The sequence below is a fragment of the Massilia sp. ST3 genome (genome assembly GCF_018119405.1).
In the GTDB taxonomy this organism is placed as follows: Bacteria; Pseudomonadota; Gammaproteobacteria; order Burkholderiales; family Burkholderiaceae_D; genus Telluria.
In genome coordinates this window covers 113977-171647 of the sequence record NZ_JAGPWC010000001.1, presented here as the reverse complement: position 1 = coordinate 171647, position 57671 = coordinate 113977, and the positions used below count along the sequence as shown (strand labels likewise).

General features: G+C 67.0%; 42 protein-coding genes (1 of these 42 running past the window's edge). 21 read left to right on the top strand and 21 right to left on the bottom strand.

Translation table 11 applies throughout. The features are described from left to right. The first annotated feature begins 125 nt into the window (after window positions 1-125). From KBW98_RS00705 to KBW98_RS00695, 3 genes are read left to right on the top strand one after another with little or no spacing between them, the layout of a single operon-like run. Window positions 126-1052 carry an alpha/beta fold hydrolase gene (locus KBW98_RS00705; RefSeq protein WP_211518152.1) on the top strand — a complete coding sequence of 309 codons (927 nt, stop codon included), beginning with the start codon at window positions 126-128 and terminating at the stop codon, window positions 1050-1052. Beyond that, window positions 1049-1966 carry a muramoyltetrapeptide carboxypeptidase gene (gene ldcA / locus KBW98_RS00700; RefSeq protein ID WP_211518151.1) on the top strand — a complete coding sequence of 306 codons (918 nt, stop codon included), beginning with the start codon at window positions 1049-1051 and terminating at the stop codon, window positions 1964-1966. The genes KBW98_RS00705 and ldcA overlap by 4 nt, the downstream gene beginning before the upstream one ends. Continuing rightward, on the top strand, window positions 1959-3257 hold the full coding sequence (locus tag KBW98_RS00695) for an FAD-binding oxidoreductase (protein ID WP_211518150.1): 1299 nt from the start codon (window positions 1959-1961) through the stop codon (window positions 3255-3257). The genes ldcA and KBW98_RS00695 overlap by 8 nt, the downstream gene beginning before the upstream one ends. Window positions 3258-3426: 169 nt before the next feature. Here the strand turns inward: KBW98_RS00695 and KBW98_RS00690 are convergent, their stop codons facing one another. Further along, entirely contained in the window at window positions 3427-4308 is an 882-nt protein-coding gene (locus KBW98_RS00690) for a PEP-CTERM sorting domain-containing protein (RefSeq protein ID WP_211518149.1), read from the bottom strand. A 192-nt stretch (window positions 4309-4500) separates the two neighbouring features. Between KBW98_RS00690 and KBW98_RS00685 the strand changes: the two genes are divergently transcribed. The 5 genes from KBW98_RS00685 to KBW98_RS00665 all read left to right on the top strand — a co-directional run bounded on the left by KBW98_RS00685 (window position 4501) and on the right by KBW98_RS00665 (window position 9821). Continuing rightward, window positions 4501-6102: an ABC-F family ATPase gene (locus KBW98_RS00685; RefSeq protein WP_211518148.1), complete on the top strand. Its 1602-nt coding sequence runs from the start codon at window positions 4501-4503 to the stop codon at window positions 6100-6102. 62 nt (window positions 6103-6164) lie between these two features. Next, window positions 6165-7301: a quinolinate synthase NadA gene (gene nadA, locus KBW98_RS00680; RefSeq protein WP_211518147.1), complete on the top strand. Its 1137-nt coding sequence runs from the start codon at window positions 6165-6167 to the stop codon at window positions 7299-7301. Then, window positions 7298-8173 (top strand): carboxylating nicotinate-nucleotide diphosphorylase, encoded by an 876-nt coding sequence (nadC, locus tag KBW98_RS00675; protein ID WP_211518146.1) that lies wholly within the window; start codon window positions 7298-7300, stop codon window positions 8171-8173. Before nadA ends, nadC begins: the two co-directional genes overlap by 4 nt. Next, window positions 8173-8487 (top strand): hypothetical protein, encoded by a 315-nt coding sequence (locus KBW98_RS00670; RefSeq protein WP_211518145.1) that lies wholly within the window; start codon window positions 8173-8175, stop codon window positions 8485-8487. The genes nadC and KBW98_RS00670 overlap by 1 nt, the downstream gene beginning before the upstream one ends. A gap of 179 nt (window positions 8488-8666) precedes the next feature. Continuing rightward, the gene (locus tag KBW98_RS00665; protein WP_211518144.1) at window positions 8667-9821 is read left to right on the top strand and encodes an alpha/beta fold hydrolase; all 1155 of its coding nucleotides are present in this window, start codon (window positions 8667-8669) and stop codon (window positions 9819-9821) included. Between the two features lie 182 nt (window positions 9822-10003). On the opposite strand, the gene KBW98_RS00660 is transcribed toward KBW98_RS00665, so the two are convergent. From KBW98_RS00660 to nadB, 4 genes are all read right to left on the bottom strand, one after another. Next, window positions 10004-11032, bottom strand: a complete 1029-nt coding sequence (locus tag KBW98_RS00660) for an alpha/beta fold hydrolase (RefSeq protein WP_373888879.1) — start codon at window positions 11030-11032, stop codon at window positions 10004-10006. After that, the gene (locus KBW98_RS00655; protein WP_211518143.1) at window positions 11029-11934 is read right to left on the bottom strand and encodes an NAD-dependent protein deacetylase; all 906 of its coding nucleotides are present in this window, start codon (window positions 11932-11934) and stop codon (window positions 11029-11031) included. Before KBW98_RS00655 ends, KBW98_RS00660 begins: the two co-directional genes overlap by 4 nt. Window positions 11935-12008: 74 nt before the next feature. Continuing rightward, a complete protein-coding gene (locus tag KBW98_RS00650; protein ID WP_211518142.1) occupies window positions 12009-12908 on the bottom strand; it encodes a DMT family transporter in 900 nt (299 codons plus the stop codon). Window positions 12909-12953: 45 nt separating this feature from the next. Continuing rightward, a complete protein-coding gene (nadB, locus tag KBW98_RS00645) occupies window positions 12954-14582 on the bottom strand; it encodes an L-aspartate oxidase (protein ID WP_211518141.1) in 1629 nt (542 codons plus the stop codon). Window positions 14583-14775: 193 nt separating this feature from the next. Here nadB and KBW98_RS00640 point away from each other — a divergent pair, with 193 nt between their 5' ends. Continuing rightward, on the top strand, window positions 14776-15276 hold the full coding sequence (locus KBW98_RS00640; RefSeq protein WP_211518140.1) for a pyridoxamine 5'-phosphate oxidase family protein: 501 nt from the start codon (window positions 14776-14778) through the stop codon (window positions 15274-15276). Window positions 15277-15367: 91 nt separating this feature from the next. Then, window positions 15368-15955 carry a nicotinamide riboside transporter PnuC gene (gene pnuC / locus KBW98_RS00635; RefSeq protein ID WP_211518139.1) on the top strand — a complete coding sequence of 196 codons (588 nt, stop codon included), beginning with the start codon at window positions 15368-15370 and terminating at the stop codon, window positions 15953-15955. Here the strand turns inward: pnuC and KBW98_RS00630 are convergent. Together KBW98_RS00630 and KBW98_RS00625 are read right to left on the bottom strand one after the other, a co-directional pair. After that, window positions 15945-16319, bottom strand: a complete 375-nt coding sequence (locus KBW98_RS00630) for a hypothetical protein (protein ID WP_211518138.1) — start codon at window positions 16317-16319, stop codon at window positions 15945-15947. The two genes, pnuC and KBW98_RS00630, sit on opposite strands and share 11 nt — an antisense overlap. Before the next feature lie 100 nt (window positions 16320-16419). Then, window positions 16420-16863 carry a DUF411 domain-containing protein gene (locus tag KBW98_RS00625; RefSeq protein ID WP_211518137.1) on the bottom strand — a complete coding sequence of 148 codons (444 nt, stop codon included), beginning with the start codon at window positions 16861-16863 and terminating at the stop codon, window positions 16420-16422. A gap of 216 nt (window positions 16864-17079) precedes the next feature. Between KBW98_RS00625 and KBW98_RS00620 the strand changes: the two genes are divergently transcribed. Beyond that, the gene (locus tag KBW98_RS00620; RefSeq protein WP_211518136.1) at window positions 17080-18270 is read left to right on the top strand and encodes a tyrosine-type recombinase/integrase; all 1191 of its coding nucleotides are present in this window, start codon (window positions 17080-17082) and stop codon (window positions 18268-18270) included. Between the two features lie 7 nt (window positions 18271-18277). On the opposite strand, the gene KBW98_RS00615 is transcribed toward KBW98_RS00620, so the two are convergent. From KBW98_RS00615 to KBW98_RS00605, 3 genes are all read right to left on the bottom strand, one after another. Beyond that, window positions 18278-18556: a hypothetical protein gene (locus KBW98_RS00615; protein WP_211518135.1), complete on the bottom strand. Its 279-nt coding sequence runs from the start codon at window positions 18554-18556 to the stop codon at window positions 18278-18280. A 192-nt stretch (window positions 18557-18748) separates the two neighbouring features. Next, window positions 18749-19516, bottom strand: coding sequence for a slipin family protein (locus tag KBW98_RS00610; protein ID WP_211518134.1), 768 nt, complete (start codon window positions 19514-19516; stop codon window positions 18749-18751). Then, on the bottom strand, window positions 19513-20934 hold the full coding sequence (locus KBW98_RS00605) for a nodulation protein NfeD (RefSeq protein WP_211518133.1): 1422 nt from the start codon (window positions 20932-20934) through the stop codon (window positions 19513-19515). The genes KBW98_RS00610 and KBW98_RS00605 overlap by 4 nt, the downstream gene beginning before the upstream one ends. Before the next feature lie 281 nt (window positions 20935-21215). Here KBW98_RS00605 and KBW98_RS00600 point away from each other — a divergent pair, with 281 nt between their 5' ends. Next, window positions 21216-23222 (top strand): hypothetical protein, encoded by a 2007-nt coding sequence (locus KBW98_RS00600; RefSeq protein ID WP_211518132.1) that lies wholly within the window; start codon window positions 21216-21218, stop codon window positions 23220-23222. Window positions 23223-23582: 360 nt separating this feature from the next. Next, window positions 23583-24443 (top strand): hypothetical protein, encoded by an 861-nt coding sequence (locus KBW98_RS00595; RefSeq protein WP_211518131.1) that lies wholly within the window; start codon window positions 23583-23585, stop codon window positions 24441-24443. 398 nt (window positions 24444-24841) lie between these two features. Here KBW98_RS00595 and KBW98_RS00590 read toward each other — a convergent pair whose 3' ends face one another. The 4 genes from KBW98_RS00590 to KBW98_RS00575 all read right to left on the bottom strand — a co-directional run bounded on the left by KBW98_RS00590 (window position 24842) and on the right by KBW98_RS00575 (window position 29668). After that, complete coding sequence (locus KBW98_RS00590) at window positions 24842-26737, bottom strand: PKD domain-containing protein (protein ID WP_211518130.1); 1896 nt, start codon at window positions 26735-26737, stop codon at window positions 24842-24844. 25 nt (window positions 26738-26762) lie between these two features. Further along, the gene (locus tag KBW98_RS00585) at window positions 26763-26933 is read right to left on the bottom strand and encodes a hypothetical protein (RefSeq protein WP_211518129.1); all 171 of its coding nucleotides are present in this window, start codon (window positions 26931-26933) and stop codon (window positions 26763-26765) included. Between the two features lie 176 nt (window positions 26934-27109). Beyond that, window positions 27110-28969, bottom strand: a complete 1860-nt coding sequence (locus KBW98_RS00580) for a GGDEF domain-containing protein (protein WP_211518128.1) — start codon at window positions 28967-28969, stop codon at window positions 27110-27112. A 279-nt stretch (window positions 28970-29248) separates the two neighbouring features. Continuing rightward, window positions 29249-29668, bottom strand: a complete 420-nt coding sequence (locus tag KBW98_RS00575; protein ID WP_307727565.1) for an Rrf2 family transcriptional regulator — start codon at window positions 29666-29668, stop codon at window positions 29249-29251. Between the two features lie 521 nt (window positions 29669-30189). Here KBW98_RS00575 and KBW98_RS00570 point away from each other — a divergent pair. After that, window positions 30190-31965, top strand: coding sequence for a glycoside hydrolase family 16 protein (locus KBW98_RS00570; protein ID WP_211518127.1), 1776 nt, complete (start codon window positions 30190-30192; stop codon window positions 31963-31965). 62 nt (window positions 31966-32027) lie between these two features. Here the strand turns inward: KBW98_RS00570 and KBW98_RS00565 are convergent, their stop codons facing one another. Then, window positions 32028-32501 (bottom strand): SgcJ/EcaC family oxidoreductase, encoded by a 474-nt coding sequence (locus KBW98_RS00565; protein WP_211518126.1) that lies wholly within the window; start codon window positions 32499-32501, stop codon window positions 32028-32030. Between the two features lie 229 nt (window positions 32502-32730). On the opposite strand from KBW98_RS00565, the gene KBW98_RS00560 reads away from it, so the two are divergent. From KBW98_RS00560 to KBW98_RS00530, 7 genes are all read left to right on the top strand, one after another. Next, window positions 32731-34365, top strand: coding sequence for a family 43 glycosylhydrolase (locus KBW98_RS00560; protein WP_211518125.1), 1635 nt, complete (start codon window positions 32731-32733; stop codon window positions 34363-34365). A gap of 396 nt (window positions 34366-34761) precedes the next feature. Beyond that, complete coding sequence (locus KBW98_RS00555; protein WP_211518124.1) at window positions 34762-37758, top strand: TonB-dependent receptor; 2997 nt, start codon at window positions 34762-34764, stop codon at window positions 37756-37758. Window positions 37759-37869: 111 nt separating this feature from the next. After that, window positions 37870-40257: a TIM-barrel domain-containing protein gene (locus tag KBW98_RS00550; RefSeq protein ID WP_211518123.1), complete on the top strand. Its 2388-nt coding sequence runs from the start codon at window positions 37870-37872 to the stop codon at window positions 40255-40257. Window positions 40258-40311: 54 nt separating this feature from the next. Beyond that, window positions 40312-41994 carry a sodium/solute symporter gene (locus KBW98_RS00545; protein ID WP_211518122.1) on the top strand — a complete coding sequence of 561 codons (1683 nt, stop codon included), beginning with the start codon at window positions 40312-40314 and terminating at the stop codon, window positions 41992-41994. 49 nt (window positions 41995-42043) lie between these two features. Beyond that, window positions 42044-44260: a glycoside hydrolase family 3 protein gene (locus KBW98_RS00540; RefSeq protein WP_211518121.1), complete on the top strand. Its 2217-nt coding sequence runs from the start codon at window positions 42044-42046 to the stop codon at window positions 44258-44260. 14 nt (window positions 44261-44274) lie between these two features. Continuing rightward, window positions 44275-45432: an AraC family transcriptional regulator gene (locus KBW98_RS00535; RefSeq protein ID WP_211518120.1), complete on the top strand. Its 1158-nt coding sequence runs from the start codon at window positions 44275-44277 to the stop codon at window positions 45430-45432. A 116-nt stretch (window positions 45433-45548) separates the two neighbouring features. After that, the gene (locus KBW98_RS00530; RefSeq protein ID WP_211518119.1) at window positions 45549-47114 is read left to right on the top strand and encodes a glycoside hydrolase; all 1566 of its coding nucleotides are present in this window, start codon (window positions 45549-45551) and stop codon (window positions 47112-47114) included. A 99-nt stretch (window positions 47115-47213) separates the two neighbouring features. On the opposite strand, the gene KBW98_RS00525 is transcribed toward KBW98_RS00530, so the two are convergent. The 6 genes in view from KBW98_RS00525 to KBW98_RS00500 are tightly spaced (at most 51 nt apart) and all read right to left on the bottom strand, a layout consistent with a single transcriptional unit that may run on beyond the window. Further along, the gene (locus KBW98_RS00525) at window positions 47214-48299 is read right to left on the bottom strand and encodes a GDSL-type esterase/lipase family protein (protein ID WP_211518118.1); all 1086 of its coding nucleotides are present in this window, start codon (window positions 48297-48299) and stop codon (window positions 47214-47216) included. Window positions 48300-48350: 51 nt separating this feature from the next. Further along, window positions 48351-51233 (bottom strand): TIM-barrel domain-containing protein, encoded by a 2883-nt coding sequence (locus KBW98_RS00520; protein WP_211518117.1) that lies wholly within the window; start codon window positions 51231-51233, stop codon window positions 48351-48353. 34 nt (window positions 51234-51267) lie between these two features. Further along, window positions 51268-52938 carry a DUF5597 domain-containing protein gene (locus tag KBW98_RS00515; RefSeq protein ID WP_211518116.1) on the bottom strand — a complete coding sequence of 557 codons (1671 nt, stop codon included), beginning with the start codon at window positions 52936-52938 and terminating at the stop codon, window positions 51268-51270. 21 nt (window positions 52939-52959) lie between these two features. Further along, a complete protein-coding gene (locus KBW98_RS00510; protein ID WP_211518115.1) occupies window positions 52960-55254 on the bottom strand; it encodes a glycoside hydrolase N-terminal domain-containing protein in 2295 nt (764 codons plus the stop codon). A 13-nt stretch (window positions 55255-55267) separates the two neighbouring features. Next, window positions 55268-57427, bottom strand: coding sequence for an exo-alpha-sialidase (locus tag KBW98_RS00505; RefSeq protein WP_211518114.1), 2160 nt, complete (start codon window positions 57425-57427; stop codon window positions 55268-55270). 14 nt (window positions 57428-57441) lie between these two features. Further along, window positions 57442-57671, bottom strand: the final stretch of a protein-coding gene (locus KBW98_RS00500; RefSeq protein WP_211518113.1) for a hypothetical protein. 1735 nt of this gene lie beyond the right edge of the window; the window shows 230 of its 1965 coding nt (coding positions 1736-1965); the start codon falls outside the window, past its right edge — the gene reads right to left on this strand; the stop codon is at window positions 57442-57444.

Sequence of the window (57671 nt, the reverse complement as noted above, 5' to 3'; positions counted from 1 at the left end):
GCATGAGCGCCGCCCCCGCGGCGAAAGTGCTATGCTGGTTCCAAGCCGTCCCGCACGGCGACTGGAGAGAGCCCGATCACATCATCAGAACACGGCGCAGCACGCACGGCGCCGAGCTAGCCGTCATGCCGACCCTGAACGCCAATGGACTGCGCATCGCCTTCGATACATCGGGCGACCCCAAGGCCGTGCCCCTGCTGCTGGTGCACGGGCTGGGCATGCAGCTGACCGCCTGGCCCGACGAGTTCGTCGAGGGCCTGGTGGAACTGGGTTTCTACGTGATCCGCTTCGACAACCGCGACTGTGGCCTGTCGACCAAGTTCGAGCAGGCCGGCGTGCCCAACCTGATGCTGGCGCGCCTGAAGGCGAAGCTCGGCTGGCCGCTGCGGCCCGCCTACCGCCTGGAAGACATGGCCGAGGACGCCCTGGGCGTGCTGTCCGCGCTCGGCGTGGCGCGCGCCCACGTGGTGGGCGTGTCGATGGGCGGCATGGTGGCCCAGATCCTGGCCGCGCGCCATCCGCAGCGGGTACTGAGCCTGACATCGATCATGTCCAGCAGCGGCCGCCGTGGCCTGCCGGGGCCGCTTCCCCGGGTGCGCAAGGCGCTGGCGCGCAAGCCCGCCAATGGCGCCGACCTCGACAGCATCGTGGAGCACACCGTGACCCTGCTGCGCGACATCGGCAGCCCCGCCTACCCAACCCCTGAAAAAGCCCTGCGCAAGCGGGTTGCCCGTTCCTTACGGCGTAGCTATTGCCCTGGCGGCATTGCACGCCAGATGATGGCGGTCAGCGCCGGCGGCGACCGCAGCGCCGAGCTGCGCGGCATCAGCGCACCCACCCTCGTGATCCACGGCGCCGCCGATCCCCTGGTGCCGCTGGCCTGCGGCCAGGACACCGCGGCGCAGATTCCGGGCGCCCGGCTCGAGGTCATCGAGGGCATGGGGCACGATTTGCCGCCCCAGCTGGTCGAGCGGCTGCTCGCCTTGATCGACGCCCATGCCCGGGGTAAGATGTTGCCAGACTCAACACCGCGGCTCTTCGTCAAACAGTGATCACCCCACAAGTCGGCATCGCCATCGTGGCGCCGGGCGGCTACACGTCCGACCCCACAACTGTCGAGCGCGCCATTGCGCGCCTCGAAGCCCAGGGCTGCCTGGTCCATAACTACTACGACCATGGCGCGATCCACCAGCGTTTCGGCGGCACCGACCAAGGGCGCCTGGCCCAGCTGCATGCCGCCGTGGCCGATCCTGATGTCCAGCTCATCATCAGCCTGCGCGGCGCCTACGGCATGACCCGGCTGCTGCCCGCCATCGACTTCGAGGCGATCGCCGCCAGCGGCAAGATCGTGGTCGGCTTTTCCGACGTCACCGCGCTGCAGATGGGGCTGATGGCGAAAACCGGCGCCCTCAGCTATGCCGGCCCGATGATCGCGGGCGATTTCGGCGCCAGGGAAGTCGAGCGCTTCACCATCGACGACTTCTGGCGCTGCCTGGCCGGCCCCACCCACACCATCCGCGAAACAGCGTCCGGCAATCCGGCGCTCGAGCTGCGCGGGACGGTCTGGGGCGGCAACCTGGCGATGCTGGTCTCGCTGCTCGGCACGCCTTACTTCCCCGACATCGACGGCGGCATCCTGTATGTCGAGGACATCAACGAGCATCCTTACCGGGTCGAGCGCATGCTGCTGCAGCTGCAGCAGGCCGGCGTCCTGGACCGGCAGCGCGCGGTGATCATGGGCGACTTCTCCGGCTACCGCCTGAGCCCGCAGGACAATGGCTACGATTTCGACACCATGCTGGCCTACCTGCGCGCCACCCTCCCGGTGCCTGTGCTGACGGGCCTGAGCTTCGGCCACATCGACCGCCGGGTGACCATTCCTTTCGGCGCCCAGGGCCACCTGGTCTCCAGCGAGCAAGGCTTCACGCTCACCTTGTCGGACTATCCGACCGTGCGCCGTGGGTGAGCGCCGGGCCCAGCCAGGCTCGGACCACGCTAGCGGACTCACGTATTACCGGCTCAGCGCGCCGTCCGACAGCTATCCGCCCCTGCAGGGCGCGCGCGAATGCGCCGTCTGCGTGATCGGGGCCGGTTTCGCCGGCCTTGGCACGGCCATGTCGCTGGCCGAGCGGGGCGAGCGCGACGTGGTCGTGCTGGAGGCGGAGGAAGTCGGCCATGGCGCCTCCGGACGCAATGGCGGTTTCGTGTTCGGCGGCTTTTCGCTGGGCGAACGTGCCCTGCAGCGCAGCGCGGGCCCGGCGGCGCGCCAGCTCTACGGCGACACCCTGGCCGCCGTCGGCCTGATCCGCGAACGCATCCGCCGCCACGAGATCGCCTGCGAAGCGCGCGAGAGCGGCGTGATCCTGGCCAACTGGTTCGACGACGACCGCATCCTGCTCGACCAGCAGCGCTTCATGGCCGAGCACATGGGCGTGCACTGGCAGCACCTGGGACGCGAGGAACTGGCCGAGCGCCTGCATACCCGGCGCTACAAGGGCGGCCTGTTCGAGCCCGGCGCCTTCCATTTTCACCCGCTGAAGTATGCCCAGGGACTGGCGCGCACCCTGGCGCGTTCCGGCGTGGCCATCCATGAACACAGCCGGGTCACGACCCTGCGGCGCCAGGAGGGCGGCTGGCTGGTGACGACGGCGCGCGGCACGGTGTTCGCGCGCGAGCTGGTGGTGTGCTGCGGCGGCTACCTGGCCAGCCTGCACCGCCGCCTGCGCGCGGCCATCCTGCCGATCGCCACCTATGTGATGAGCACCGAGCCGCTCGGCGAGCGCCTGGCGTCCAGCATCCGCACCGGGGCGGCGGTCTACGACACCCGCTTCGCCTTCGACTACTACCGCGCGCTGCCGGACACCCGCCTGCTGTGGGGCGGGCGCATCTCGATCCTGCACCGCTCGCCGCGCGCGGTGGCCAAGCTGCTGTACGGCGACATGATCAAGGTCTATCCCCAGCTCAAGGGCGTCAAGGTCGAGCACGCCTGGAGCGGCCTGATGAGTTATGCGCGCCACAAGATGCCGCAAGTGGGACGTTTGCCGGACGGGCTCTGGTACGGCATGGGCTTTGGCGGCCATGGCGTGGCGCCGACCACGCTGGCGGGCGAACTGCTGTCCGAGGCGCTGCTGGGCGACGCCAGGCGCCTGCGCGGCTATGCACGCTGGGGCTTGCCCTGGACCGGCGGCCCGGCCGGGCTGGCGGCGGCGCAGGCCAGCTACTGGTATTACGGATTGCGGGACATGCTGCGGCGGTAGGCGCAGCAGTTCCGTAGGGTGGACGGCTCTGCCGTCCACGCGGTGATCGGTAGAGGCTCCGCTTTCGTGCGGGATGATCTCGCCGCAAACCATCACCGCGTGGACGTTTGTCATGCAGGCCACTGGCCTGAATCACCCCGTCCACCCTACGAGTTATCCAAGCTTGGACTCAGTCAGATAGATCCGGGCTGCACCGTCTGCGCGTCCGCCAGGCCAGCCCGGCCAGTCCGGCCGCCAGCATCGGCAGCACCCCGGGTTCCGGCACCGGCGGCGGAACATTGGCGCTCAGCAGATGGATGCTGGCATACGAATACAGCCCCACCCAGCCCTGGGCCTGGCTGTCTTCCCAGTTGTACCAGTCCACATCGAGCGCAAAGTCCCCCGCGTGCGTGAAACCGTCGCCACCCGCGACGCTGCGCATGTCCGCCCCCATGCGGCGGTGCTCGTCGCCCTCCAGCTGGCCGTCGGCGCCCATGGTATAGACCTGGAGCAGGTTCTCGGTCAGGAACTGCCCGGCGAAGTCGCCTGCGGCGATGTCCGCCGCATACGAACCGGCGCTGCTGAAGCTTACCCGGGTATTCGGCGACAGGACGAAGGGCAGGGCGTCGCCCTGGATCCAGCTGTAGCCAAAGCTGAGCGGGCCTTCCTCGGAGGGCCGGGCCCAGGCCTCGATGCCGATCCGCGCCGCGCCCGGATCGCCCCGTCCGCTTGCGCTGGCGGTGAATCCCGCTCGATTCTCGATGGCGAAGGTGTAGCTGTAGGGCGCTAGGTCGGCGCCGTAGCGCTTGTCCGCCTTGCCAAGCACCGGGGTGCGCAGATCGAAGGCAGCGGTCAGGTTGCCCTTGCGGTCCTCGGGCGCCGCCGCCAGGGGCAGGAAGCTCAGGGAAGGATCGATACCGTCGGTGGGATCGAGATCGTACAAGGTATAGCCGAGATTGCCGTGGCTGACGCGCCCGCTCAGTTCCCAGCCGGACTGGGCCTGGGCCGCGGCGCCCGCGCCCCAGGCCAGTCCCGCGAGCAGCAGGGTGATGCTTAAAGGAACACGCTTCATGCTTGCCTCCTTTCGGGATGCGCCAAGCATAGCAAGCCCGGCCGTGCGCACGCTTGGGACGGGGTAGGATCGGCGCGATACTTTCGTGCGCATACAACAAGGCCGCCTCCTCCCATGGAGGGGTCTGAAATGATAGAATAGCCGGTTATCCGATCGGCGAAATTCGCCGACCAACGCTTCCAAAGGTACACCGTGCTCTCTACTGCCAATATCACGATGCAATTCGGCGCCAAGCCGCTGTTCGAAAACATTTCCGTCAAGTTTGGCGAAGGCAACCGCTACGGCCTGATCGGCGCGAACGGCTGCGGCAAGTCGACCTTCATGAAGATCCTGGGCGGCGACCTGGAACCTTCGGCCGGCAACGTCAGCCTCGACCCGGGCGAGCGCCTGGGCAAGCTGCGCCAGGACCAGTTCGCCTATGAGGACGTGCGCGTGCTCGACGTGGTCATGATGGGCCACACCGAGCTGTGGAACGCCATCGCCGAGCGCGACGCCATCTACGCCAATCCGGAAGCGACGGACGACGACTACATGCGCGCGGCCGAACTCGAAGGCAAGGTCGCCGAATACGACGGCTACTCGGCCGAGGCGCGCGCCGGCGAGCTGCTGCTGGGCCTGGAAATCGGCACCGAGCTGCATCAGGGCCCGATGAGCGCCGTGGCGCCGGGCTGGAAGCTGCGCGTGCTGCTGGCCCAGGCCCTGTTCTCGAACCCGGACATCCTGCTGCTGGACGAGCCAACCAACAACCTGGACATCAACACCATCCGCTGGCTCGAGAACGTGCTCAACGAGCGCAACTCGACCATGATCATCATTTCCCACGACCGCCACTTCCTGAACCAGGTCTGCACCCACGTGGCCGACATGGACTACGGCACCCTGAAGGTCTATCCGGGCAACTACGACGACTACATGCTGGCCTCGACCCAGGCCCGCAACCAGCAGCTGGCGAACAACGCCAAGGCCAAGGAAAAAGTGGCCGAACTGCAGGACTTCGTGCGCCGCTTCTCGGCCAACAAATCCAAGGCGCGCCAGGCGACCTCGCGCGCCAAGCAGATCGACAAGATCAAGATCGAGGAATTCAAGCCTTCCTCGCGTGCCTATCCCTTCGTGCGTTTCGAAGGCGAGAAGAAGCTGCACCGCCTGGCGGTGGAGACCGAAGGCCTGTCGAAAGCCTATGACCGCCAGCTGTTCAAGAACTTCTCGATCATGGTCGAGGCCGGCGAGCGCATCGCGATCATCGGCGCCAACGGCGCCGGCAAGACCACCTTGCTGCGTTGCATCGGCGGCAAGGACATCACCGGCCTGGACGCCGACCACGGCCGCGTCAAGTGGGCCGAGAACGCCAACGTCGGCTACATGCCCCAGGATCCGACCGAGGAATTCGCCAGCGGCGAGAACCTGACCGACTGGATGGGCCAATGGACCCAGGAAGGCGACGACGACCAGGCCGTGCGCTCGATCCTGGGCCGCCTGCTGTTCGGCGGGGATGAGGTCAAGAAGTCGGTGAAGGTGCTGTCCGGCGGCGAGAAGGGCCGCATGATGTACGGCAAGCTAATGCTGGGCCGCCACAATGTGATGCTGCTGGACGAGCCGACCAACCACATGGACATGGAATCGATCGAGTCGCTCAACATCGCGCTCGACAAGTACGCCGGCACCCTGATCTTCGTCTCGCACGACCGCGAGTTCGTGTCCTCGCTGGCCACCCGCATCCTGGAGATCCGCGAGAACGAGATCGTCGACTTCCAGGGCAACTACGAGGAATACCTGAAGAGCCAGGGCATCGACTGATGAGGGGGGGGCGGCATGCCCGCCCTCAGCGCCGCAAGTAGCATTGTGAGATCATATTTCGCATGAATACCGTACTCCCGATCAAGACCTACGAATACGACCGCCCGGTGGCCGGCGCCGCCTGCACCGCCGAAGCCTGGGCCCGTACGCCCGCCGCCCCGAGCGCGGCCGAGAAACTCGAACTCAAGGAACGCATCCGGCGCCTGCTCAAGGAGCGCGACGCGGTCCTGGTGGCCCATTATTACGTGGACGCCGACCTGCAGGACCTGGCCGAGGAAACCGGGGGCTGCGTGTCCGACTCCCTGGAAATGGCGCGCTTCGGGCGCGACCACCCGGCCAAGACCCTGGTGGTGGCCGGCGTGCGCTTCATGGGCGAGACCTCGAAGATCCTGAACCCGGAAAAGACGGTCCTGATGCCCGACCTGGACGCCACCTGCTCGCTCGACCTCGGCTGCCCGGCCGACGAATTCGCGGCCTTCTGCGACCAGCATCCGGACCGCACCGTGGTCGTCTACGCCAACACTAGCGCCGCCGTGAAGGCGCGCGCCGACTGGATGGTGACTTCGTCGATCGGCCTCGACATCGTCCGGCACCTGCACGAGCAGGGCAAGAAGATCCTGTGGGCCCCGGACCGCCACCTGGGCGCCTACATCCAGAAGCAGACCGGCGCCGACATGCTGCTGTGGCAGGGTTCCTGCCTGGTGCACGACGAGTTCAAGGGCATCGAGCTCGACCTGCTCAAGACCGAACATCCGGAGGCCAAGGTGCTGGTGCACCCGGAGTCGCCCGCGGGCGTCGTGGCCCAGGCCGACGTGGTCGGCTCCACCACCCAGCTGATCAACGCCGCACGCGACATGGACGCCACCACCTTCATCGTGGCGACCGACAATGGCATCCTGCACAAGATGCGCATGGCCGCGCCGGGCAAGACCTTCATCGAAGCCCCGACCGCCGGCAACAGCGCCACCTGCAAGAGCTGCGCCCACTGCCCGTGGATGGCCATGAACGGCCTGCGCAACCTGGCGGATGTGCTGGAGAGCGGCGCCAACCAGGTGCACGTGGATCCGGAAACCGGCCGCCAGGCCAAGCGTGCGATCGACCGCATGCTGGACTTCGCCGCCGCCAAGAAAGCAAAAGCGCTGCCGCAAGGCGCGCTGGAGCAGAACGCCAAGCTGTTCTCGGGAGTGGGCCCGGCATGACGACCCTGCGCAACCCCTTCATTCCCGACGGCGAGCTGGACGACAAGCTGCAGGCGGCCTTCGAACAGAACATCCTGGCCGCGCTGCTGGAAGACGTCGGCACCGGCGACCTGACCGGCATGCTGGTGCCCAGCGACACCAGGGTGCAGGCTCGTGTCATCGTGCGCGAGGAGGCCGTGCTGTGCGGCGCGCCCTGGTTCGAGGGCGTCATGCTGGCGGTCGACCAGGACCTCGAGATCGACTGGAAGTATGCCGAAGGCGACCTGATGGCGGCGGACAGCGTGGTCTGCACCATCGCCGGCTCGCCCCGCTCGCTGCTGACGGCCGAGCGCGCGGCGCTCAACTTCATGCAGCTGCTGTCCGGCGTGGCGAGCGCCACGCGCAAGTACGTGGACGTGGTGGCCGGCACGAATGCCGCCATCCTCGACACCCGCAAGACCCTGCCGGGCCTGCGCCTGGCGCAGAAGTACGCGGTGCGCGTGGGCGGCGGCAAGAACCAGCGCATGGCCTTGTACGACGGCATCCTGATCAAGGAAAACCACATCGCCGCGGCCGGCGGCGTCACCGCGGCCCTGCGGGCGGCCGACGCCCTCGGTTCCGGCGCCCCCGTGCAGATCGAGGTCGAGACCATCGTCCAGCTCGAGGAAGCGCTGGCGGCGGGCGTCAAGTCGGTGCTGCTGGATAACTTCGACCTCGCCATGATGCGCGAAGCGGTCAAGGTGAATGGCGGCCGCGCATTGCTGGAAGCCTCGGGCGGCGTCAACCTGGGCACCGTGCGCGCCATCGCCGAGACCGGCGTCGACCGCATCTCGATCGGGAGCCTGACCAAGGACGTGCGCGCGACCGACTACTCGCTGCGCATCGTCGCCTGATGTCGACGGCCAAACTCAAGCGCGCGCTCGGTTCGCGGCTGTTCTGGCTCGGCTTCGGCCTGCTGCTGGGACTGCCGCAGCTCGCGGATGGCCTGCGCTACGGCCTGAATGGCGAGCTGTTCTTCGGTGTCGGCATGCTGCTGCTGGGCGTGCGCGGCTTCCTGCGGCCCGTGGTGCCGGGCCGCGCGCTGCGCATGAAAGCCGACAGCCAGGCCGATACCATCGGCTCGCCCATGCTCATCGGCGCGCTGTCGCTAGCGATGGCGGCCTTCCTCGTGACCGGCCTGATCCTCAAGTTCCTGTCGCAGAACTGAAGCGGTTCGAGCGGCGGCAGCGATTGTGACTCTGCTTTTGAAATCGCCTCCTGCTCTTATGCAGTAAGAGTAAATTCCATAGGATGGCATCATAAGTTCCTTCTGAGCGCAATAATGTTGCCTGCCTGATGACTTCCAATGCTACAGTTGAGGAATCAACACTACATTTTGGAGGTCTCATGCTAAGGCTTGCCGCGTTATGTCTGCTCCTGCTCGCTAGTTTGCCAGCCCTTGCCGCGCAGGCTTTTCCTTTCTTGAATGCTCCCGGGGCCTTCGCCGTCGGTTTCCGCGTCGTGCAACAACACGATGCAAGCCGCTCCTATCCCTCGACCGCGCAAGGCAAGCCGCGCCCCATTCAGACCGCGATCTGGTATCCGGCACAAAAAGGTGGGCAAGCAATGCGCTACGACGACTATCTTCAGCTGCTGGGTTGGGATGACGACTTTGACCGCACGCCGGCAGAGCGGAACAAGGTGCTCGCGGAGTGGCTGAAGATGGTCACCGGCACCAAGTCCGCGGCCGAGATCGCGGCTGAAAGAAGCGATATCCGCTGGGCCGTGCGCGATGCGAAGCCATTGCCGGGCAAGTACCCGGTGGTGATCTACTCGCCCAGTTTGAGCAGCAATGTGTTCGAGAATGCCGAGATGATGGAATTTATCGCCAGCCATGGCTATCTCGTGCTCGCCAGTCCGGCGCTGGGCGTCGACCAGCGTTCGCAACGCACCGACCTGGCACACGCCGAAGCCCAGGCGGCCGACATCCGTTTCCTGGTCGGCTATGCGCAATCGCTGCCACAGGCCGATATCACTCGCCTGGCCGTCGCCGGCTTTTCCTGGGGAGGCATGGCCAATGTTTTGGCTGCGGCCCAAGACGAACGCATCAAGGCCCTCGTCTGCCTGGACGGCTCGGTCCGTTACGCCCACGCCATGCTCGAGCAAGTCGCCTATCTGAAGCCGGAACGGTTACGTACGCCGCTGCTCTACCTGGCCCAGCGGCCGCAGCCTTTCGAACGTGGGGTGAGACGCAAACCTGACTACTCCGGCAGCATCCTGCAGAAGATGACTGGCGCCGACGTCTACTTGGTGACGATGTACGCGATGGAGCACGTGTATTTCGGCAGCAGCTACCTGCGTCTCGATCCGCTCGATCTCGGCGATTACACCCGCGACGAAATCGCCCAGTCCTACGCCCAGAGCGCGCGCTATGTCCTGCACTTCCTGAATGGCGCCCTGAAGGGCGACCGTGATGGATTCGACTACCTGAGGAAAAAACCCGAACAGCTCGGCTTGCCGCGCCACAGCGTCGGCACCCAGTTTTTCGCGGCGCGTCCATGAGCGCTACATGGATTGCCTGCAGGTGCCAAGTACTCGACAAGAAATAAAGCTGAGTTTGGCACACAGAATCGGATGCGATGCACGGCGGCGAGTGTGCGGCAGTGCAAGCACTGCAAGCAGGAGCCGACGCAGCAGCGCGCCGGTGATGGCAGCCAACAACGCATTGCTTGATGGGGGAATACTTAGACCCCGCTCTCGCTGGCGCGCGCCAGCGCCTCGGCGCCGGGACTGCGCAACGTGACCGGTTCGCCCACCTGGGTGGCGATGGCGTCGATGGCTGCCAGCACCTTGTCCGGATGGGCGTAGTGGAACATGTGGCCGGTACCCGGCTCCAGCTCCAGCTGGCTGTGCGCCAGTCCCTCGTGCAGGCGCTCGGCATTGTGGCCCGAGCTGGCGACCCGGTCCTGGGTGCCGGCCAGGATGACCGCCGGTACTTTCAGTTCACCATAGCGCCGGGCCAGCGACATCGCGGCCGGGATCATCATCGCGCTTTCCGCCGCGCTCGCGCGCAGCTGCGAAGGGCGCAGGGCCATCCAGACCGGCATGCCGCTGAAGCGTTCCGCCACCGGCCGCGGCGAGAAGGCGCGCTTGATGACCGGCCGCCAGATCATGCGCGAGACCAGGGGCGACACCGTGTAGCGCATCAGGTCGCCGATCAGCGGCACCGCCGGCGGCGAGGACAGCGGAGCGTCGAGGCGCACACTGGGATAGTAATAGCCGGACATGAGCACCAGTCCGCGCACGAAGTCGGGCTCCTGCAAGCCCATCGCGAGCGCCACCAGCGTGCCCCAGGAATGGCCGAGCACGATGGCGGACTCGACGCCGATCTCGCGCAGCGCGCCGTGCAGCAGCCGCGCCTGTCTGTCGGGCGTCCAGACGGTACTGCGCGGCCGTTCGCTGTAACCGAAGCCGGGGCGGTCGAAGGCGATCACGCGGTAATGGCGGGCGGCCATGTCGAGCAGGCCGCTGAGTTCGAAGTCCTTGGCATACACGCCATTGCCGTGCAGGAGCACGAGGGCAGGGCCTTCGCCCCGTTCCAAATAGTGCAGGCGCACCCCGTCGACGGTGACGAACTTGCCTTCGGGCGGATGCTCGCGCTCCACCTGGCGGGTGCGGGCCTGCACGAACAGCCAGGAGGCGGCCAGGCCGGCGGCGGCCCAAAGCAGTCCCGGGCGGACGGCCGGCGAGTTGCTGCGGTAGCGTTGGTTCACAATATTCCCCTATGGTCGATGAACGCCGGCGGCGGCGCGGGCGGCCGCGCACCCAGCAGCTGGGCCACCAGCGGCAGCACGTGCTCGGCGGATTCGTCGAGCTTCAGGTGCAGCAGCTCGTCGGCGCGGGTGCGCCCCAGGTTGAGGGCGGCGATCGGCTTGCCGCTCTCGGTGGCCAGGCGGCAGAAACGGAAGCCCGAGTACACCATCAGCGAAGACCCCACCACCAGCAGCGCGTCGGCCATCTCCATCTGCGCCAGGGCGCAGGCGGTGCGCGCCGCGGGCACGTTATCGCCGAAGAAGACCACGTCCGGGGCCAGGGCGCCGCCGCAGTGGACGCACCAGGGCAGCTGGAAATCGGTGAGCGCATCGGTATCGAGGGCGGCGTCGCCGTCGGGCAATGGCATGGCCATGGACTGCGCGACGGCCGGATTGGCGTCCTCGAGCTGGGTCTGCACGAAGGCGCGCGGGAACTGGGCGCCGCAGGCCAGGCATTTGACGTGATGGATGTTGCCGTGCAGTTCGAGCACCGCGTGGCTGCCGGCCTGGTGGTGCAGCCCGTCGACGTTCTGGGTGAGGATGAAGCCGATCCTGTTGCTCGCTTCCAGCGCCGCCAGGGCCTGGTGCCCATGGTTGGGCGTGGCCTTGGCCAGCACCGGCCAGCCAACCATGCTGCGCGCCCAGTAGCGCCGCTGCACGGCGGGTGAGCGTCTGAATTCCGGCCCCTGGATGGGCTGCTTGCCGCGCCGCGTTCCCTCGCGGTCGCGGTAATCGGGAATGCCGGAGGCGGTCGATAGCCCGGCGCCGGTGAGCACCAGCGTACGGCTGTGCCGGTCGAGGAAGGCGGCCAGTTCCTCGGCGCGGTCCTGCACAGTGGCCTGGACAGTGAAAGCTTCTGCCATGTTGCGAATTCCTCCCTATGCATGGGATCGTAACACCCGCGCGGGTAGCCGCTAAACACGATTCCGTGGCAACACTAACGGGCCGAGACCGCGATCCCACCCACGATCATGCCGAAGGCCAGCACGTGGTACAGGTGCGGCGCCTCGCCCAGGAAGGCGGACGACAGCAGCGCCGTGAACAGCGGCGTCAGGTTGATGAAGAAGGCGCCCAGGCTGGGCCCTGCGCGCTGCACGCCCGCGCCCCAGAAGCGCATGGCCAGGATGGCTGGGCCGATGGCCACGTAGAGCAAGGCGGCCGCCACCTGCCAGCCCCAGGCGATGTCGATGCCGCTCACGGCCCACTCGCCGCCGGCCAGCGCGGCCGACCACAGCACGCCATAGCCGACCTGGGCCAGCAGGAAGGCTGCCCAGTCCTGGCGCAGCGCCGGCACGTCCTTCTGCTGCATCAGCATCCAGCTATAGAAGGACCAGGCGATCGAGGCCAGGATCATGTAGAGGTCGCCCACCACCAGGCGCAGCGCGGCCAGCTGCTCCAGGTCGCCGCGGCACAGCACCACCAGCACGCCCAGGATCGAGAGCACGGCGCCCGCCACCTGGCGCGGCTTGACCGGCACCCCGTAGAACAGGCGGCCGACCAGCAGCATCCACACCGGCATCCCGGACGCCACCAGGGTGACGTTGATCGGTGTCGAGGTCTGCAGGGCCAGGTATTGCAGCGAGTTGTACAGGCCGACGCTCAGCAGACCCAGCATGGCGTAGCGGCGCCAGTTCGCCAGCACCCCGTTGCTGCTGCGCAGGGCGGCCCGTCCCAGCGGCACCAGGATGGCCAATGCGAGCACCCAGCGGATCAGGTTCAGGGTCATCGGCGGCACGGCGTCGCGCACCAGGCGCCCGACCACGGCGTTGCCGGCCCACAGGATGGGCGGAATGGTCAGGAACAGGATGGTCGAGGGCGTGAGGGCTTGGCGGTTCATGGCGGGATGCGGCCCGCTCGAGGCGGGCCGGTAAAGCGGGAGAGCTCAGCGCCGGCGCGGCGCCAGCACGCTCGGCAAGGCCTTGGGCAAGGTGTCCGGGAAGTCGCGCGAGAAGTGCAGGCCGCGGCTCTCGTGACGCGACAGTGCGCTGCGGACGATCAAATGGGCGACTTCGACCAAGTTGCGCAGCTCCAGCAGGTCCGGCGTGATGCGGAAGTTGCGGTAGTACTCGTCGATCTCTTCTTTCAGCAACTCGATGCGGTGCTCGGCGCGCTCGAGGCGCTTGGTGGTGCGCACGATGCCGACGTAGTTCCACATGAAGCGGCGCAGCTCGTCCCAGTTGTGGGCGATCACGACTTCCTCGTCGGCGTTGGTGACGCGGCTTTCGTCCCAGGGCGGCAGCGCCGGATTCTGCACCGCCGGCGCGGCCGCGATCTGGTGCGCGCAGGCGCGGCCCACGACCACGCACTCGAGCAGCGAATTGCTGGCCAGGCGGTTGGCCCCGTGCAGTCCGGTGCAGGCGGTCTCGCCCACGGCGTACAGGCCCGGGATGTCGGTGCGGCCGGCCAGGTCGGTGACGATGCCGCCGCAGGTGAAGTGCACCGCCGGCACCACGGGGATCGGCTCCTTCGTGATGTCGATGCCCAGCTCCAGGCAGCGCGCGTAGATGGTCGGGAAGTGCTCCTTGAGGAAGTCCGGGTCCTGGTGGCTGATGTCCAGGTGCACGTAGTCGAGGCCGCGCTTCTTCATCTCGAAGTCGATGGCGCGCGCGACCACGTCGCGCGGGGCCAGTTCGCCGCGCTCGTCGTGGGCCGGCATGAAGCGCGTGCCGGCCGCGGCGCCGGCCTCGGGCGGCAGCTTGAGCAGGCCGCCTTCGCCGCGGATCGCCTCGGTGATCAGGAAGGACTTGGCATAAGGGTGGTACAGGCAGGTCGGATGGAACTGGATGAATTCCATGTTCGAGATGCGGCAGCCGGCGCGCCAGGCCATCGCGATGCCGTCGCCGGTCGCGGTGTCGGGATTGGTGGTGTACAGGTAGACCTTGCCGGCGCCGCCGGTGGCCAGCACGGTGTGCTCGGCCTCCACGGTCAGCACCTTGCCGTTGCGCTCGTCCTGCACGTACAGGCCGTAGCAGCGCGGCTGGCCGACCAGGTGCGGGGCGTTGCCCTGGACGCCCTTGCCGGTCAGCTTGTCCGAGGTGACCAGGTCGATCGCGCAGTGGTGCTCGAACAGGGCGATGTTCGGGTGGGCGCGCACCTTCTGCTCCAGGGTCACCTGGACCGCGTGGCCGGTGGCGTCGGCCGCGTGGATGATGCGCCGCTGGCTGTGGCCGCCCTCGCGGGTCAGGTGGAAGCCCAGTTCCGCGGTCTCGTCGCGCGTGAAGGGGACGCCTTGCTCGATCAGCCATTCGATCGCTTCGCGGCCGTGCTCGACGATGTAGCGGGTGGCCGCCTCGTCGCACAGGCCGGCGCCGGCCACCAGGGTGTCGGCGATGTGCTGGTCGTGGCTGTCGCCCGAATCGAGCACCGCCGCGATGCCGCCCTGGGCCCAGTTGCTCGCGCCGTCCAGTAGTTCGCGCTTCGAAATGATCGCAACCCGCCGGGTTTGGGCAAGGTGCAGGGCCACCGACAGGCCGGCCAGACCGCTGCCGACAATAGCGACGTCAAATTTCATGGCAAATGTCATATTTGTACAGAGGCATCACTATAAGCGATTTGCGGCCGGCGCGTCGGGCCGGGCAGCGGGCACGACGGACGGGCCAAATGCGGGCCAAATGCGGGTCAGGTGCGGCCAAGGTACGACGGCGCACGGATGGGCAGGCCGGGCCCGGCTAGGATCGGGACTTTCACCACGACGAGGATTTGCCATGCCCAGCCACGACACCTCCGCCCACGCCGCCGCGCTCGCCGACAAGATCGGGTCGATGCGCTTCGCCATGTTCACCTTCCGCGACCAGCACGGCCACCTGGCCAGCCAGCCCATGACCAACCAGCAGGTAGACCGCGAAGGCGGCCTCTGGTTCTACGTGCGCAGCACCACGGCCCTGTGGGATAGCATCCCCCACGACCCCGAGGTCAACGTCAGCTTCGCGAACAGCGAGGACAGCACCTATGTCTCGGTCAGCGGCACCGCCGAACGCGTGGTCGACCGCAACCAGGTCAAGGCCTTGTGGAACCCGATGGTGCAGGCCTGGTTCCCGGCCGGCCCCGAGGACGAGCACGTGGTGCTGGTGCGGGTGGCGCCGCACGCGGCCGAGTACTGGGATTCGAACGACAGCAAGATGGTGCGCCTGTTCGCCATGGCCAAGGCGGCCGTCACGGGGTCGACGCCCGACGTCGACGCCGAGCACGGCACCATTCGCCTCTAGGGGAGTCTTGCCGCGACGCACTGGCTTCGCTTACAGTAGGCGTTTTGATACTGGAGCGCAGCATGGAGAAGATCCGGCGCCGCGGCAAGCGATGATCGGGCCGCTGGAACTGGCGGCCAACGCCTTCACGGCCGCGGCCATCGTGCTGGCGGGACGCAACAGTGTTCACACCTGGTGGACCGGGATCGTCGGCTGCAGCCTGTTCGGCGTGCTGTTCGCCGAGAGCCGGCTGTATGCGGACGTGCTGCTGCAGGTATTCTTCGTGGCGACCAGCATCCTGGGCTGGTGGCGCTGGGCGCGCGGCGACCATGGGACGCCGCTGCCGATCACCCATGCCGGGCTGCGTACGCTGGCATGGATGGTCCCGGCCGGCATTGCCGCGACCGCGGCCTACGGCGCGCTGCTGCACTACTACACCAATGCCTACGCGCCTTTCGTCGATTCGGCCGTGCTGGTGTTCAGCGTGATCGCCCAGCTGCTCATGATGCAGCGGCGCATCGAGAACTGGCCGGTCTGGCTGCTGGTGAACACGGTCGCGGCGCCGCTCTACTTCAGCCGCGAGCTGTACCTGACCTCGGCGCTCTACGTCGGGTTCTGGATCAATGCGATCGTGTCCTGGATATGGTGGCGCAAGCTGGCCCGGCGCGAGGCGCAGGCCGCACTGGCCGTCACGGGCTGACCGGGGGCAGGTCGCCTTCGGTCTGGTTGCCGCCGGTCTCCGGCGAGCCCATGCCGGTGGCCGTCCGTCCAGCCTGGCTGGAACGGGTGTCCTGGGCGCCACGGTTTACATGGGTCATGGCGCTGTCGCCGGCCTCGCCGGCCATGCCGCCATCTTCATTCCCGGCTTCCAGCGCTTCGCTGGCGGGGGCGTTCGCGGTCTCGCCGGACTGGTTGCGGGTCAATCCATCGCCGCCGCTGCCGCCGGTCTCCTGCTGGGTTTCGTGGCTGGGCGTGGCGCCCTGTTGGCCCGAGGTGACGCCACCGACACCGATCGTGGTCGAGGGATCGTCCTGGCGGCCTGGTGTGCCTGCAGGTGAAGTCATGACGGCCTCCTGTCGTTGTGGAGGCCCATTGTGGCGCGCGCCGCAAGGCGGCGCTATCGGCGCGCCGTGGGCGCTGCTGTAGGACTAGGCTGAAGCGGCCTCAGTTGTAGTGCTTGTATACCGCGGCCTGGCCACCGTTCTTGATCAGGAACACGTCGTAGGGATCGCTGCGCGGGCCTTCCATGCCCGGCGAGCCGAGCGGCATGGCCGGCACGGCCAGTCCCACCGCCTTCGGCTTCTCGGCCAGCATGCGCTTGATCTCGGCCGCCGGCACGTGACCCTCGAGCGCATAGCCGTTGACGCGTCCGGAGTGGCAAGAGCCGTACTGTTCCGGAATACCGAACTTCGCGCGGTAGTCGGACGGGTTCTCGACATCCTGGGCCTTGACGGTGAAGCCGTTCGCCTCCAGGTGCTTGACCCATTCCTTGCAACAGCCGCAGGTCGATGTCTTGAACACCTCGATGACCGGCTGTGCGGCCGCGGCGGCCAGGGGGAGTCCGAACAGCACCGCACTGGCGGATTGGATGAGGAAACGCTTGACCATGCCTGCTCCTGTTGGAATCTGGTGAGCCTGCCCGCTTTGGGCGGGCAGGAAAAATCGCGCTCACTATACCAGCGCAAAGGCTGCCGGTGGCCGGCACACGGCGGCCGAATTGTATCGAAGCGTGTCAGGCCGGAACCGGGCAGCCGCATTGCCGGGCTACCGCGCAGCGAAACGGCGATGCTATACTGTACATAATCACAGTATTTCTCGTTTCCTATGTCCACTCCGCCGGCCAAGCATACGCGTCTCTTCCTGCCGATCGATCTCGACCCGCTGCCCGACGATGGCCTGGACCGGGCCGCCGCCACCCGTCCCGAGGCGGGGCTCGGCCGCCACCCGCACGAGGAGCCGGTCACGGACGCCCGCACCGACGCCGAGCTGGCGCGCGAATACATCTCGCATGGCGAGCTGAGCGCAAAATCGATCGCCAACGTGCAGAAGGAGCTGTACCGCTTCCTGACCTGGTGCCGCGAAGAGGCCGGGAAGACCTTCCGCCAGCTCAGCGTGGCGGACCTGAACGCCTACAAGGAATTCCTCAAGCAGCCGCCCGCCACCTGGATCTGCAGCACCAAATGGCCGCGCAGCGATCCGCGCTACAGGCCGTTTTCCGGACCCCTGTCCGACCCCAGTCGGCGCCAGGCGATGATTGCCATCAAGGGCGTGCTGACCTATGCCGAGCAGACCGGCTACCTGCGCCGCAACCCAGCGCGCCTGGTCAGGAACGTGCGGGCGCCGCACGCCAGCCGCATCACGCGCTACCTGACGCCCCAGGCGATCGCGCTGGCCCTCGCAACGGTCGAAGCGCGGCCGGCCGGCAGCGAGACGGCACTGCGCCAGCGCGAGCGCGACCGTTTCCTGCTGGTCGCCTTCGCCCAGACCGGCGCGCGCCTGAACGAGATCGTCGGCGCCCACATGGGCGCGATCTACAGCGAGGGCGACGGGCGCTGGTGGCTGGACGTGATGGGCAAGGGCGCCAAGCCGCGCCGCCTGCCGGTCCCGCCGGCCATGCTGGCCGCCTTCCGCGACTACCGGCGCGCGTTCGGCCTGCTCGAACAGACCGGGCGCGCCGACCGCATGCCGCTGGTGCTGTCGAGCCGCAGCAAGGAATTCGTGCGGATTACCGACGAAGCAGCGTCGGAAGCGCTGAAGGCCGTGTTCCAGGCGGCGGCCGACGAGGCCGCGTCCAGGGGCGACGGCGACAGCGCATCGGCATTGCGCCAGGCCTCGGCCCACTGGCTGCGGCACAGCATGCTGACCAACCACGCCAACAACGGGGTACAGCTCAAGACCCTGCAGGACACGGCCGGCCACGCCAACATCGCGACCACCGCCGCCTACCTGCACAAGCAGGATCACGAGCGCCACGACGAGATCGTCGGCGCCCCGGGCGCCAAGGGACTATTGTAGGGCTGCCTCAGACCGGGATCGAGGACGTGCCCCCGGCCGCGCTGCCGTAGTTCTGTAACTCGTCGAGTGACAGACGGCGGTCGTTGAGGGCCGCGAGGATGGAAGCGAGCTGCTCCGGATCGGGCTGGATGTAGACGATGCGCTGCTCGAGCTGCTTGTCCCAGTAGGGCGTGTAGGGAACGGCCGTTTCCGCCATGACCTTCGCGTCGAAGCTGCCGTCCTGGAGTTCGCCTACCAGCGTGATGCGCGCCGTGTCCGGCGTCGTGTTCTTCACGGTAATGTTCATGCTGCTCCTTTCGAATGATCAGTTCGCATAGGGCATTGTCACGCAGGGACAGCCGGGGCGCAAACCGCCGGCGCCTACCGTGCGCGGCGGTATGTGCGCGCTTGTCAGCGAGGGAAGGCGAAGCGCGACAAGCCCTGGGCACCGCTGTCGACTACAATCCCGAGCGGGCAGGGGCGGCCTCCCCGGTATGGCTCAACGCCGGCTGTCGCGGGCCGCGGCCAGGTCGGCCAGGATGTCCACCGGCAGCGGGAACACGATGGTCGAGGACTTGTCGCCGGCGATCGCGCTCAGGGTCTGCATGTAGCGCAGCTGCATCGCGCCGGCCTGCTGCGACAGCACGAAGGCGGCCTGTTGCAGCTTTTCCGAGGCCTGCAGCTCGCCTTCGGCGTGGATGATCTTTGCCCGCCGCTCACGCTCGGCCTCGGCCTGGCGCGCGATGGCGCGGACCATGGATTCGTCGAGGTCGACGTGCTTGATCTCGACATTGGCCACCTTGATGCCCCAGGCGTCGGTCTGCACGTCCAGCACCTGCTGGATATCCATGTTCAGGCGCTCGCGCTCGGCCAGCATCTCGTCGAGCTCGTGCTTGCCGAGCACCGCGCGCAAGGTCGTCTGCGCGAGCTGGCTGGTCGCTTCCAGGAAGTTGGCGACCTGGATGATGGCCTTGTCCGGGTCGACCACGCGGAAATAGATCACCGCATTCACCTTCACCGAGACGTTGTCGCGCGAGATCACGTCCTGGGTCGGGACGTCCAGCACCACGGTGCGCATGTCGACCCGCACCATCTGCTGCAGCACCGGAATGATGATGATCAGGCCGGGACCGCGTACCCCCCAGAAGCGGCCCAGCTGGAACACCACCCCGCGCTCGTACTCGCGCAGGATGTGGATGGCGGCCGCCAGCAGGCCGAGGACGAGGACCAGGAGTCCCCCGATGCCGATACCGATTTCGAAGATCATGCACATCCTCCCCGTTTATCCCCCTGCTCGTGCTCGACCGGGACTACCCGCACCGTCAGGCCGTCGCGGCGCAGCACCCTCACCAGCTGCATCGGCCTGAGGGGCGCGTCGCTGACCGCCTTCCACAGTTCGCCTTCCAGCCTGACCCAGCCCGCATGCCCGGGCGCCAGCTCCACGCTTTCGACCCGTGTCAGGGAGCCGGGCAGGCCGGCGGCGCCGCTGGTGACGGGCCGCCGGCGCGTGGCCAGCGCAATCCTGGCGACGCCCACCAGCAAGAGGGCGCTCATGATTCCCAATGTCACGACCAGGACCGGCGGGATGCCGAAACCGGGCAGGGTGGTGTCGATCAGCATCAGCGCGCCCGCCACGAAGGCCGCCACGCCACCCAGGCCCAGCACCCCGAAGCTCGGCAGGAAGGCCTCGGCCACCATGAACATCAGGCCGAGCAGGATCAGGGCCAGGCCGACGTAGTTCACCGGGAGCAGCTGCAGGGCGTACAAGCCGAGCAGGAGCGAAATCGCGCCGATCACCCCGGGCGCCACGAAGCCTGGGTTCATGAACTCGAATACCAGCCCATAAACGCCGATGGTCATCAGGAGCAGGGCCACGCTGGGATTGGCGATCGCCGCCAGGAAACGGTTGCGCCAGTCGGATTCGATCGGGCTCACGGCCGCACCCCGGGTCTGCAGCTGATGGGTCTTGCCGTGCACGAGCACCTTGCGGCCGTCGAGCTGGGCCAGGAGCGACGGAACGTCCTCGGCGATCAGGTCGATCACGTTCTGCTGCAGGGCGTCGTGGGCGCTCAGGCTGACCGCCTCGCGCACGGCCAGTTCCGCCCAGTCGGCATTGCGGCCGCGCATCTGGGCCAGGCCGCGCAGGTAGGCGGCCGCGTCGTTGACCTGTTTCTTGGTCATGGGTGCGTCCGGATGCTTGCCCTCGGCCGCGTCCTTGCCACGCCCGTTGCCGCCACCCTTGCCGGGAAGCGGCGCCTGGCCCGGCCCCGGCTGCTGCGGGCCGATGCCGATCTCGACCGGCGTGGCCGCGCCCAGATTGGTGCCCGGCGCCATCGCCGCTACATGGCTTGCATACAGAATATAGGTGCCGGCGCTGGCCGCGCGCGCGCCGCTGGGTGCGACGTACACGGCCACCGGCAGCGGCGCGGTGAGGATGGCCTTGATGACCGCGCGCATCGAGGTGTCGAGGCCGCCCGGCGTGTCCATTTGCAGGATCACAAGCTGGAACCGGCGGCTGGCGGCGTCCTGGATGCCGCGTGCAATATAGTCGGCCGTCGCCGGGCCGATGGCGCCGTCGACGTTCAGGAGCCCGACGCCGGGGCCACCCGCCGCGGGCGCATGCGTCCATGCCGCGAACGCCATCAGCGCCGCCGCCAGCAGGGACCAGCATGTTCGCCAGCACATCGTTCTCTCCAAAACATGCGCATCGACGCCGCGTCATGGCTTTGACCGCCGAGCGTTGCCATCGGTTTCGTTTGCTTGCATGCACGTCCGTGACGAACGCTGCGGAGCGAATAAGTTCAGTCTACACCGCATTTTTACCACCGGGCGCGTTTGTGCCGCGTCAGTCCCGCAACCGGCGATCGGCCTACAGTCTGGACTCAGCGCCGGCGGCGCCGGAGTCCGCTCCGGGTGTCCGTTTCCGGACTCCGCGCGGCAACCAACTTCGAGCAATGGAGCGCAACATGAACCAGCAACATGACAAACGTCCCCGCAGCGGCGGGTGGACGCTGGCGGCCTTGCTTGGGCCGCTGGCCCTGGCCGCCAGCAGCATGGCCAACGGCGGCGGGCAGCCCGCAGCGCCGCAACAGCAATCCGTCCTGGTCTCCCCGGGGGAGGAAAGCCCGGACCATCGCGCGCACGGCGCGTATTACTACAGCGTGGTGAACATGCCGATGGAGGAGGGCGCCAGCGCCTACCTCAACGAAAAGGGGCAGCTTGCCTATTCCTCATTTGTTTTCGGCGATGCGGGCTTCTTCGATGGCGACCGCATTTACTCTCTCGGCTCCCTGGGGGGCGGCTCCACCTCGGTACGCGGCCTGAACAACCGCGGCGTGGTGGTCGGCGACACCCTGGACGCCAGCGAACCCTTCGGCGCCCAGCGCGCCTTCACCTGGACCGCGGCACGCGGCATGCGCGCGCTTCCCGGACCGCTTGGCGCGAGCGCACGCGCGGTCAACGACAGGAACCAGGTGGCCGGCGCCATCCCGGCGGCCGGCATTACCGCCCGCGCCGTGCGCTGGGATCCGGACGGGCGGCTGCGCATGCTCGGCCCGGTGCCGCTGTCGCTGTCCGAGGCATGGACCATGAATGACGCCGCACTGGCGGGCGGCTTCGCGGACGTGGCGGATGGCAGCATCCACGCGACCGTCTGGGACAGCGCCGGCCGCGTCACCGACCTGGGCACCATGGGCGGCCTGCGCGGCTTCACCTATCACGTCAACAGATGGGGCGCGGCGGCGGGGGTCTCGGACAGCGCCGGCAAGGAGAGCGAGCTCGCCTTTTACTGGAGTCCGCGCAGCGGACGGGTGCCGATTGGCGCGCGAAACGCCGGCGTGCGCCTGGTCGCGGCACTGAACGACCGGGGTGAGGTAGCGGGGCTGACCGAGACCGCCGGCGGTTTCCTGCCCTATCTCTGGTCACGCTCGCGCGGCCTGGTGCTGCTGCCGCGCGGGGGCGCCCAAACTGCCGACCTGGTCGACCTGAACAACCGTGGCGAGATGGTGGGCGCGCTCGAGCGCCGGCCCGGCCAGGGCTTGCGGGCGGTGCGCTGGCCCGGGCTGGCCAATCCGCTCGACCTGACCACGCGCGTCTACCGGGGCCCGCCGGGCCTCGTGATTCACGCGGCGACCGCGATCAACGATGCGGGCGTCATCGCCGCGCACTCGAACGCGGGCCTGGTACTGCTGCGCCCGGGAACGCGCGGCACCGACGCCCCCGTGCTCGGGCCGATCGCCGGACTGCCCGGTGAGGCGGCGCTCGGCGCGGAGCTGCGCCTGTCGCTCGGCTTTGTCGACAATTCGCCCACGCAGAGCCACACTGCGCGGGTCGACTGGTCCGACGGCTGCTCCTCGCCGCTCCCGCTCCTGCGCGAGGCGCGCGGCGTCGGGCGGATCGACTTCCAGCACCGTTTCTGCGAAGCCGGCTTCCATACCGTCACCGTGACGATCGCCGATTCGGGCGGGCGGCACACCCAGGTGCGCAAGGAGGTCTTCGTCAGCGAACCGGGTATGGCGACGCTCAGCGGCCGCGGTGCGCTCGCAGGAACAGGAGGCGCGGGCGGCGCGGCCGGACCGGCCTCCGGACCGCTGCGATTCACCGTCTGGGCGCCACTCGGCGAGCAGGCGGCGGCCGCGGCGCAGGTACGCAAGGCAGGGCCGCTGCTGGTCTTCTCCGGTCCTGTGGAGTTCAGAGCCGACCGGGTCCTTGCCGCGGCCAGGGACGGGCGGACGGCACGCCTCGAGGGAACCGGGCGCCTCAATGGCCGGCCCGGGCACCGGTTCCAGCTCGAGGCGACCGATGCGGTGGAGGGTAGGGACAGCCTGCGCGTGCGCGTCACGCACACCGACGCGTCAGGACGGGAAGCCGTCGACTATGACAGTGGCGCACCCGCGAAAGCGAAGGCTGCCATTGGACCGGGCGCGCAGGGGCAGGCCGAGGTCGTCGAAGGGCAGCTGGTCCTGAGCGAATGAAGCGCGCCCGACCGGGGCAGTGTGCAAGACCGCCAGGCAGGGCGCTTCGGAGCGAAGGGGCCGTGTGCCGACGGCCGCTGCGGCAGTACCGCGCGGCCTGGGGCGCCGGGCCAGCACGGCGTCGTCTCGACGCCCATCGGCCGCCGCCAGCGTCGTTCTCGGGGTCCGCATCCGGAACGGCTTGCCGTTTCGTCGCAATCAAATTGCCCAGGAAGGGATAACTGCGCAGGATTCCAGGCAATTCTCACTCGACATTAGCAAATATATTGTCGAGTTTGTGCTGTAGTCCGGGAAAGACTTGTTTTTGATAGCTTCCCCCGGTACATTGCCTTCGTTGCAAGTTGGGGAGGGATTTCAGACATGCGCGTACAAACCGTTTCCTCTGGCGCGGACAGCGGCGCGAACGAAGATGTGGTGGCCTTCCACGAGGCTGCCGGCCGGCTCGACCTGCTGGTGATCGACGGCGGCACGTCCGTGGCGGAGCGCGACTACATCGACCCGGAACGCGGCGACGTCGTCTGGTTCGCGCAAGGCTTCGCAGACCAGCTGGCGCGCTACGCGCACATGGGACTGCCGCAGCACGAGTGCGTCCATCGTGCGGCCGCATCCTTGCACGAGGAATTCCTGGAGCGTGCCGGCGGCGCCGAGGTGCCGCTGCATGCGTGGCCGATCGGCGCCATGACGTGGGCGCGCATCGAAGACGCCGGCCAGGGCCGCCGGCTTCGGCTGTACAGCCTGGGCGACTGCACGACGCTCCTGTGCACGCCGGATGCCGGCGTGGTCGATCTCGATCCTTTCGTGAATCCGCAGGAAGCCGTGCTGCAGGCCGAAATCGCGCGGCTCGTCGCCGAGGGCGTCACCGACGCCGCGCAGCGGCGCGCACGGCTCCTGCCGATGCTGCGCGCGCGGCGAGAAGCACAGAATAGCGGGCCATCGCCGTCGATCCTGTGCCTGAAGCCGGCAGGTCCTTTTGCCGCGCGGACCATCGATATCGCGCTGCCGCCTGGATCGTCGCTGCTCGTGACGACGGACGGTTTCTACCGTCTTGTCAGCCCCTACGGGCTGTACACGTCCGAAGAACTGGCGCTGCGCTGTCTCGGCCTCGGCCTCGGCGCGGTGCTGGACGAGCTGCGCGCGTACGAGCGCGCGAGCTTCGGCGGCGCTGCACTGGCGGTGAAGCGGGCCGACGACGCATCCGCCATCCTGTGGCAGCACCATTGAAGCCGGGCGAAAACAAGGAACCGGAGAGGGACGGCTTTCCCATCTCGCGTGGGCAAAGATCCGGGCGAAGCCGTGGTATTCCGGGTAGTCCTGTTCCTACAAGGGGAGCGGGATTCGCGCTGGATGCCGCAGCACCCGCTCGGCTTGTCCTCGAATGCGCTGCGAACAGATAGCGCATTTAACATAATATAGATTATGCGTACTTCGCTTGTTCCGCTGCCGTTGGCCTTTCCCGGCCTGGAGCTTCCGCAGATGGCCGGTTCGTGCGTCTTATGCAGTTCTTGAGCCGGCGCCCGCCAACCCAAGCGAGCGCCGCTTGCCGCGGCCCTGGTGCGGGATTCAACCGGGTCGACCAGACCCGCCGCCATGCGCCCGGAGTTCCGGACGTTCGCGCCGCCTTACTGCAGAAGGAAAATTTGCCCTTCGCGCAATGGATTGGCGCCGCCGGTCCGCGCCGGCTGGTTATCGTAATCGACGACATCCGCCCCGGTCCTGGGATCGGCATGCCAGATCCTCAGCCCCACGTGCCCGGATCCGTTCGCGCCGCCCGCGTCGCCAGGCGTCGTGTACAGCGTGAACCGGACCTTGGACTGGCCGTTGATCTTCCCTGTGCCTTCGAAGCGTCCGTCTGCGGCGTCCGCGCCGACGGGCCGGAACTCGTCGCTCCGGAAGCTCAGGGTGCCCACGTGGAATCTCAGCTCGGCCTTGGTCCCGGTCGCCCTTGCGCGTGCCGGCGGCGAGACAAAACTGAATGTCGCGGTCCCAGCCTGGTGGGCATCCTTCCGATTGGCGCCGGCCGGCGACATGAACGCGCCGTTGCCGCCACCCGCTCCTTTCGCACGGTCATGGGCGACGATGGTCCGGCTGACCGTGGCGCTTCGGCCGCCAAGGTCGACCACGCGCGCGACTATCGTATAGATGCCTGGCGCGGTGTAGACATGGCGCCCGGTGGCGCTGCCCGCGCCCTTGCTTGCCCGCGCGTCGCCGGCCCGGTCGCCGCTGCCGTCGCCGAAGGACCAGGTCACATGGTGCCGCGCCGAGGCATCGGCGCCTGCAAAGCCGACCGACGCATCGAAGGGTGCGCCGACCTCGACCACGCTGGGCGCGATGACGGGACCGGCGGCGTGCCCGCCCTTGCAGCCGCAGTCAGGCCGCAACAGCACCAGCCCCGCATTCGAGAAGGCCACGATGGAACCATTGTCGGAGATGACCGCCGCGGCTTCCACCACCAGGCCGGGCGGCGCGTGGCGCAGGCGCCGGTTCAGGTCGACCATGCCGTCCCGGGCGGACCAGACGAAGGCGCGCGAATCGCCGCGTTTCGTCATCGACGAACCGACGACCTGCCCCTTGTTGTTGACGCCGAGGGCATTGGTGACGTCGCCGCCGAAGGTCCCGAGATCGACCATGCCGCCGGCGCGGGTCCAGCTGAAGCCGCGCAGCGTGTCGCCGATATAGTAGCCGCCCACTACCTGGCCTTTGTCGCTGATCGCCCCCGCGAAGGATTGGGTGCCGCCGAAGGTGCCCAGGTCCCGCATGCCACCCTTGCGGCTCCATATGAAGGCATGGTTCAGGTTGCCGGGGACCGCTGCGGTGCCCGCGACCCGCCCCTCGGCGTCCACGCCGGCGGCGATCGAGTAGGAGCCGCCGAGCGTGCCGAGATCGAGCATGCCGGTCCCCGGTGTCCATGCAAACGCATGCCCGTCGAAATTGGCGACCGTTCCCCAGCCCGCGACCGTGCCGTCCTCACCGATGGCGGTGGCGTTGCTGAATCCCAGGCTTCCCAGGGGCGCAAGCATGCCGAGGTCGATCATGCCTTCCGCGTCGCTCCAGCGGAACGCATGCGTGGAGCTGTCCGGCGCGCCCGCGGTGCCCGCGACCTGTCCCTTGTTGTTGATGGCGACGCCGCCTGAGGACGTGATGAACAGCCCGCCCAGGTTGAGTATCCCCGTCTCCTTGCTCCACCGGAAAGCACGGGCGAATGGGCTGCCCGCGAGCGAGGACGTTCCACTCACCTGCCCCGCATCGTTGATGCCGCTGGCCGCCGCCGAGGGTCCGCCCAGGGTGCCGATATCGACCGAGGTCTTGCCATCGAAGAACCAGGCGCTGGCTGCGCCATCGGACTGGTTCAGCGTGTACGCGACCTGGCCATGTGCGCTAATTGCAGGGAAAGCCGGAACATCCCCGGCACCCAGGTTGATGACGCGATAGCAAACCCGCGCCGCGCCCGCCTGCCGTTCGGCAGAGGTCGTGGCGGCGCCCTGCGGTGCATGGCCCGACACCGTGGCCGAGAACACCTCTCATGGGCATATCTGCTGTCGATTACAGCAAAAAACCTTTTGTGGTGGCTGGACGCTTGCGCCGCTGCTTTCTTGCCGGCCCGGCGCCAGCCGATACCGATGCATCCGGGCCAGGCTGGCCGCTGCGAGCCAAGTTGGCGGCGGCATAAGCATCCTCGAGCGCACTGTCCCGCAACTGGATCAGGCGACGCACTTCGGTTCCAGGGCCTCGCCCCATGCGCTCGATCATATTGGTGCTGACATGAGCGGTAAAGCAAATACCCTGCACGCGTGGATTTCATGCGCCCAGGATAGGCGCGCGTCGCCTCGATCGGCTTTCCGTCTCGGACGGTGCGAGCGACAGCCCGGGTGCCGGCGCCGCCAGGCGGTCTATGCGGCGCTGAGCTCGACGCGGTTGCGGCCGCGCTCCTTGGCGCGGTATAGCGCCTCGTCGGCCCGCACCAGGAGGGCGTCCAGGGTATCGGCCTGGACGCCCAGCTGGGCCACGCCCACGCTGGTGCGCACCACCAGTCCTGCAGGCAGATCGCCGCAATCGATGCGCTCGACCGCTTCGCGCAGCCGTTCGGCCGCGCGCAGCGCATCGAGTTCGCCAGCGCCGCGCAGCACGACGATGAATTCCTCGCCGCCGGTGCGGCCGACCGCATCGCCCGGCCTCAGCGCGCCGCGCAGGGCGTGGCCGACCCGCTGCAGCACCACGTCGCCAAGCGCGTGGCCATAGCGGTCGTTGATGCGCTTGAAGTAATCGATGTCCAGCGCCGCCACCGACAGCGCTCCGCCCTCTTTCCTGGCGCCGGCGAAGGCCTCGGCCGCGAACGCCATCAGGCTGCGCCGGTTCGGCAAGCGCGTGAGTTCATCGGTCATCGCCAGGTCGCGCATGCGCAGCCCGATCCTGCGCTGGCGCAGGCCGAGGATGCACAGCACCACGATCGCCGCGGCGCTCGCCGCGAGCGCGGCCAGCTGCCAGCGGCGGATGGTCCGGCCCTTGTCGAGCTCGATGCGCTGCACTGCGTTCTGGTACTGCAGCCCGGCGTTGCGCAGGCGCGCCTGCTCGGACTCGAACTGGACACGCAGGCGCGTCGTGCGCTCGTCCAGCATCCGCTTGTGCAGCGCCGCCTGCACCGCCATCATGCGCGACTGCGCCGCGTAGGCGGCCTTCCAGTCGCCCAAGGCTTCGTGGGTCCTGGCCTGTTCCTCGTAGATCTTCTGCAGGAAGCGGTCGTTGCGCCGCGCTTCGAAGTGCCGCTGCGCCGCCTGCAAATCGGCCAGCGCCTGGGCATGGCGGCCGGACCGCCGCAACGCGCCGCCGCGCGAGAGCCGGACCGCCGCGACCAAGTCGGGATCGGGCTGGGCCATGCCGGACGCGATCCTCAGCGCGCCATCGAGCATCGCCAGGGCCGCGGGGTGTTCTCCCAGCTTGGACAGGACTACCGCATAGGCCCGCCGGTCGGTGGCGATATCCTCGGGTACGCCGAGCGCCTCGTCGAGCCTAAGCGCCAGCGCGAAATGTTCGCGCGCCTGCGCCAGGTCGCCCTTGTTCTCGCTGGTGCTCCCGATGTTGAAGTGGGCCGTTGCGGCGCCCTTGCGGTTGTTCGCCTTCTCGTTGGCCAGCAGCAGTTCGCGATAGCGCGCCAGGGCGCTGTCGTATTCGCCGACATTGCGGTCGGCGTACAGGTTGGCCAGGGCATTCAGGACGTAGCGCTGGTTGCCGTCGTTACCCAGCTTGCGTTCCAGGTCGTAGCTGGCCTTCAGGTCCTCGATGGCGCCGCCATACAGTCCGCGCAGGTAGCGCTGTTCGCCGCGCAGCGCCAGGGCCCGCGCCAGCACCGCATCGTCGCCGAGCCGCCTGCCCGCCTCGACCCCGCTTTCGTAGTCGGCCAGCGCGTCGTCCTGACGGTTCAGCTGTTCGTAGGCGTAGCCGCGGCACACCTGCAGGCCTGGATCGGCGGTTCCCGCGCCGCGAACCAGCGCCAGCGCCTTCTCCGGCGCAGTGACGCCGAGCAGCCAGCAGCTGCGCCGCCGGATGGCCTGCAGGGCGGCCGCGTCCCGACGTGCGCCCGCGTCAAGGGCCAGCCGATCCAGCAGCGCCAGCGCGCGGGCGGGATCGGTTTCGCCGATCCTGTCCGCTTCGAGCAATGCCGCGTCGGGGCCGGCATGGGCCGAGTTAACCAGGCCGAGGCTGGCAAAGACGAGGACGAGGCTGCAGGCGGCGCGGCGGACGGTGGAGGGCATCGGGAGGAAATTCAGTGTTTACGTGCAATATACATGAGCTAATGGCAACAGCTCAATCATCTGGGCAATTCCCTTCCTTCCGCGTCGCGCCTAGGGTCTGTCTGGCTTAACGCGGAGGCGACCAATTGATTATTGGCGCGACCGGTAAGGTGGACGGGGTGATAGGTAGAGGCTCCGCTCTCGCGCGGGATGATCTCGATGCAAACGATCGCCGCGTGGACGGCAAAGCCGTCGACGCTACGAAAAACTCACTGCGGCGTAGACTCAGTCAGATAGACCCTAGTGGGGGCGGGTAGCGGGCAGGAAGGCCGACAGGCGGATCTCCCCAAACTGCCGCAAGAGCGAGCCCGCCGCCTGGGCCAGGGCCACGTTGAGGGTGCCCGTGATCGCTTCCTCGACGGCGCAGCCGGGATGGTCGACGCTGGGGCCGATCGCAAAAATCACGGGCTCCTCGAGCGCGCGGTAGACATCCAGCACGGTAATGGTTTCCGGGTCGGCGGACAGGGTCCAGCCCCCGCCGCGTCCGCCAGCCGAACTGACGTAGCCGGCCGCGCGCAGTCCGGCCATCATCCTGCGCACCAGCACGGGATTCGTATCCAGCATGGTGGCGATTTCCTCGGAACTGGCGGCGCCTTTCCGGCCATGCAGGTGGACGAGGACGTGCAGCATCCTCGACAGGCGAAAATCATTTCTCATCATTAAGCTCTCCTCGCGGGCAGGATAGCGCAACTTGATGAGTTGCGAAATGGCCCGGGATTCCGCCACTCGTTGAGTTGCGAATCCCCGGCGGCTTGGCGGCAAGGTCCTGAGAGCCAGCCTCGCAAGCTGCGCCATCCGCCACACACGTATTTGGGCGAGACGCCCGCCCGCGTTGGCACGCTCCCGCGCGAATCCGCAACGCGTGGAGTTGCAGAAACCCGCGCTGGATACCGCAACTCGTCGAGTGCCGGAAACGCACGAACGCGCAACTTGGCGAGTTACAGAAGCGTACTTGAGCTGTACCAAGCCACCTCCTTCGCGTTCCAGGCGGCGGCGTCGTACCGCACGATTCGATTTGACGGGTTTTCGAAAACGGCATATATTTTCCCGTGTTCCGAATGGAAACGTTTCCAGCATCAGCTTTCTCAAGAATTCTCAGAACCAACCACCCTGTTGGACCCAGTGTGGAGCAGCCGCGAGGGCCGCATCCACTTTTCTTTGGACTTAATAGAGGAGTCGAAGTGAATAACCATAAGCAAAATCATCACTTTAAATGGAAACCTTTCCAGGCACTGGCCGCCAGCCTGCTGCTGGCCTGCGGTAGCCAGGCAGCCGCCAGCGTCACCAATCCGGCGATCGGCCAGCTGCTGTGGTCCGAGGAATTCAATGGAACCAGCCTGAACACAGGCGCCTGGACCGCCACGGACGGCAACGGCTGCCAGATCAACCTCTGCGGCTACGGAAACGCCGAGCTCCAGTACTACAGCCCGAACAACCTCTCGATCGTCAACGTGCCCTTCGAATCCGGCACCCGCGCCCTCGCCATCCAGGCGCGCAGCCAGACGGTCGGCAGCAATGTCTTCACCTCCGGGAAGATCGACACCAAGGGCAAGGTCCAGGTCCAGTACGGGATGATCGAAGTGCGCATGAGCACGCCCAATATCGCCACCGGACTCTGGCCGGCCGCCTGGATGCTGGGCGTGAGCCCGCAGACCTGGCCGCGCAACGGCGAGATCGACATCATGGAAATGGGCCATAAGGCCTCCATGCGCGCCGCGGCCGGTTCGCCTTCGGCGAACAACTTCGTCGGCTCCAACGTGATCACCTGGCAGCAGGCCGCGTGCGTGCCCGGCAACGAGAGCTGCGCCGCGTCGACCGCCTGGCAGACCAAGAACTGGTACGTGCCCGCCACCTCGCTCGCCAACCGCTTCGTCACCTACCGCCTGTACTGGACCGAGAGCGAAATGCGCTTCACCGTGGTCGACAATGGCGTCGAGCGCAACATGTACGATGCGCCGCTGCCGGTCAATTCCACCGCTCTGCAGGCGCCCTTCTACCTGCTGCTGAACCTGGCCGTGGGCGGCAACTTCACCGACGCCGCCTCGCCCGGCCAGGTCACGGCGCCGCTGCCGGCCACCATGTACGTCGACTATGTGCGCGTCTACCAGCTCGATGGCAAGGGCACCGTCAAGCTGGGCAACCAGACTGTGCCGGAAGTCGGCAAGTTCGGCGTCTTCACCGACACCACGACCGTCAACAACAAGCTGGTGGCCGGCACCACCTCGGATATCTTCTTGTGGAACGGCGCTTCCACCGGCGCCGGCAACATTCCGCCTTATGAAGGCAGCAACGTGATTGCCTGGAACTACACCGCGCCCGGCCAGTGGTTCGGCGGCGGCGTGCAGTCGCGCCAGGCCCGCGACCTGAGCAACTTCCGCAACGGCACGGTCAAGTTCCGCATCAAGATCCCGGCCAATGTCTCCTTCAACATCGGCATCGGCGACACCTACACCAACCAGAACTGGGTGAACTTCCCGGCCAACACCACCACGTACGGCCTGGTGCGCAACGGCGAATGGGCGACCGCGACCATCCCGGTGAGCACCCTGATCGGCCCGAAAGTGGCGCTGCAGTCGATCCTCGACATCTTCATGATCTCGAGCGACGCCAACCGCCTGCCGGGCGCGGCCTTCCAGTTCGCGATCGACGACGTCGTCTGGGATTCCGGCACCACCACTACCGAGCCGCCGCCGGCACCGACCGGCCCGACCTACGTGACCCAGACCTCGGCCACCAACCTGCAGTTCACCGCCAACACCGGGAGCTGGGCCGACGTGCACTACACGGTCAACAACGGCGTGCAGCAGAACGTGCGCATGCGCCTGGACGGCGGCGCCAGCACCTATATCGCCGGCGGCCTGAAGATCGGCGACGTGGTGCGCTACAGCTTCACCTACTGGGATACGGCACGTAATTTTGCCGTCGACACGGCCCAGCAAAGCTATACGATGAAATAAGGACAGATTCACGGCGCCTCGGAGGGGCGCCGTGAATCGCAACCCGCGCTGCGCGCTTCCTTTTATCCGGCGGCCGGTCTTGGCGCCGGACCCGGCGGCGGCCCCATGCGCATATTCGCGTTCTCGATATCGGCCGCAATCAACCAGCGCCCGTCCACACGGCGCAGCACCAGCACGAACTTGCCGAAGTCGCGCGCCTGTCCCGCCGGGCCGTAGGCGCCGACGAGGGTGGCCAGGTCGCCGGATGCGCGATAGTCGATCACGCGCAGGAAGGTCGGCATGGCGCCGCCTCCGGCATAGGCCTGGGCGATCCGCTCCTTGCCGCGCGCCGGCGGCTGGTTGCTCGGCAAGGCGATGCCGTCCTCCGCGAACAGGGCGGCCAGCGCCTTCGCGTCATTGGCGGCCCAGGCCTTTTCGTAGTCGCGCAGCACGCGTTCCACGTCCGGCGGCACGTCGCCGGACGGCAGGGTTTGCGCCATGGCCGGCGCCAGGCTCAGTACGGCCGCCAGCATTGGCGCGATCAGGTAGGCACGCATCTCAACATCCCTTTCTTTCATGGACATCGCGCGATTCTAGCGATCGCTGTCGCAGCGGGCCACAAAAAATTGATACGTATGTCCAGTCGGGCAGACGCGGCGCCATCCACCAGCCTCGGTCTACTGCACCGCAACATGGAAACATGATTGCCGACCCAAAATGTTATCCCTAAACTTTTCGTGTTCGATGCTGTTCGCACTCCCACCGTCCACCAGTTCATCCAAGGCCATGACCTCTGACTCCAGACGCACGCTCTTCAAATCCCTCGCCGCCGGCGCCGCCCTACCGCTGGTGGGAAGCGCCACGCCGGCCGCCGCGGCAGCCAAGTCCGCCGCCCAAGCGTCCGACCCGCCCCAAGCACGCTGGGCGCGCGGCATCGAAGGCCAGCGCAAGGCCGATCTGGGCAACGGCAGCTTCCTGAACCCGATCATCGCGGGCGACCACCCCGACCCGACGATCCTCAAGGACGGCAAGGATTATTACATGAGCTTCTCGTCCTTCTATTCCTATCCCGGGATCGTGATCTGGCATTCGACCGACCTGGTCAACTGGGCCCCGGTGGGGCCCGCCCTCAGCAAGCCGCTGGGCACGATCTGGGCCGTGGACCTGTGCAAGCACGACGGCCGCTACTTCGTCTACATCCCGGCCGCGCCGGACGGCAGCAGCTGGTCGATCTACGCCATCTGGGCCGACGATATCAAGGGCCCGTGGAGCGATCCGGTCGACCTCAAGATCAAGGGCTGCATCGATCCCGGCCACATCGTGGGCGAGGACGGCAAGCGCTACCTGTTCGTCAACGGCATCCGCAAGATCCGCCTGCGCGACGACGGCCTGGCCACCGACGGCCAGCTCGAACCGGCCTACAGCCCGTGGCGCTACCCGGACGACTGGGTGGTCGAGAACTTCGCGCCGGAAGGCCCCAAGCTGCTGCGCCGCGGCGAGTGGTTCTACCTGGTCACCGCGGTGGGCGGCACCTCAGGCCCGCCGACCGGCCACATGGTGATCGCCGCGCGCTCGCGCTCCATCCACGGTCCGTGGGAACACTGTCCGCGCAACCCGCTCGTGCGCACCCTCGACGCCGCCGAACCCTGGTGGTCGCGCGGGCATGCCACCCTGGTCGAGGGACCGGCGGGCGACTGGTGGATGGTCTACCATGACTACGAGAACGGCTTCCGCACCCTGGGCCGCCAGACCTTGCTCGAACCGGTCGAGTGGACCGCCGACGGCTGGTTCCGCGCCAAGGGCGGCGACCTGTCGCGCCCCTTGCCGAAGCCGCGCGGCGGCAAGGCCGGGCCGCACGGCTTCGCCCTCTCGGACGATTTCAGCAAGAACCGCTTCGGCGTGCAGTGGTCCTTTCACGATCCGGCTCCGGACGAGATGGCGCGCGCCCGCTTCGAACCGGGCGCCCTGGTCATTGCCGCCAAGGGGCGCGGCCCGGCCGACAGTCCGCCCCTGACCTGCCCGGTGGGCGACCGCCGCTACGAGGCCGAGATCACCCTCGAGCTGGAAGGCGCGGCCGAAGGCGGCCTGCTCCTGTTCTACAACCACAAGGCCTTCGTCGGGGTGGGCTTCGACCAGGAATCGATCAAGACCTACTCGGCGGCTGAGGAACAGGGCTGGATGAAAGGCAAGTCGGGCACCCGGCGCCTGCGCATCCGCGTCACCAATGACGACAACGTCGTCACCTACCGCTATTCGCGCGACGACGGCGCCACCTGGCAGCTGCACGGACTGCGCATGGAAGTCTCGGGCATGCACCAGAACGTGTTTGGCGGTTTCCTGAGCCTGAAGCTGGGCGTCTACAGCGCCGGCAGCGGCGCCGTGCGGATGGGCCGATTCAGCTACCGGGCCCTCGCCGCCTGAGCGCGATTTGAAAGGTGGCCGGGTGCTCAAAAAACAACATTCTGCACTGCACAAGTAAAATGATCGCGCTCACACTCGGACCCGGCAATACACATTTGCCGTGCTTGGGCGCTCACCCGCCAAGCGCCGGTTTTCCACGTGAAATCCGGCACTTGCGGGTGGGACGAAACAGGGTTTTCCTCTCTGACGCGCAGCACCAATTGTAAACCCGCGCTCAACCCAATGAAATGACTAAAAACGTATTGACGAAAATCCTGCGAGATTTAATGGTTGCGCATAACATTTAGTGTTATATTACTTGACAGGTTGCGCCGCCGAGCTCCGGCTCTGTATGGTAGCGCTACACGAAAAGCCCCAGCAGACGGGCGCTGATAAACAACGGATGGAGACAACAACATGAGGCATTTCAATAAGACCGCTATCGCCGTGGGCGTCGCCCACGTGTGCTGGATGTCCGCCGCCTTCGCGCAGGAGGCAGTTCCGGCCAAGGACCCCGCGGTCGTCACGATCACCGGCCAGCGCGCCGCGCTGAACAGCGCCCAGCAGCTCAAGAAGAACGCCGACGAGGTCGTGGATTCGATCGTCGCCGAAGACATCGGCAAGCTGCCCGACCGCTCCGTCACCGAAGTGCTGCAGCGCGTGCCGGGCGTAACCATCGACCGCCAGATGTCGCGCGGCGACCCGGAACACTTCTCGGTCGAAGGCTCGGGCGTCTCGGTACGCGGCCTGACCTGGGTACGCTCGGAACTCAACGGCCGCGATTCCTTCTCGGCCAACGGCGGCCGCGCGCTGAACTTCGAAGACGTGCCGCCCGAGCTGATGGCCGGCGTCGACGTCTACAAGAACCCATCCGCGGAACAGATCGAAGGCGGCATTTCGGGCCTCGTCAACCTGCGCACCGCCCTGCCGTTCGACATCAAGGGCCAGCGCATCTCGGGTTCGGTCGAAGGCACCTACTCGGAACTCAAGAAGGGCAAGGTGAATCCATCCGGCTCCTTCCTTTATTCGAACCGCTGGAAGACTGGCGCCGGTGAATTCGGCGCCCTGTTCAACCTGGCCAGCTCGGAAAGCGGCACCCGCACCGACGCCTTCCAGGTCGAGCCCTACTACCCGCGCAACAACCTGGAAGCCGGCCGCACCGTCTGGGTGCCGAAGGGCGCCCAGTGGCGCACCCTGGAATTCGAGCGCGAGCGCCAGGGCCTCTACGGCGCGCTGCAGTGGAAGCTGGACAACAGCCTCAAGAGCCACGTCACCTACTTCAAGTCGAAGTACAAGATGCAGTGGGACGAGCAGGCCATCTTCTCGCAGGAGGGCACGCCCTACGACCTGCAGGTCACCAACGGCACCTACGACGCGGCGGGCGGCCTGCTGACCGGCGTGCTGACCAACCCGACCAACGGCGGCATCAACTTCGGCGACGACGTCCGCACCTCGACCCGCGATTCGGACACCACCGACCTCGCATGGAACATCGAGTGGCGCCCGAACGACCGCTGGACCTTTACCTCGGACCTCCAGTACGTCAAGGCCAAGACCAGCGGCTTCGACTCCACCGTGGCCACCGGCCTCAAGATGCCGAAGGAACAGGTCGACCTGACCGGCGACGTGCCGCGCCTGATCTTCGACGCCAGCGACCTGGCCTACCTGCGCGACCCCAAGAATTACTACTGGGCGTTCACGATGGACCACCTGGACCGCAGCAAGGCCGATTCGAAGGCCTGGAAAGGCGACGCCAAGTTCCAGTTTGACCATCCGGTCCTGCGCGACATCCGCTTCGGCGCCCGCCTGAGCAAGCGCGATGCGACCACGGTCAACTCGAACCCGAGCTACAACTGGGTGCCGGTGTCGCAGACCTGGCAGGTCGGCTGGAACATTCCCGACCTCGCTTACCTGAGCGATCCGCGCTTCCAGGCGCCGACCAGCCTGCACAGCTTTAACAACTTCTTCGGTGGCGACGTGAGCGTGCCGGCGGTGGTCTTCCCGGACAAGTCGCTGGCCCAGGGCTATCCGGCCACCTACGAGCAGCTGCACAAGTTCCACGACATCCTGTGCGCGGAACAGACGGCGATCCAGGGCTGGGGCACCTGCGACCCGTGGAAGGCGGCCGCCTTCGGCGGCGACAATCCGGCCGGCACCAACGACCAGTCCGAAAAGACCAAGGCGCTCTACTCCCAGCTGCGCTTCGAGTTCGACAACCTGCGCTTCCCGATCGACGGCAACGTCGGCGTGCGCTACGTGAAGACCGATGCGACCTCGTTCGGCTATACGGTGTTCAACCCGACCTTCAACCCGGGCGGTTCGCCGACCGGCGTGCCGGTGCCGTCGATCGCGCCCTTCGCGGGCCGCATGGACTACGAGAACTCGTATCATAACTGGCTGCCGAGCCTGAACCTGCGCATGAAGGTCAGCGAAAAGCTGCAGTTCCGCCTGGCCTTCGGCAAGGCCATGTCGCGTCCGGACTTCTCGCAGCTGCAGGCCTATACCACCCTGAGCCAGGGCGTGACCTCGACCACCGCCGACGGCGTGACCAACGTCACCAACGTCAACCACACCGGCGAGGCCAGCGGCAACCCGATGCTGCGTCCGATCACCGCGCGCAACCTCGACCTGACCGCGGAATGGTACTTCGCCCAGGCCGGCTCGCTGACCTTCGCGGTCTTCGACAAGCGCCTGAAGGACATCATCGTCAAGCAGCTGTCGACCACCACCCTGAACGACTCGGCCGGCCGTCCGGTCGACTTCACGGTGACCTCGCCGATCAACGGCGCCCGCGGCACCGCGCGCGGTGCGGAATTCGCCTACCAGCAGTACTTCGACCGCCTGCCGGGCTGGATGTCGGGCTTCGGCGTCCAGGCGAACTACACCTACGTGGACAGCAAGCGCCACCTGTACACCCCGGTGTTCTCGCCGTACTGCTCGGGCGGCAACAGCGCGGCCAACCTGAACCTGAACCTGAATGGCTGCGACGTCGACGGCCGCACCTTCGGCGATCTGCCGCTGGAGTACCTGTCGAAGAACTCGTACAACTTCGCGCTGCTGTACGACAAGGGACCGTGGTCGGCCCGCCTGGCCTACAGCTGGCGCTCGAAGAACCTGATGGGCACCAACAACAACGGCACCCAGGGTGGCGACGGTCTCGATACCAACCCGGCCAGCCCAACCTTCGGCCAGCGCAACATCGCCTGGGGCCTGCCGATCTGGGCGGACGACTACGGCCAGCTGGACGGCGGCGTCAGCTACAAGTTCAACGACAACATCCGCCTGGACTTCCAGGCCCAGAACCTGACCGACTCGAAGTATCGCCAGCTGATGACCCAGCACATCGGCGACAAGGGCCGCGCCTGGTTCGTGACCGGTCCGCGCTACAGCGTGCGCCTGGGCATGTCGTTCTAAGCCGGTGGGGGCCGCCTGCCGGCGGTCCGCACCTTCTCACCACACCCCCCCACACCGTCGCGCGCCGGCGCAGCCTGCCGCGCGCGACCCAAGAACACAGGGAGACAAGGCATGACCAGCACGTCGATCCGGCAGCGCCCGGCACTTTCTTCACCACGATCCACCGGGCCGGCCAAGGCAGTGCTTCTCGCCCTCGCTTCCACTCTCGCCGCCGGCGCCGTCGCCGCGCCGCTGGTTACCCTGGACCGCAGCGGCGCCTGGGTCGCCGTCGAAGCCTACGGCCCCAACATTCTCCACGTCACCATTGCCGCCGACAAGGCCGAAGCCCTGAAGGGCCCCGGCTACGGCATCCTGGCCAAGCACGCCGACAATAACGCCTTCCGTCACACGCCCGGGAAGGACGGCGACGTCTTCGCCTCCAAGGGCATGAGCGTGCGCATCAACCCGGCGCCGGCGCCGCGCGTGCCTAGCCAGGGCGAAAAATACTTCGCCCCCTCGCTGGCCCCGGTCGGGCTGCAGGTGAAGAACGCCAAGGGCGAGCAGATCCTCGACATGCTGGGCTGGGAGATGTCGCCCCAGACCGTCAACGGCGAAAAGACCTGGCAGGTCGGCGCATCCTTCTTCGCGCCCGCCGACGAGCACTACTACGGCATGGGCCAGAACCAGGAATCGATGTCGGCGCTGTCCCTGCGCGGCCGCATCCTGGACTGCAAGCACTGGTACGACGCCCCGGGCGGCGAGTCGGTCTGCGTGCCCTTCATGATCTCGTCCAAGGGCTACGCCATCGTCTGGGACAACCCGTCGGCCACCCGCTTCACGGCCGGGATCAACGGCCAGACCCGCTTCCAGTCGAATGTCGGCGAGCGCGTCAGCTTCTTCGTCATCACCGGCGATGGCGTGCAGGACCTGTACACCAACTATGCGCGCCTGACCGGCAAGACGCCGATTCCGCCCAAGGCCGCCTTCGGCCTGATCCAGTCCAAGGCCCGCTACGAGAGCCAGGACGAGGTGATGCGCGTGGCGAACACCTACCGCCAGAAAGGCTACCCGCTGGACATCATGGTGGTCGACTGGTTCTACTGGACCCGCATGGGCCAGCTCGACATCGACCCGGCCCAGTACCCGGACCCGGAAGGCATGAACAAGAAGCTGCACGACATGGGCATGCAGTCGATCATCTCGATCTGGCCGCGCTTCGAAACCGCCGGCCGCTACTACAACGAGCTGGACGCCAAGGGCTATATGCTGAAGGACAAGGAAGGCAAGACCCAGGACGGGCTGCCCTTCCGTTCCGACCGCACCGGCGGCCTGATCGACTCGACCAACCCGGCGGCGCGCAAGTGGTTCTTCGAAAAAGCGCGCGACAACATCCTGGGCCGCGGCTTCGACTATCCGTGGCTGGACGAGACCGAACCGGACCTGGTGCCGACCGGCCTGTTCTACTCGGTAGGCTCGGGTGACCGCTACCACAACCTGTACCCGCTGGTGCACGTCGAGGGCTTCTCCGAGCAGATGCGCGCATGGAAGCCGAACCGCCGCGCCATGGTGCTGGCGCGCGCCGCCTACCTGGGCTCGCAGCGCACCGGCGCCCTGTTCTGGTCCTCGGACATCCACTCGACCTGGGAGGCCCTCGCGCGCCAGGTGCCAACCGCACTGAATATGACCGCCTCGGGCATCGCCTACTACGGCAGCGACATCGGCGGCTGGCAGCACCTGCCGGCCAGGAGCCACGCCACCAAGGCGCCGCTGCTCGACCCGTCGGATGCGCGCAATGTGGTCGGCAACTACCACGACTATCCGGAACTGTTCACCCGCTGGTTCCAGTTCGGCACTTTCACCCCGACCCTGCGCCTGCACGGCTCGCGCAAGGAGAACGAGATCTGGTCCTTCGGCAAACAGGCGGAAGCCGTGATGGCGAAGTTCAACGCCCTGCGCTACCAGCTGATCCCCTATATGTACAGCCAGGCGAAGATGACCTACGACACCGGCGCGCCCTTCATGCGCCCGCTGTGGATGGACTTCGGCCACGACCCGAACGTGGCCAACATCGGCACCCAGTACATGTTCGGGCCAGCCTTCCTGGTGGCGCCCATTACCGAGCAGGGCCAGGTCGAGAAGGACGTCTACCTGCCGGCGGGCAGCGACTGGTATGACTTCTGGACCAACGAGAAGCATGCCGGCGGGCGCTGGATCAAGGCGCAAGCCCCGATCGACCGCCTCCCGGTGTTCGTCAAGGCGGGTTCCATCGTCCCGCTCGGCGCCCCGGTCCAGTCGACGGCGAGCAAGCAAGCCATCGCCCAGATCCTGGTCTATCCGGGCAAGGACGCCGAGTTCGCGCTCTACGACGACGACGGCCTGTCCTACGACTATGAAAAAGGCAAGAACACCGTGACCGGCCGCCTGCGCTGGAACGAGGCCGAGGGCAAGCTCTCCGCTACCGGCGGCGAGAAGGGTTTCGCCGCCGACGCCGCCAAACTCGTCAAGGTCATCGGCCGCTAAAGGCTTGCCACAGGCGCCGCCGGGCCAGCACATGGCGGCGCCAGGGATGGAATCATGCAGAACCAGACTTTTTCTTCGCTCGACACCTTCGTCTTCTTCGTCTACTTCGTGGTCGTGGCCGGCTACGGCATCTGGGTCTACCAGCGCAAGCGCAAGACCAGCGGCTCGGCCTCGCACGACTACTTCCTGGCCGAAGGCTCGCTCACCTGGTGGGCCATCGGCGCCTCGATGATCGCCTCGAACATCTCGGCCGAGCAGTTCATCGGCATGAGCGGATCCGGCTTCAAGATGGGCATGGCGATCGCCGTCTACGAACTGATGGCGGCACTGACGCTGATCCTGGTGGCGGTCTTCTTCATGCCGGTCTACCGCAAGAACGGCATCTACACCATGCCCCAGTTCCTGGAGCAGCGCTACAGCAAGCGCGTGGCCTCGATCATGGCCGTGTTCTGGCTGCTGCTCTACGTGGTGGTCAACCTGACCTCCATCCTCTACCTCGGCGCGCTGGCCATCAGCGCCATCGCGGGCCTGAACCTGTGGTTCTGCATGGTCTTCCTGGCCGTGTTCGCGGTGATCATCACCCTGGGCGGCATGAAGGTGATCGGCTTTACCGACGTGATCCAGGTGTTCTTCCTGGTGGCCGGCGGCCTGGTCACCACCTGGCTGGCCCTGGACCTGGTCGCGGCCCAGCAGGGCATGCAGGGGGTGGGCGCCGGCTTCCAGCTGCTGCTCGAGAAAGCGCCCGGCCACTTCGACATGGTGTTCGCGCGCGATAACCCGAACTACATGGACCTGCCGGGCCTGTCGATCCTGATCGGGGGCATGCTGATCGTGAACCTGAACTACTGGGGCTGCAACCAGTACATCATCCAGCGCGCGCTGGGCGCCGACCTGAAGACGGCGCGCAAGGGCATCCTGTTCGCGGCCTTCCTCAAGATGCTGATGCCGGTGATCGTGGTCCTGCCGGGCATCGCGGCCTATGTGCTGCACGAGAGCGGCGCGCTGGGCGCCACCATGGGCGTGGGCGGCGACATGAATCCGGACCGCGCCTACCCGGTGCTGCTGTCGCTGCTGCCGTCCGGGCTGAAAGGCGTGGCCTTCGCCGCGCTCACGGCCGCGGTGGTCGCCTCCCTCGCGGGCAAGGCCAACAGCATCGCCACCATCTACACCCTCGATATCCACAAGAAGGCGATCAACCACGACATCTCGGAGCAGCGCATGGTGTGGATCGGCCGCGTCACCGTGGTCGTCTCGATGCTGGCCGCCGTACTGATCGCCCCCTACATGGGCATCGACAAGAAAGGCGGCTTCCAGTACATCCAGGAGTACACCGGCTTCGTCTCGCCCGGCATCCTCGCCATGTTCCTGCTCGGCTTCTTCTGGAAACCGGCGACGGCCGGCGCGGCGATGTTCGCGACCATCGGCGGCTTCATCGGCTCGATCATCCTCAAATTCCTGCCGGATGTGATGGACTTGTCCTTCCTGGCGCCGATCGGCTTCGCCGTCCCGAACGCCGCCGGTGTCTACGAGATCCCCTTCCTCGACCGCATGGCGATCGACTTCGTCGTGGTGGTGGTCGGGATGGTCGTGATCAGCAAGCTCTTCCCCAAGCACGGCGCCGAAACCCGCCACCATATCGAGATCGACCGCGGCATGTTCAAGGTCGAGCCGGGCTTCGCCCTTGGCTCGGCCATCATCTGCCTCGGCCTGCTCGGGGTGTACAGCATTTGGTGGTAACGCTATCATCGCGTTCTACCCTCACAACAACAAACCAGGAGACCGATCCATGACCAAGCCCTTGCAGCCGACCCGCTGGGCCCTCGCCCTCGCCGCTGCATTCGCCGTCCAGTTCACCCTGCCCGCGGCGGCGCAGAACGCGCCGCAATCGCAATCGCAGGACCCGGCGCAGGCGCGCGCAGCCCAGCTGGTCGCCAAGATGACGCTCGACGAGAAAATCAGCCTGGTGTTCGGCTACTTCGGCACCGAGTTCCAGGGCAAGCAGCCGCCCAAGGAAGCCTTGGTGCAGTCTGCCGGCTACGTCAAGGGCATCGAGCGCCTCGGCATCACCGCCCAGTGGCTGACCGACGCCGGCATCGGCGTGGCTTCCCAGCCCGGCAAGAAGGTACGCGAGCGCACCAGCCTGCCGGCCGGGATCGCCACCGCCGCCACCTGGAACCCGGAGCTGGCCTTCAAGGGCGCGGCCATGATCGGCAAGGAGGCGCGCCTGTCGGGCTTCAACGTGATGCTGGGCGGTAGCGTCAATCTGGCGCGCGAGCCGCGCAACGGCCGCAACTTCGAATACACGGGCGAGGATCCGCTGCTGGCCGGTGTCATGGCCGGCGCCCAGATCGCAGGCGTGCAGTCGAATCACGTGGTTTCCACCCTCAAGCACTTCGCCTACAACGACCAGGAAACCGGCCGCAATCACGTGAACGTGAAGATCGCCGACCCGGCCGGCCGCATGTCCGACCTGCTGGCCTTCCAGGTCGCCATCGAACGCGGCAATCCGGGCTCGGTCATGTGCTCCTACAACCGCGTCAACGGCCCCTACGCCTGCGAACACGATCATCTGCTGAACAAGGTGCTGAAGGGCGACTGGGGCTTCAAGGGCTATGTCATGTCGGACTGGGGCGCGACCCACTCGACCATCCCCGCCGCCCTGAACGGCCTGGACCAGCAGTCCGGCTACCCCTTCGACAAGTCGCCCTACTTCGACGGCGCGCTGAAGGAAGCGGTGCAGAACGGCCATGTGCCGGAAAGCCGCCTCGACGACATGGTCAGGCGCATCCTGTGGGCCCTGGGTGCGCACGGCGCGCTCGATCATCCGGTCAAGGACCAATCCTCTTCGATTGACTACGCGGCCCACGGCAAGATCTCGCAGCTCGATGCCGAGGAAGGCATCGTCCTGCTCAAGAACGAGGGCGGCGTGTTGCCACTGGCAGCCGGCATCAAGCGCATCGCCATCATCGGCGGCCACGCCAACAAGGGCGTGCTGTCGGGCGGCGGTTCGGCCCAGGTCTACCCGCGCGGCGGCCTGGCGGTGCCGAACGAGGGGCCGAAGCAGTGGCCAGGGCCGATGGCCTACCTCCCGGGTTCTCCGATGCAGGCCCTGGCCAAGCGTACCAAGGCGGTCCTGAGCTGGAACGACGGCAAGGACCTCGGCGCCGCCGCCAAGGCCGCGGCCGCCGCGGACGTGGTGCTGGTCTTCGCCAACCAATGGACCTCCGAAGGCAACGACGTGCCGAACCTGTCGCTGCCGAACAAGCAGGACGCCCTGATCGAGGCGGTCGCCAAGGCCAATCGCAAGACCGTGGTGGTGCTGCAGACCGGCGGCCCGGTCACCATGCCCTGGCTGCCAAACGTGGCCGGCGTGGTCGAAGCCTGGTACCCGGGCAGCAACGGCGGCGAAGCGATCGCCCGCGTGCTGAGCGGCGAGGTGGACGCTTCCGGCCGCCTGCCCCAGACCTTCCCGGCATCCGAGGCCCAGCTGCCGAGGCCGAAGCTGGACGGGGTCGAGCTGCCCAAGGAAAGCCGCTTCGACGTCGACTACAACATCGAAGGCGCGGCGGTCGGCTACAAGTGGTTCGACCTGAAGGGCCACAAGCCACTGTTCGCCTTCGGCCACGGCCTGTCCTACACCAGTTTCGCGCATGCGGACCTGAAGGCCGAGCCGGCGGAAGGCTCGATCCGGGTCAGCTTCAGCACCGCCAACACAGGTCAGCGCGACGGCAAGGCAGTCCCGCAGGTCTATGTCGCCAAGGCCGGCTGGGAAGCCCCCAAGCGCCTCGGTGGCTGGGACAAGGTGGCGCTCAAGGCCGGCGAGCGCCGCATCAGCACGGTGCTGGTCGACCCGCGCACCCTGGCCGTCTTCGACGGCGCCAGCGGCAAGTGGAAGATCGCGGCGGGGGACTACCAGGTGATCCTGGCCACGGCGGCCGACGCCCCGGTGGCGACCGTGACCGTGCGCCTGCCGGCGCGCGAATTCGCGGCGGGCGGCCGCTGAGCGGAGAGGCCGGCATGCAGGCTTTCTATCGGAATGCGCTCGCATACGCGGCCAGCCTGCTGCTCGCCAGCCTCCTGCTGGGCTACGCTTGTCTCGAAGCCAGCCGCCAGCAAACGCCCCTGCTGCCGGCGACCGCCAGCAACCTGCCGTGGCGCGCGACGGCGGACTCGGACGCCCACCAGGGCGGCCTGTCCGCCATGCGGGTCGACGCCTCCGGCGGCGCGCTGCGCCTGCGCATGCTGGTGGCGAAGGCCGTCAGCCATCCCTTCGCCTCGGCCAACCTGGTCTTCCATGACGGTGGAGGCCAGCCAGTCCACCTGGACCTGTCGCGCTACCGCAAGCTGAGCCTGCGCGTACGCTGCGATCCCGCCAATACCCTGGGCCTCGCCATCCCCACCTTCGATCCCGACGTCTCGCAGCGCCACCAGCTGTTGACCTATCGCTCGCCGACAGGTTTCTTCTCTTGCAGCGGTCAATGGGCCGACGTGCAACTCGACCTTACCCGCCTCGAGACACCGCAGTGGTGGTTCGATATGTTCAAGCAGGACCTCGCGCGCAACAGCTATACCCTGGACCAGGTTCCGGAACTGTCCATTTCGACCACCTTCCAGAGCCCGACGGGCATCGAATCGACGGTCGAGATCGAGGAACTGACGCTGGAGGCCCGCGACGGCCGTTACATGATCTTCCTTGGCGCGGCACTGGTCCTGGCCTGGGCCGGCTACGGCTGGTGGGCCCTGCGCCGCTATGCGAAAGTGCTGGCCGAGGAGCTGCGCGATCGCCTGCGGCAGGACCTGCCGCTGGTCGCCTACCAGCAGCTGTCGGTACAGCCGCACCGCGACCGCGAGAAGGCGGCCGTGCTGCGCCTGATCGCCACCCGCTACGCCAGCCCGGATCTCGATCTGGATACCCTCGCGGCCGAGGCGGGCGTCAACCGCAACAAGGTGAACGAGATCCTGAAGGCGGAACTGGGCTTCACCTTCAGCGGCTACCTCAACAAGCTGCGCCTGACCGAGGCCGCGCGCCTGCTATCCGAGAACGGCGCGGCGACAGTGGCGGAGATCGCCTATTTGGTCGGCTACAGCAATGTCTCCTACTTCAACAAGCTGTTCAAGGAGGAGTACGGCCGTACGCCGAAGTCCTTCAGGGGCGCGCTCGAGGAGACGGCATGACTAGCAAATCCGCCACGATTGCTTGCACTTTCCGCACTCCGGCGGTTTCCAGCGCGCCGGGACGGGCGCCGTCCCCTATCCTGCAAACCCGACCATCGTTTTCACGGATTCGACCAATGCAACTCAAGACCCTACTCCCCACCCTGGCGGCAGCCCTCATGACCCTGCCGGCGGCCCAGGCCCAGGACCGGACCATCGCCATCGATGCGCGCGCCGTCCAGGGTCCGCTCAACCAGATGCACAAGCTGGTGATCGGCGCCGGCCGCGCCAACGAAGGCTTGCGCGCCGACTGGCAGCAGCAGCTGGCCGAGATCAAGCGCGACGCCGGCTTCCAGTACATCCGCATGCACGGCCTGCTCACCGACGACATGGGCGTCTACAAGGTCGACGCCCAGGGCAAGGAACAGTACAACTTCCAGTACATCGACGCCCTCTACGACTACCTGCTCGGCATCGGGGTGAAGCCCTTCGTCGAGCTGGGCTTCATGCCGGCGGCGATGGCCAGCGGCGACAAGACCATCTTCTGGTGGAAGGGCAACGTGACGCCGCCGCGGAGCTACGAGAAGTGGGAGACCCTGATCAGGAAGCTGACCGAACACTGGACCGAACGCTATGGCGCCGAGGAGGTCGCGAGCTGGTACTTCGAGGTCTGGAACGAGCCGAACCTGGACGGTTTCTGGGCCGGGACCCAGGACGAGTACTTCAAGCTCTACGCCCACGCCGCGCGTGCGATCAAGAGCGTGAACCCGCGCTACCGGGTCGGCGGGCCGGCGACCGCCGGCGCGGCCTGGATTCCCGAGTTGATCGCCTACGCCGGGAAGAACCAGACGCCGCTGGACTTCGTCTCGACCCATTCGTATGGCGTGAACCAGGGCTTCCTGGACGAATTCGGCACCACCGGCACCGTACTGTCGACGGACGAATGGGCGGTCAGCAACGACGTGCTCAAGAACCGCAAGGAGATCGCGGCCTCCGGCATGCCGAAGCTCGAACTGCACTACACGGAATGGAGTTCGTCCTATACGCCGTCCGATCCGAGCCACGACAGCTACCACCAGGCCGCCTACATCCTGAACAAGCTGAAGCAGATCGGGCCGGCGGCGCAGTCGATGTCCTACTGGGTCTTCACCGACATCTTCGAGGAAGCCGGTCCGCGCTTCGAGGCCTTTCATGGCGGCTTCGGGCTGATGAACACCCAGGGCATCAAGAAGCCGGCCTATTTCGCCTACCAGTTCCTGAACCAGCTGGGCGCGCGCGAGCTGAAAAACGCCGACCAGAAGTCCTTCGCCACCGTCGACGACAAGGGCAACCTGGGTCTGCTGGTGTGGGACTACACGCATACCCTGCCCGAGAAGGTCAACAACCAGCAGTATTTCATCAAGGACCTGCCGGCGCGCGCCAAGGGCAAGTTCAAGGTCAGCGTCAAGGGCATGCAGCCGGGCGCGTACTCGCTCAGCATCGCGCAGGTGGGCTACAGGCAGAACGACGCCTTCACCGCCTACATCGGCATGGGTTCGCCCAAGCAGCTGACCCGCCAGCAGGTGGCGGCGCTGAAGGCCACCGCCACCGGCAAGCCTTCGCAGCAGCGCCAGGTGCGGGTCGGCAGCGACGGCAGCTTCAGCACCGAGCTGCCGATGCGCGAAAACGATGTCTACCTGCTCAAGCTGAGCAAGGCGAAATGATTTGAAGTTTGGGGTCGTCCTTACAGCCCGCGCTTGCGCGGGCTTTTTTTCGGACCTGCCCGCCTCGCCGCGCGGACGGCCCCGCCGTCCACCCGGCGATCACCATCCCATCTTGCGGCGAATGAAGGCGGTGAGGAGCTTGGCATTGGCTTCGTGGTGATGCACGCGCGGATGCGCCCCGTAGCCGGCAAACGGGAAGAACAAGGTGTCGATCCGCTTGTCGCCATCCTGCTGCATCCCGCGCACGGCCGCGCTGACATAGCCGGGCCAGGGGGAGCCGGCCTTGGTGGCGTCCATGCTGCCAAGCGCGCACACGATATAGGCTTTCGGATACAGTGCACGCAGTCGCTGGATGAAGCCCCTGTAGGCCGCGATGCGCTGGGCCCCATCCGGTTCCGGCTGCAGCTTGTGGTCGCGCCCGATCAGCCAGCTGTCGTTCTGCATCAGGTTGATCACCACCACATCCGGCGTCCACTTGCCGAAGTCCCACTTCGAGTCGTTATTGCCGACCGCGTTCGCCTGGTCGTAGAAGTCCGGCATCGTGAACGGGAACCAGGAGATCATCACGCCGATGCCGCTCTGCGAAATGAAGTGCCCTTCGGCGCCCAGCTGGCGCGCGCTCAGGGCGGCGTAGGAGCGGAAGCTGTTCTTGTCCTTGCCCAGGTGGTCGACGCCGTCGTCGGGTGCTTCGTTGCCCATGCCCGAGGTGATCGAATCGCCATAGAACTCGATGCGGCGCGCGGGTCGCGGCGGCGGCGGCAGCAGCCCGGCCTTATCGTCCAGTTCCAGCCCTTGGAAGACGGTCGCGCCCTCCTCGCCCTCGGTGCGCTTGGTGATCAGGAAGCGGTGCTTGCCCGGCTTAAGGCCATTCGCCACCAGGTAGGTCTTGCTCCCCTTGTCCGCCTGGATGATGGTGGGACGCGCCAGATCGCCATCGAGGAAGACGTTATAGAAGTTCTTGCCGTGCTGGTCGTCCAGCTTGACGGCGAGCGAGGTGCCGGTGAACTGGCCGGCGATCGCGGTGTTCGGGAAGCTCAGCACCGGCGCGCCTGACGTGGAGGCATCGATCCGGCCGGTGTACTGCAGGTGTGGGTGGCCGGGTGGGATCGTGGTCGCGGCCAGGAGCGGCGCGGCGCAGAACAGGCTCGCTACGGCCAGTAGCAGTGAAGAAGAAATGGGTTTCATGCGATAGGCGAAAAAAAAGCCGGGCGCGGTGAGGCGCCCGGCGAAGGAGAGTCAGAGCTTGATGGTGACCGGCTTGCCGTCGTAGGCCACCGACTTGTCCGAGGCATCCATGTCCGCCGCGGTCGACACGCCCGGCTTGACCACGCGCACCTTGAACTCGCGTTTGAGCGGCATGCCCTTGTACTGGCCGCTGCGCTGGCCGATGGTGACCAGGCCGGACTTGTCGTCGTAGCTGATCGGAATGCGGCTGGCTTCGCCACGGGCATAGGCATTGCTGACGCCATCATCCTCGTACAGGGTGGCGCTGCCGTTGGCGCCGGCATACACATGCACGATGATCGGCGCATCCGGCTTCTCGTCCACGTACTGGGTCACCGGGCCGGTGGTCACGACCGAGCCGGCCTTGACGAACAGCGGCATCTGGTCGCGCGGCGCGGCCACCTTGATGGTGGCGCCGCCCTTGTGGCGCTGGCCGGTGTAGAAGTCGTACCATTCAGCGCCCGAGGGCAGGTAGACCTGGCGCTCGCGCGCCTTGTACACGCTAACCGGCGCCACCAGGAAGGATGGGCCGAACATGTACTGGTCCTTGACGTTCTTGGCCTTCTCGTCGTGCGGGAAGTCCATCACCAGCCCGCGCATCATGGTGCCCGAGTTGTAGTGGGTATCGGCCGCCATCGTGTAGATGTAAGGCATGAGGCGGTAGCGCAGCTTCAGGAACCAGACCATGTTGTCGCGCATGGCGTCGTCGCCGGCCGAGATATTGTAGATCTCGCGCTTGACCACTTCGCCGTGGGAGCGGAACAGCGGCGAGAAGGCGCCGAACTGGAACCAGCGGTGGTTCAGTTCCTGCCATTCCTTCAGGTCCTCAGGGTTGGCGGCGGCCGCGCTGGTGGTGCGGTTTTCCTGGGCCGAACCGACGTCGCCGGTCTGGAAACGGGTCTCCTGGGCGTAGCCGCCGATGTCATGGGTCCAGTTCGGGACACCCGACATCGACATGTTCACGCCGGACGCGATCTGGTCGTACAGATTGTTCCAGCGGCCCACGGTGTCGCCGCTCCACACGGCCACCGAATTGCGCTGGATACCGGCGAAGCCCGAACGCGACAGGATGAACTGGCGGGTATCCGGCTGGTCCTGGCGCAGGTGGTCGACCATGCCGCCCGAGTGCACCAGGCTGTAGGGATTGAAGGTGACCTCGCCCGGGCCGTAGACGGTCGGTCCGATGAGTTGTTTAAAGTCTTCCGGGCGGCTGTTCGACAGGACGTCCGGCTCGGTGTTGTCCATCCACCAGGCGTCGATGCCCAGGTCGACCAGCTTGGACTTCATCTGGCGATAGTAGATGTCGCGCGCTTCCTTGGTATAGGGATCGTAATGGCTGTTCAGGTAGCCCGGGCCGACCCAGTCCTTGGCGCCGTTCTCGACGTTCTTGGTCCACATATGGCCCTTGGACGCCAGCTCCTTGTAGTTGTCGGTGTTGGCGTAGAACTTGCCCCAGATGGAGAACATGATGCGCACGTTCTGCTTGTGCACGGTGTCGATCATGCCTTTCGGGTCCGGGAAGCGCGCCTTGTCGAAGTCGTGCGAGCCCCAGCCGTTCTCCGGCCAGTAGAACCAGTCCTGCACGATGTTATCGAGCGGCCAGCCGCGCTTGCGGTACTCGGCCACGGTGTCGAGCAGCTGCTGCTGGGTTTCGTAGCGCTGGCGCGACTGCCAGAAGCCGTAAGACCATTTCGGCATCATCGGCTGCTGGCCGGTCAGGTGGCGGTAGCCCGCGATCACCTTGTCCATGTTGTCGGCGCTGATCACGTAGTAGTTGATCGCCTCGGCGATTTCGGACGACATGGTCAGCGAATGGCGCTCGGCCTGGGGCAGCGGATTGTTGTGCGTGATGGCGATCATGCCGCCCGAGGGCTTCCAGTCGACCTTGATCTTGACCGGCTTGTTCCTGGCGAACTTCACCTCGAAGTTGTGGTACCACGGGTTCCAGCCCTGGCGCCACACGTCCATGACCTGCTTGCCGTCCACCGTCAGGGTGGCGTAGTCCGACGAGTACAGCTGCATCTTGTGCACGCCCGGCTTGTCGCTGCTCATCGTGCCTTCCCAGACCACGCGCACGTTCTTGCGGTCCTTATTGAGGCCACTGAGCGGCGGGAGCTCCTTCGGCCAGTTCTCGTCCAGGTCCTTCAGGTACTGGTAGGCGATGTCCTTTTCCTGGCGCGTCAGCGCCAGTTTGCCGTCGATGTAGTAGCGCGCCGTCAGGCCGCCCGGCTTGCCGTCCACGCCCGCCAGCTGGAGGTCGCGCGACATCCAGGCGTAAGGCGTCGGGTCGCCGAAGCGCGAGATCGCGTTGTTATCCCACAGCAGGCCGTAGTTCTTGTCCGAGACCACGAAGGGCACCGAGGCGATCATGTTGTGCTGGGCCAGCAGCACGTCCTCGCCGTTGTAGTTCATCTGGTTGTTCTGGTGCTGGCCGAGGCCGTAGAAGGCGTCGCGGGTGCCGTGGTTGAAGCCCTGCTTGATCGCCAGGAAAGGCTTGCCGCCCACGGTGACGGGCTTCATGTCCTCGGACGCCTGGTTCAGGAAGCGCTTGCCGGCAGCATCGAAGAACTGCACCTGGCCGTCCTTGAGCGAGACCGTGGCAGAGATCTTGTTCGCTTTCAGCTGCACGGCATCGGCGCCGAGCTTGTTGACGGTGAAGCTGCACTCGCAAGGCTTGGCCACCGTCATCAGGGACGGCGTCAGCGCCTTGCCCGCCTCAGCGAGCTTGAGCACCTGGACGATATTGTCGCTCATCAGATTCAAGCGCACCAGCTTGGCGCTGCCTGCATCCGGCTGGACCTCGATGCCGTTGGCGGTTTGCTGGAAGCTGCCCGCGAGGGCCTGGTTGCCTGCGGCGAGGAACAGCACAGCGGCCGCGACCTGGGTCATACGCATTGTCGATCTCCTGTTATTCATTGAATTTTCGTTCTTATTGCTCGTAGGTGCCGAGCCTGACCTTGAGCACGGTCGGCTGGGCCGGCAGGTTGACGCCGTAGTCGGTCTGGTCGCCGTTCCAGTTGCGCTCCATGATCCATTTGCCGCTGGTGTCGAAGCGCCCTTCTTCCACCCGCGCCCACATCGAGGGCTTGCCCTGGTTGGCGCCCGCGCCCGAGATCTTCACGCGCACCTGCTGGCCCACCAGGACGAATTCGTTGTCGCCGATCTGCGCGATGGCCAGGCCGCCGCTGGGCGACTCCGTGCCCGACTGGTATTCGTCCTTGTCTCTCAAGTACTGGCGCTCGCCGAACTGGAACTCGCGGAAGGAGACGGTGGCCTTCCAGCCTTTCATCTCCACCGTCTGGGCCGCACGGTCGTCGCCCTCCGCCACGCCATAGGTGCGGCCCTCGAGCGCCCACTGGGCCCACTGGCGCTGCATCGGGGCGAACACGCCGAAGACCTTGCCGAAGGGCTCCACCATGCGGCGGTCGGTGAACTTCGAGCCCAGCGGGTAATTGCTGTAGTTGGCGTAGTCGATGCCGAAAGGCGCGATGCCGATGGCGCCCATGCCCAGGGCCTGGTAGACGTAGCGCGCATAACCGGCGGCATTGCCCATCTCGGGCACCATCAGCGGGTTGTCCGGACGCTGGAACTGCTTGAGGATGGCCGTGACCTTGTTCGACTCCGGCATGTAGATGTCCGGGCCGGCGAAGTCGATATGGGGCGCCGCAGCCTTGTAGATATCCAGCACATCGTAAGTGGGGCCGCCGCTGGCGAAATTGCTGTTCCAGGGAGCCGCGGGTTGCGGGAACGGATCGCGCAGCGCGTTGTTGACGAACATGGGCAGATCGTACACGGCGCGTCCGGCCTTGGCGATCTCCTCGATGTAGGAGGCGATCGCCCAGGAGTGGAAGTACTGGTCGGCATAGTCGCCGTAGACCTGGCGCCAGTTGCCCTGGGCCGCACCCGGCACCGGGGCCTTCTGGCGCGCCAGCACGGCGGCGGGCACGGGCTGCTCGAAGGCCGCCTGCGCCTTGGGGCCGTAGTCGCGCGCGACGCCATAGGTGCCGACCTCGTTCTCCACCTGCACCATCAGCACCGTGCGCTGCTTCGCGTCGATCTTCCTGATGTGCTCCATCATGGCCACGAAGGCCTTGCGGTCGGCCGCCAGGGTCGCCTCGCCGAAGGGCGTATGCGAGTAGCTGGTCTTGCCATCCTTGTCGATCATGCGCGGAAAGCGCTTGTTGTCGAACTTGACCCATTCCGGCAGATAGCCCGGGCCGGTGTTCTTCCAGGTGCCGAACCAGATGATCACGATGCGCATCTTGTTCTCGCGCGCCTGCTTGACCAGAGTGTCGATGAAGCTGAAGTCGAACTTGCCTTCCTGCGGCTCGATCTGCTCCCAGGCCACCGGCATCTCGAGGGTGTTGGCCTGGGCATCCTTCAGCGCCGCCCAGACCTTGGGCAGCGCGCCCGGGTAGTTGCTGGAATTGTGGGCCTGGCCCGCGAGCATCAGGAAGGGCTGGCCGTCCACCAGCAGGGCGTGGCGGCCATCCTTGGCGACGATGCGCGGCAGGTCGCCGCTTGCGGCGGTAGCCATGCCGCTGGCCGCCAGTGCAAATATCAGCAGCGTGAGGCGGCGGGAAATCCTGTTCAAGGTCATGCAATCATCTCCTTCGGGTTGTTATTGTCCGGCGCCGAACTGGGCCGCGCGCAGGGCGGCCGATTGTCCGGGCTGCAGGTTCAGGTCGATCGTGCGGGCGCCATGGCGCAGCGTCACCGGGCCCGTTCCCGCCACCGAGCGGACCTTCGCGCTGTGCAGCCGGCCGCCCTTCCAGGCCATGTCGATCTCGTAGCCGCCGCGTGCGCGCAGGCCGCGTACGGAACCGTCCGGCCAGGCCTTCGGCAGCGCCGGCAGCAGGTGGATCTCGCCGGTCTGCGACTGCAGCAGCATCTCCGCGATCGACGCCGTGGCGCCGAAATTGCCGTCGATCTGGAACGGGGGATGGGCATCGAGCAGGTTGGCGTAGGTACCGCCGGCGTTGTTGTGTTCCGACCCCGGCCCGGCCTGTTCAAGGGCGCGCGCCCCCGGCGTCGACAGCAGGCCGCGCAGCATGCGGTAGGCGCGGTCGCCGTCCTGCAGGCGGGCCCAGAAGGCCATCTTCCAGGCCATCGACCAGCCGGTGCCGGCGTCGCCGCGCGCCTCCAGGGAGCGGCGCGCCGCCTTGGCCAGTTCGGGCGTCCTGACGGGGCTGATCTGGCGGCCCGGGTAGAGGGCGAACAGGTGCGAGACGTGGCGGTGGGTATCCTTCGGCGTATCCAGCACCGGATCCTTCTTCTCCTCCAGCCACTCGAGCAGCTGGCCCCAACTGCCGACCTTGGGGCCGGCCAGCCGGTCGCGCAGCGCCGCCAGGCGCGCACGCAGTTCGGGATCCACGCCCAGGATGCCGGCGGCTTCCACCGTATTGTTGAACAGGTCCCAGACGATCTGCTGGTCGTAGGCGACGCCGTCCTCGATGGGGCCGTGCTCCGGCGACCAGCCTTGCGGGGCCACCAGGCGCCCGTCCGGCAGCTCCTTCAGATAGTCCTGCCAGAAGGCGCTGACCTCCTTCATCATCGGATAGGCCACCTCGCGCAGGAAGCGGGCGTCGCCGGTGAAGGCGTAGTGCTCCCAGAAGTGCTGGGCATACCAGGCATTGCCGGTCTTGTTCCACAGGTAGCCCATGGCGCCAAAGGGATTCGATTCCGTGCGCAGGGTCCAGCCGCGCACCGGCTTGCCGTCGGCGGTCTTGAATTCCAGGGCCGTGTCGCGCCGCCAGACGGGCGCGACGCCGTTCACGAAGCGGAAGAAGGGCTCGGCCAGCTCGCTCAGGTTCGTCACCTCGGCCGGCCAGTAGTTCATCTGGATGTTGATGTTGGTGTGGTAGTCCGCATTCCAGGGCGGAGTAAGGCTGTTGTTCCACAGGCCCTGCAGGTTGGCCGGGAGCGAACCGCGCGAGCTCGAGGCCAGCAGGTAGCGGCCATACTGGAAGTATTGGGCTTCCAGCTCCGGGTCGCCACCATGCTGCGTGTAGGCCAGGATCCGGGCGTCGGTCGGCAGCGCGCGCCGCGCCGCGGGCGTGTCGCCCAGGTCGATGGCGACCCGGCCCACGAGGCCGCGGAAGTCGCGTTCGTGTTCGGCCCGCAGCTCGGCGGCCGGGCGCGCCGCGGCGGCCGTCACCTGCCGGGTCACCTTGTCCAGCGGATGCGCGCCGTTGAAGCCGCGCGCCGCCTCCAGCGCATAGCTGGTGCCGGCGCCCAGGATGAGCGTCACCGAATCGCAATCCGTGAAGCGGATGCGCTTGCCGTCGACGGCGATTCGGCCGCCCTCGTGGAGCACCTGCACCTGGCTGGCGTAGGCCATCCTGTTCGTGCTGGGCGCCGAACCGGGTTGCGCATAGCCGGCCAGGCTGCCGTTGGCGTACAGTCTGCTGCCCACCGCCGACAGCTGGGCGCCGTGGCGGTCGCTCAGCTCGACCACGCCGGTGTACTGGCCCTTGCGGTCGGCGCTCAGGCGCAGGACGATGACCTGGGCCGGGTAGCTGGTCCAGGCCTCGCGCTGGAACCGCACGCCATTGCGCTGGTAGCTGACGCTGTGCACGCCGCGCTCCAGGTCGAGCGCACGCCGGTACCCGCTGGCCCCAAGTTCGTGCCCAGGCAGGTCCACCACCAGGTCGCCGAAAGGCTGGAAGGCGCCCATGGTCTTGTCGTCGCCGGTCCACAGGGTGATATCGTTGAACTGCAGGTGTTCCCGCGCCGGCTGGCCGAAGACCATGGCGCCGATGCGGCCGTTGCCGATCGGGAGGGCTTCGCGCTCCCAACCCTGGTCGTTGTCCTGGGCCGGGCGGTCGTAGCGCAGCACCATCTCCGGCGCGGCCCAGGCGGCGCCCGCCGTCATCGCCACCGCCAGTACCACTGCGCGCAGGCCGGTCGTCGTCATGCGTTCTCCCATTTCACTTCGCTCCCGGACGGCCGTAAACGATGCCGCGGCCCGCGGTGCTCATGTAGACATAGCCGAAGCGGTTCATGTCGCCCACGATGAAGTGGCCGTCGCCGGGGCCGCCGTACTGGTGGCGCTCGTCGTTGATCCGATCCCAGCCCTTGCCGCCGTCGAGGGAGCGGTAGATGCCGCGCACACCCTTGCGCGCGCCCCAGATGTAGATCGTTAAGTAGCTTGCGCCGGGCGCGGCCTTGCCGAAGCCAACCGCGCCGCAGTAGTCGATGCCTTCCAGCGCCGTGAAGCTGGTCCCGCCGTCGAGCGAGCGCACCAGGCCGCCCGCCTTCAATGCCACCCACAGGTCGCCCTCGCGGCCCGGCGCGGCCCGCACCAGGCGCGAGCCGCCGGCCGGCAGGCTGGCGCGCGGCGCGAAGCTGGCGCCGCCGTCCGTACTGGCGAGGAAGGCGCCGTCGTCGTAGGCGTAGAAAACCCCGGGGCGCACGGGATCGGCGACCGGCAGCGTGCTCGGCTTGGACAGGCCCTTGACTGCAGTCCAGCTGGCGCCCATGTCGACCGAGCGGTAGGTGACCGCCGAGCGCTCCGGGTTGTGCAGGATCGTGGCGCCGTCCGCCGACAGGGCCGCCTGCCCCTTGATGCCCATGAGCGCCCGCGTCTGGGTCCAGTGGGCGCCGCCGTCGCGGGTAAGCATCATGTGCTTGCCGACGCGGACCATCACCGAAGGCTTGGCGGCCGCGGCGTCCAGGCCGGTGGTGGTGCCGATCTGCGGCTCGTGGATCCGGCCATGGCGCGACGGGTCCTCGTGCAGGTAGCCGTCGATATCGCCGATGGCCGAGACCAGGGGGCCGCCGGGAATGCTGAGGAAGCCGAGCGGCACGGTCTCTTCCATGCCCTTGACGGTGAACACCCAGTTGGCGGGGCTGGCCTGGATGTCCGGGGTGCGGAACACGCCGTTGCCCGAGGTGATCCAGACGGCGCGCGGGTCCTGCGGATCGAATTCCACCGAGCCGGTCCAATGAATGCCGTGACCCTTGAGCCAGGGCACGCCCGCGGCGTCGCGCCTAAATCCGCGCGCGATCACATCGATCCAGTTGTCGCCCCCGTCCTCGCTGACGTAGACGCGGTCGCCCTTGGCGTCGCCCTGCGGCAGGAAGGTGTTGATGGTCGAGACCACGATGCGGCGCGGATTGCGCGGATCGATGCTGATTCCGGCGAAAGGATGCGTGACGTCTTGCGGCGTGACATTGGTCCAGGCGCCGCCCGCGATGTTGTAGCGCCACACCTGGCCACGGCGCATCGGTTCAGTCCCGGTCCGGTCAGGGTGGGGACCGGCGCCGTCGGCATAGGTTAGATACAAGTTGCCGGCGCCATCGAGCACGGCGCGCTGGGGCATCAAGTCTCGCGGCGCCCCGGCCACAGGAGCGAAGTTCACGCCGCCGTCGTCGCTGCGATAGAGATTCGGCGCGACCCTGCCGAAGCGGGACACGGCCACGAACAGCCGGCGCGCGCGCCCGTTCGCCACGCTGGCCGGGTCGGGCACGACCACGTTGATGCCGACATCGTTGGGCGTCGTCGTCACCGGCAGGCTCTCGAGCCGGGTCCAGCGTTCGCCGGCATCGCTGCTGAAGAACAGGCCGTCGCGGCGCGAACCGAGGTAGAGCATGTCCCCGTTGCCCGGATCGACCGCCAGGCGCTCGCCGTTCTGCCGGCCCATGCCATTGCCGTGGGTCTTGAACTGGCTGCTGACGTCGATCGTGGTGAAGCTTTTGCCGTAGTCTAGGGAGCGCAGGATCGCGGTGCGACCGCCATTCAGGTAGCTGATCCCGGCCAGCAGATAGATGCGGCCGGCATGGCGCGGGTCGATCGCCAGCGCATCGATCCCGAGGAAGCCCGTCTGGTCTTCGGCCACCCAGTCCATCAGCGGCCACCAGCGCTGTTCCTTCGCGTCCCAGCGGTAGGCCCCACCCACGTCGGTACGGGCATAAGCGACGCCCGGTTCGCTGCGGCTCGGCAGCACGGCGGTCACGAAGCCGCCGCCGCCGATGGCCACGCTGTCCCACACGTAGTCGACCCGCACCGGCGCCTCATTTTCAGGACTGGCGCCGGTCAGCATGGTCAGCGCGATGGCGAGTCCGCCCGCCTGCTTCAGGAACTTCATCGTGAGCGCTCCGTTCAGGACTTGGCAAAGACACGGAAGCTGTGCGGCGGGATGGTCACCTCGCTCACCTGCTCCTGGCTGCTGGAACCCGGCACGGTTTCCGCCGCCGCCTTGCCGGCGGCCTGCACCGCCTGCTTGACCACCCTGACCTTGACCGGCATATCGCGGAAGGACTGGATCACATAGGCGCCGTTATCGTAGGTGAACAGGCTGACGCCGCTCGGGGCCTCGATGCGCAGCGCGC

Excerpts from the sequence above, each read along its gene's own strand:
- KBW98_RS00580 (WP_211518128.1), bottom strand. The coding sequence starts at position 28,969 with ATGCCCTCCACCGTCCGCCGCGCCGCCTGCAGCCTCGTCCTCGTCTTT.
- KBW98_RS00650 (WP_211518142.1), bottom strand. The coding sequence starts at position 12,908 with ATGAACCGCCAAGCCCTCACGCCCTCGACCATCCTGTTCCTGACCATT.
- KBW98_RS00705 (WP_211518152.1), top strand. The coding sequence starts at position 126 with ATGCCGACCCTGAACGCCAATGGACTGCGCATCGCCTTCGATACATCG.
- KBW98_RS00575 (WP_307727565.1), bottom strand. The coding sequence starts at position 29,668 with ATGATGAGAAATGATTTTCGCCTGTCGAGGATGCTGCACGTCCTCGTC.
- KBW98_RS00505 (WP_211518114.1), bottom strand. The coding sequence starts at position 57,427 with ATGAAGTTCCTGAAGCAGGCGGGCGGACTCGCCATCGCGCTGACCATG.
- KBW98_RS00655 (WP_211518143.1), bottom strand. The coding sequence starts at position 11,934 with ATGGCAGAAGCTTTCACTGTCCAGGCCACTGTGCAGGACCGCGCCGAG.
- nadA (WP_211518147.1), top strand. The coding sequence starts at position 6,165 with ATGAATACCGTACTCCCGATCAAGACCTACGAATACGACCGCCCGGTG.
- KBW98_RS00600 (WP_211518132.1), top strand. The coding sequence starts at position 21,216 with ATGAACCAGCAACATGACAAACGTCCCCGCAGCGGCGGGTGGACGCTG.
- KBW98_RS00640 (WP_211518140.1), top strand. The coding sequence starts at position 14,776 with ATGCCCAGCCACGACACCTCCGCCCACGCCGCCGCGCTCGCCGACAAG.
- KBW98_RS00510 (WP_211518115.1), bottom strand. The coding sequence starts at position 55,254 with ATGACGACGACCGGCCTGCGCGCAGTGGTACTGGCGGTGGCGATGACG.
- KBW98_RS00520 (WP_211518117.1), bottom strand. The coding sequence starts at position 51,233 with ATGCGTATGACCCAGGTCGCGGCCGCTGTGCTGTTCCTCGCCGCAGGC.
- nadB (WP_211518141.1), bottom strand. The coding sequence starts at position 14,582 with ATGAAATTTGACGTCGCTATTGTCGGCAGCGGTCTGGCCGGCCTGTCG.
- KBW98_RS00550 (WP_211518123.1), top strand. The coding sequence starts at position 37,870 with ATGACCAGCACGTCGATCCGGCAGCGCCCGGCACTTTCTTCACCACGA.
- KBW98_RS00545 (WP_211518122.1), top strand. The coding sequence starts at position 40,312 with ATGCAGAACCAGACTTTTTCTTCGCTCGACACCTTCGTCTTCTTCGTC.
- KBW98_RS00535 (WP_211518120.1), top strand. The coding sequence starts at position 44,275 with ATGCAGGCTTTCTATCGGAATGCGCTCGCATACGCGGCCAGCCTGCTG.
- KBW98_RS00565 (WP_211518126.1), bottom strand. The coding sequence starts at position 32,501 with ATGCGTGCCTACCTGATCGCGCCAATGCTGGCGGCCGTACTGAGCCTG.
- KBW98_RS00560 (WP_211518125.1), top strand. The coding sequence starts at position 32,731 with ATGACCTCTGACTCCAGACGCACGCTCTTCAAATCCCTCGCCGCCGGC.
- KBW98_RS00530 (WP_211518119.1), top strand. The coding sequence starts at position 45,549 with ATGCAACTCAAGACCCTACTCCCCACCCTGGCGGCAGCCCTCATGACC.
- KBW98_RS00540 (WP_211518121.1), top strand. The coding sequence starts at position 42,044 with ATGACCAAGCCCTTGCAGCCGACCCGCTGGGCCCTCGCCCTCGCCGCT.
- KBW98_RS00615 (WP_211518135.1), bottom strand. The coding sequence starts at position 18,556 with ATGAACATTACCGTGAAGAACACGACGCCGGACACGGCGCGCATCACG.
- KBW98_RS00525 (WP_211518118.1), bottom strand. The coding sequence starts at position 48,299 with ATGAAACCCATTTCTTCTTCACTGCTACTGGCCGTAGCGAGCCTGTTC.
- KBW98_RS00595 (WP_211518131.1), top strand. The coding sequence starts at position 23,583 with ATGCGCGTACAAACCGTTTCCTCTGGCGCGGACAGCGGCGCGAACGAA.
- KBW98_RS00665 (WP_211518144.1), top strand. The coding sequence starts at position 8,667 with ATGCTAAGGCTTGCCGCGTTATGTCTGCTCCTGCTCGCTAGTTTGCCA.
- nadC (WP_211518146.1), top strand. The coding sequence starts at position 7,298 with ATGACGACCCTGCGCAACCCCTTCATTCCCGACGGCGAGCTGGACGAC.
- KBW98_RS00610 (WP_211518134.1), bottom strand. The coding sequence starts at position 19,516 with ATGATCTTCGAAATCGGTATCGGCATCGGGGGACTCCTGGTCCTCGTC.
- pnuC (WP_211518139.1), top strand. The coding sequence starts at position 15,368 with ATGATCGGGCCGCTGGAACTGGCGGCCAACGCCTTCACGGCCGCGGCC.
- KBW98_RS00670 (WP_211518145.1), top strand. The coding sequence starts at position 8,173 with ATGTCGACGGCCAAACTCAAGCGCGCGCTCGGTTCGCGGCTGTTCTGG.
- KBW98_RS00620 (WP_211518136.1), top strand. The coding sequence starts at position 17,080 with ATGTCCACTCCGCCGGCCAAGCATACGCGTCTCTTCCTGCCGATCGAT.
- KBW98_RS00555 (WP_211518124.1), top strand. The coding sequence starts at position 34,762 with ATGAGGCATTTCAATAAGACCGCTATCGCCGTGGGCGTCGCCCACGTG.
- KBW98_RS00515 (WP_211518116.1), bottom strand. The coding sequence starts at position 52,938 with ATGACCTTGAACAGGATTTCCCGCCGCCTCACGCTGCTGATATTTGCA.
- KBW98_RS00690 (WP_211518149.1), bottom strand. The coding sequence starts at position 4,308 with ATGAAGCGTGTTCCTTTAAGCATCACCCTGCTGCTCGCGGGACTGGCC.
- KBW98_RS00630 (WP_211518138.1), bottom strand. The coding sequence starts at position 16,319 with ATGACTTCACCTGCAGGCACACCAGGCCGCCAGGACGATCCCTCGACC.
- KBW98_RS00605 (WP_211518133.1), bottom strand. The coding sequence starts at position 20,934 with ATGTGCTGGCGAACATGCTGGTCCCTGCTGGCGGCGGCGCTGATGGCG.
- KBW98_RS00625 (WP_211518137.1), bottom strand. The coding sequence starts at position 16,863 with ATGGTCAAGCGTTTCCTCATCCAATCCGCCAGTGCGGTGCTGTTCGGA.